General features: G+C 68.2%; 54 protein-coding genes and 2 tRNA genes (2 of these 56 only partly in view). 22 read left to right on the plus strand and 34 right to left on the minus strand.

Annotated features, from left to right (window positions below):
* From DFQ59_RS11680 to DFQ59_RS11690, 3 genes are all read right to left on the minus strand, one after another.
* A protein-coding gene (locus DFQ59_RS11680; RefSeq protein ID WP_114279886.1) for an ABC transporter substrate-binding protein crosses the window boundary here: on the minus strand, positions 1–260 show its 5' portion. The gene continues 904 nt to the left of window position 1, outside the view; 260 of the gene's 1,164 nt are visible here — the first part of the coding sequence; its start codon is at positions 258–260; its stop codon lies beyond the left edge, outside the window.
* A gap of 154 nt (positions 261–414) precedes the next feature.
* On the minus strand, positions 415–795 hold the full coding sequence (locus DFQ59_RS11685) for a hypothetical protein (protein ID WP_114279887.1): 381 nt from the start codon (positions 793–795) through the stop codon (positions 415–417).
* 12 nt (positions 796–807) lie between these two features.
* Complete coding sequence (locus DFQ59_RS11690; protein WP_114279888.1) at positions 808–1,620, minus strand: Phenylacetic acid catabolic protein; 813 nt, start codon at positions 1,618–1,620, stop codon at positions 808–810.
* A gap of 204 nt (positions 1,621–1,824) precedes the next feature.
* On the opposite strand from DFQ59_RS11690, the gene paaX reads away from it, so the two are divergent.
* From paaX to DFQ59_RS11715, 5 genes are all read left to right on the plus strand, one after another.
* Complete coding sequence (paaX, locus tag DFQ59_RS11695; protein ID WP_114279889.1) at positions 1,825–2,775, plus strand: phenylacetic acid degradation operon negative regulatory protein PaaX; 951 nt, start codon at positions 1,825–1,827, stop codon at positions 2,773–2,775.
* 23 nt (positions 2,776–2,798) lie between these two features.
* Positions 2,799–4,133, plus strand: a complete 1,335-nt coding sequence (locus tag DFQ59_RS11700; RefSeq protein WP_114279890.1) for an FAD-dependent oxidoreductase — start codon at positions 2,799–2,801, stop codon at positions 4,131–4,133.
* Between the two features lie 138 nt (positions 4,134–4,271).
* Positions 4,272–4,952, plus strand: a complete 681-nt coding sequence (locus DFQ59_RS11705) for a c-type cytochrome (protein WP_170142139.1) — start codon at positions 4,272–4,274, stop codon at positions 4,950–4,952.
* A 157-nt stretch (positions 4,953–5,109) separates the two neighbouring features.
* Positions 5,110–5,598: a GNAT family N-acetyltransferase gene (locus DFQ59_RS11710; protein WP_114279892.1), complete on the plus strand. Its 489-nt coding sequence runs from the start codon at positions 5,110–5,112 to the stop codon at positions 5,596–5,598.
* Positions 5,591–6,508 carry a beta-keto acid cleavage family enzyme gene (locus tag DFQ59_RS11715; protein WP_211314915.1) on the plus strand — a complete coding sequence of 306 codons (918 nt, stop codon included), beginning with the start codon at positions 5,591–5,593 and terminating at the stop codon, positions 6,506–6,508. The genes DFQ59_RS11710 and DFQ59_RS11715 overlap by 8 nt, the downstream gene beginning before the upstream one ends.
* A gap of 5 nt (positions 6,509–6,513) precedes the next feature.
* Here the strand turns inward: DFQ59_RS11715 and DFQ59_RS11720 are convergent, their stop codons facing one another.
* The 3 genes from DFQ59_RS11720 to DFQ59_RS11730 are packed head-to-tail and all read right to left on the minus strand — an operon-like array spanning position 6,514 to position 9,354.
* Entirely contained in the window at positions 6,514–7,260 is a 747-nt protein-coding gene (locus DFQ59_RS11720) for a Crp/Fnr family transcriptional regulator (RefSeq protein WP_114279893.1), read from the minus strand.
* Positions 7,261–7,315: 55 nt separating this feature from the next.
* Entirely contained in the window at positions 7,316–8,632 is a 1,317-nt protein-coding gene (locus DFQ59_RS11725; protein WP_114279894.1) for an ATP-binding protein, read from the minus strand.
* A complete protein-coding gene (locus tag DFQ59_RS11730) occupies positions 8,629–9,354 on the minus strand; it encodes a response regulator (RefSeq protein WP_114279895.1) in 726 nt (241 codons plus the stop codon). The genes DFQ59_RS11725 and DFQ59_RS11730 overlap by 4 nt, the downstream gene beginning before the upstream one ends.
* 178 nt (positions 9,355–9,532) lie before the next feature.
* On the opposite strand from DFQ59_RS11730, the gene DFQ59_RS11735 reads away from it, so the two are divergent.
* Together DFQ59_RS11735 and DFQ59_RS11740 are read left to right on the plus strand one after the other, a co-directional pair.
* Positions 9,533–10,174 (plus strand): hypothetical protein, encoded by a 642-nt coding sequence (locus tag DFQ59_RS11735; RefSeq protein ID WP_114279896.1) that lies wholly within the window; start codon positions 9,533–9,535, stop codon positions 10,172–10,174.
* A gap of 74 nt (positions 10,175–10,248) precedes the next feature.
* Positions 10,249–10,710: a hypothetical protein gene (locus DFQ59_RS11740; RefSeq protein ID WP_147275241.1), complete on the plus strand. Its 462-nt coding sequence runs from the start codon at positions 10,249–10,251 to the stop codon at positions 10,708–10,710.
* Between the two features lie 25 nt (positions 10,711–10,735).
* On the opposite strand, the gene DFQ59_RS11745 is transcribed toward DFQ59_RS11740, so the two are convergent.
* Complete coding sequence (locus DFQ59_RS11745; protein WP_170142141.1) at positions 10,736–11,458, minus strand: Crp/Fnr family transcriptional regulator; 723 nt, start codon at positions 11,456–11,458, stop codon at positions 10,736–10,738.
* 397 nt (positions 11,459–11,855) lie between these two features.
* Between DFQ59_RS11745 and DFQ59_RS11750 the strand changes: the two genes are divergently transcribed.
* Positions 11,856–12,113 carry a hypothetical protein gene (locus DFQ59_RS11750; RefSeq protein WP_147275242.1) on the plus strand — a complete coding sequence of 86 codons (258 nt, stop codon included), beginning with the start codon at positions 11,856–11,858 and terminating at the stop codon, positions 12,111–12,113.
* Here DFQ59_RS11750 and DFQ59_RS11755 read toward each other — a convergent pair.
* Positions 12,076–13,341 carry an EAL domain-containing protein gene (locus DFQ59_RS11755; RefSeq protein WP_170142142.1) on the minus strand — a complete coding sequence of 422 codons (1,266 nt, stop codon included), beginning with the start codon at positions 13,339–13,341 and terminating at the stop codon, positions 12,076–12,078. The genes DFQ59_RS11750 and DFQ59_RS11755 overlap by 38 nt on opposite strands.
* 208 nt (positions 13,342–13,549) lie before the next feature.
* Between DFQ59_RS11755 and DFQ59_RS11760 the strand changes: the two genes are divergently transcribed.
* Positions 13,550–14,611, plus strand: a complete 1,062-nt coding sequence (locus DFQ59_RS11760) for an arginase family protein (RefSeq protein WP_170142143.1) — start codon at positions 13,550–13,552, stop codon at positions 14,609–14,611.
* 37 nt (positions 14,612–14,648) lie between these two features.
* Here the strand turns inward: DFQ59_RS11760 and DFQ59_RS11765 are convergent, their stop codons facing one another.
* The 6 genes from DFQ59_RS11765 to DFQ59_RS11790 all read right to left on the minus strand — a co-directional run bounded on the left by DFQ59_RS11765 (position 14,649) and on the right by DFQ59_RS11790 (position 21,248).
* Entirely contained in the window at positions 14,649–15,404 is a 756-nt protein-coding gene (locus DFQ59_RS11765; RefSeq protein WP_114279901.1) for an endonuclease/exonuclease/phosphatase family protein, read from the minus strand.
* Positions 15,405–17,573 (minus strand): VTT domain-containing protein, encoded by a 2,169-nt coding sequence (locus DFQ59_RS11770; protein ID WP_114279985.1) that lies wholly within the window; start codon positions 17,571–17,573, stop codon positions 15,405–15,407.
* Between the two features lie 78 nt (positions 17,574–17,651).
* Positions 17,652–17,727, minus strand: a tRNA-Phe gene (locus tag DFQ59_RS11775).
* A 61-nt stretch (positions 17,728–17,788) separates the two neighbouring features.
* A complete protein-coding gene (locus tag DFQ59_RS11780; RefSeq protein WP_114279902.1) occupies positions 17,789–18,061 on the minus strand; it encodes an oxidative damage protection protein in 273 nt (90 codons plus the stop codon).
* 12 nt (positions 18,062–18,073) lie between these two features.
* Positions 18,074–19,108, minus strand: coding sequence for an A/G-specific adenine glycosylase (gene mutY / locus DFQ59_RS11785; protein ID WP_114279986.1), 1,035 nt, complete (start codon positions 19,106–19,108; stop codon positions 18,074–18,076).
* A gap of 40 nt (positions 19,109–19,148) precedes the next feature.
* Positions 19,149–21,248, minus strand: a complete 2,100-nt coding sequence (locus DFQ59_RS11790) for an AsmA family protein (protein ID WP_114279903.1) — start codon at positions 21,246–21,248, stop codon at positions 19,149–19,151.
* 422 nt (positions 21,249–21,670) lie between these two features.
* Between DFQ59_RS11790 and DFQ59_RS11795 the strand changes: the two genes are divergently transcribed.
* Together DFQ59_RS11795 and DFQ59_RS11800 are read left to right on the plus strand one after the other, a co-directional pair.
* Positions 21,671–22,162 carry a host attachment protein gene (locus DFQ59_RS11795; protein WP_114279904.1) on the plus strand — a complete coding sequence of 164 codons (492 nt, stop codon included), beginning with the start codon at positions 21,671–21,673 and terminating at the stop codon, positions 22,160–22,162.
* A gap of 64 nt (positions 22,163–22,226) precedes the next feature.
* Positions 22,227–23,213, plus strand: a complete 987-nt coding sequence (locus DFQ59_RS11800; RefSeq protein ID WP_114279905.1) for a zinc transporter ZntB — start codon at positions 22,227–22,229, stop codon at positions 23,211–23,213.
* Positions 23,214–23,240: 27 nt separating this feature from the next.
* Here the strand turns inward: DFQ59_RS11800 and DFQ59_RS11805 are convergent, their stop codons facing one another.
* Genes DFQ59_RS11805 through DFQ59_RS11815 form a run of 3 tightly spaced genes read right to left on the minus strand, consistent with a single transcriptional unit; the run spans position 23,241 to position 25,706 of the window.
* Positions 23,241–24,281, minus strand: a complete 1,041-nt coding sequence (locus DFQ59_RS11805; protein WP_114279906.1) for a succinylglutamate desuccinylase/aspartoacylase family protein — start codon at positions 24,279–24,281, stop codon at positions 23,241–23,243.
* 8 nt (positions 24,282–24,289) lie between these two features.
* Positions 24,290–25,195 (minus strand): 30S ribosomal protein S6--L-glutamate ligase, encoded by a 906-nt coding sequence (gene rimK / locus DFQ59_RS11810; protein WP_114279907.1) that lies wholly within the window; start codon positions 25,193–25,195, stop codon positions 24,290–24,292.
* Positions 25,196–25,226: 31 nt separating this feature from the next.
* The gene (locus DFQ59_RS11815) at positions 25,227–25,706 is read right to left on the minus strand and encodes an ATP-dependent zinc protease family protein (protein WP_114279908.1); all 480 of its coding nucleotides are present in this window, start codon (positions 25,704–25,706) and stop codon (positions 25,227–25,229) included.
* A gap of 383 nt (positions 25,707–26,089) precedes the next feature.
* Here DFQ59_RS11815 and DFQ59_RS11820 point away from each other — a divergent pair, with 383 nt between their 5' ends.
* Both DFQ59_RS11820 and DFQ59_RS11825 read left to right on the plus strand, forming a co-directional pair.
* A complete protein-coding gene (locus DFQ59_RS11820; RefSeq protein ID WP_170142145.1) occupies positions 26,090–27,031 on the plus strand; it encodes an esterase-like activity of phytase family protein in 942 nt (313 codons plus the stop codon).
* A 308-nt stretch (positions 27,032–27,339) separates the two neighbouring features.
* The gene (locus tag DFQ59_RS11825) at positions 27,340–28,119 is read left to right on the plus strand and encodes a hypothetical protein (protein ID WP_147275243.1); all 780 of its coding nucleotides are present in this window, start codon (positions 27,340–27,342) and stop codon (positions 28,117–28,119) included.
* Between the two features lie 609 nt (positions 28,120–28,728).
* On the opposite strand, the gene DFQ59_RS11830 is transcribed toward DFQ59_RS11825, so the two are convergent.
* Both DFQ59_RS11830 and DFQ59_RS11835 read right to left on the minus strand, forming a co-directional pair.
* A tRNA-Gly gene (locus tag DFQ59_RS11830) sits at positions 28,729–28,802 on the minus strand.
* A 71-nt stretch (positions 28,803–28,873) separates the two neighbouring features.
* Positions 28,874–30,688, minus strand: a complete 1,815-nt coding sequence (locus tag DFQ59_RS11835) for an AMP-dependent synthetase/ligase (RefSeq protein ID WP_114279911.1) — start codon at positions 30,686–30,688, stop codon at positions 28,874–28,876.
* 86 nt (positions 30,689–30,774) lie between these two features.
* Between DFQ59_RS11835 and thiS the strand changes: the two genes are divergently transcribed.
* The 4 genes from thiS to DFQ59_RS11855 all read left to right on the plus strand — a co-directional run bounded on the left by thiS (position 30,775) and on the right by DFQ59_RS11855 (position 35,449).
* Complete coding sequence (gene thiS / locus DFQ59_RS11840; protein ID WP_114279912.1) at positions 30,775–31,008, plus strand: sulfur carrier protein ThiS; 234 nt, start codon at positions 30,775–30,777, stop codon at positions 31,006–31,008.
* A 94-nt stretch (positions 31,009–31,102) separates the two neighbouring features.
* Positions 31,103–31,906, plus strand: a complete 804-nt coding sequence (locus DFQ59_RS11845) for a thiazole synthase (RefSeq protein ID WP_114279913.1) — start codon at positions 31,103–31,105, stop codon at positions 31,904–31,906.
* 168 nt (positions 31,907–32,074) lie between these two features.
* A complete protein-coding gene (gene trmB / locus DFQ59_RS11850) occupies positions 32,075–32,767 on the plus strand; it encodes a tRNA (guanosine(46)-N7)-methyltransferase TrmB (protein ID WP_114279914.1) in 693 nt (230 codons plus the stop codon).
* Positions 32,768–32,980: 213 nt separating this feature from the next.
* Positions 32,981–35,449 carry an EAL domain-containing protein gene (locus tag DFQ59_RS11855; RefSeq protein WP_114279915.1) on the plus strand — a complete coding sequence of 823 codons (2,469 nt, stop codon included), beginning with the start codon at positions 32,981–32,983 and terminating at the stop codon, positions 35,447–35,449.
* 95 nt (positions 35,450–35,544) lie between these two features.
* Here the strand turns inward: DFQ59_RS11855 and DFQ59_RS11860 are convergent, their stop codons facing one another.
* Entirely contained in the window at positions 35,545–37,338 is a 1,794-nt protein-coding gene (locus tag DFQ59_RS11860) for a SulP family inorganic anion transporter (RefSeq protein ID WP_114279916.1), read from the minus strand.
* A 219-nt stretch (positions 37,339–37,557) separates the two neighbouring features.
* Here DFQ59_RS11860 and DFQ59_RS11865 point away from each other — a divergent pair, with 219 nt between their 5' ends.
* Positions 37,558–39,426, plus strand: coding sequence for an SLC13 family permease (locus tag DFQ59_RS11865; RefSeq protein ID WP_114279917.1), 1,869 nt, complete (start codon positions 37,558–37,560; stop codon positions 39,424–39,426).
* Positions 39,427–39,474: 48 nt separating this feature from the next.
* Here the strand turns inward: DFQ59_RS11865 and DFQ59_RS11870 are convergent, their stop codons facing one another.
* The gene (locus DFQ59_RS11870; protein ID WP_114279918.1) at positions 39,475–39,720 is read right to left on the minus strand and encodes a transcriptional antiterminator, Rof; all 246 of its coding nucleotides are present in this window, start codon (positions 39,718–39,720) and stop codon (positions 39,475–39,477) included.
* Between the two features lie 201 nt (positions 39,721–39,921).
* Positions 39,922–41,103, minus strand: a complete 1,182-nt coding sequence (hemW, locus tag DFQ59_RS11875) for a radical SAM family heme chaperone HemW (protein ID WP_114279919.1) — start codon at positions 41,101–41,103, stop codon at positions 39,922–39,924.
* A 97-nt stretch (positions 41,104–41,200) separates the two neighbouring features.
* Here hemW and DFQ59_RS11880 point away from each other — a divergent pair, with 97 nt between their 5' ends.
* Complete coding sequence (locus DFQ59_RS11880; protein ID WP_114279920.1) at positions 41,201–41,638, plus strand: tetratricopeptide repeat protein; 438 nt, start codon at positions 41,201–41,203, stop codon at positions 41,636–41,638.
* Positions 41,639–41,905: 267 nt separating this feature from the next.
* Here the strand turns inward: DFQ59_RS11880 and rdgB are convergent, their stop codons facing one another.
* A complete protein-coding gene (gene rdgB / locus DFQ59_RS11885; protein ID WP_114279921.1) occupies positions 41,906–42,496 on the minus strand; it encodes an RdgB/HAM1 family non-canonical purine NTP pyrophosphatase in 591 nt (196 codons plus the stop codon).
* Positions 42,497–42,751: 255 nt separating this feature from the next.
* On the opposite strand from rdgB, the gene DFQ59_RS11890 reads away from it, so the two are divergent.
* Entirely contained in the window at positions 42,752–43,450 is a 699-nt protein-coding gene (locus tag DFQ59_RS11890) for a sulfite exporter TauE/SafE family protein (RefSeq protein ID WP_114279922.1), read from the plus strand.
* 86 nt (positions 43,451–43,536) lie between these two features.
* Here the strand turns inward: DFQ59_RS11890 and DFQ59_RS11895 are convergent, their stop codons facing one another.
* From DFQ59_RS11895 to DFQ59_RS11925, 7 genes are all read right to left on the minus strand, one after another.
* Entirely contained in the window at positions 43,537–43,986 is a 450-nt protein-coding gene (locus DFQ59_RS11895; RefSeq protein ID WP_114279923.1) for a DUF4426 domain-containing protein, read from the minus strand.
* 124 nt (positions 43,987–44,110) lie between these two features.
* Complete coding sequence (gene metW / locus DFQ59_RS11900; RefSeq protein ID WP_425451022.1) at positions 44,111–44,710, minus strand: methionine biosynthesis protein MetW; 600 nt, start codon at positions 44,708–44,710, stop codon at positions 44,111–44,113.
* Position 44,711: 1 nt separating this feature from the next.
* Complete coding sequence (gene metX / locus DFQ59_RS11905) at positions 44,712–45,860, minus strand: homoserine O-succinyltransferase MetX (protein WP_114279924.1); 1,149 nt, start codon at positions 45,858–45,860, stop codon at positions 44,712–44,714.
* A gap of 135 nt (positions 45,861–45,995) precedes the next feature.
* Positions 45,996–46,313, minus strand: coding sequence for a DUF167 family protein (locus DFQ59_RS11910; RefSeq protein WP_114279925.1), 318 nt, complete (start codon positions 46,311–46,313; stop codon positions 45,996–45,998).
* Positions 46,310–46,894, minus strand: coding sequence for a YggT family protein (locus DFQ59_RS11915; RefSeq protein ID WP_114279926.1), 585 nt, complete (start codon positions 46,892–46,894; stop codon positions 46,310–46,312). Before DFQ59_RS11915 ends, DFQ59_RS11910 begins: the two co-directional genes overlap by 4 nt.
* 25 nt (positions 46,895–46,919) lie before the next feature.
* The gene (proC, locus tag DFQ59_RS11920; RefSeq protein WP_114279927.1) at positions 46,920–47,753 is read right to left on the minus strand and encodes a pyrroline-5-carboxylate reductase; all 834 of its coding nucleotides are present in this window, start codon (positions 47,751–47,753) and stop codon (positions 46,920–46,922) included.
* A gap of 257 nt (positions 47,754–48,010) precedes the next feature.
* Positions 48,011–48,700, minus strand: a complete 690-nt coding sequence (locus DFQ59_RS11925; protein ID WP_114279928.1) for a YggS family pyridoxal phosphate-dependent enzyme — start codon at positions 48,698–48,700, stop codon at positions 48,011–48,013.
* Positions 48,701–48,886: 186 nt separating this feature from the next.
* Between DFQ59_RS11925 and DFQ59_RS11930 the strand changes: the two genes are divergently transcribed.
* Both DFQ59_RS11930 and DFQ59_RS11935 read left to right on the plus strand, forming a co-directional pair.
* Positions 48,887–49,924 (plus strand): type IV pilus twitching motility protein PilT, encoded by a 1,038-nt coding sequence (locus DFQ59_RS11930; RefSeq protein ID WP_114279929.1) that lies wholly within the window; start codon positions 48,887–48,889, stop codon positions 49,922–49,924.
* Positions 49,925–49,944: 20 nt separating this feature from the next.
* Positions 49,945–51,063 (plus strand): PilT/PilU family type 4a pilus ATPase, encoded by a 1,119-nt coding sequence (locus DFQ59_RS11935; RefSeq protein ID WP_114279930.1) that lies wholly within the window; start codon positions 49,945–49,947, stop codon positions 51,061–51,063.
* 76 nt (positions 51,064–51,139) lie between these two features.
* Here the strand turns inward: DFQ59_RS11935 and DFQ59_RS11940 are convergent, their stop codons facing one another.
* The 4 genes from DFQ59_RS11940 to pyrR all read right to left on the minus strand — a co-directional run.
* A complete protein-coding gene (locus DFQ59_RS11940; protein ID WP_114279931.1) occupies positions 51,140–52,018 on the minus strand; it encodes a dihydroorotate dehydrogenase electron transfer subunit in 879 nt (292 codons plus the stop codon).
* A 221-nt stretch (positions 52,019–52,239) separates the two neighbouring features.
* The gene (locus DFQ59_RS11945; protein ID WP_114279932.1) at positions 52,240–53,520 is read right to left on the minus strand and encodes a dihydroorotase; all 1,281 of its coding nucleotides are present in this window, start codon (positions 53,518–53,520) and stop codon (positions 52,240–52,242) included.
* A complete protein-coding gene (locus tag DFQ59_RS11950; RefSeq protein WP_114279933.1) occupies positions 53,517–54,521 on the minus strand; it encodes an aspartate carbamoyltransferase catalytic subunit in 1,005 nt (334 codons plus the stop codon). Before DFQ59_RS11950 ends, DFQ59_RS11945 begins: the two co-directional genes overlap by 4 nt.
* A 179-nt stretch (positions 54,522–54,700) precedes the next feature.
* Positions 54,701–55,161: the 3' portion of a bifunctional pyr operon transcriptional regulator/uracil phosphoribosyltransferase PyrR gene (gene pyrR, locus DFQ59_RS11955; protein ID WP_114279934.1), read on the minus strand. It continues 49 nt past the right edge of the window; 461 of the gene's 510 nt are visible here — the last part of the coding sequence; its start codon lies off the right edge, out of view; its stop codon occupies positions 54,701–54,703.

Genomic DNA, 55,161 nt, shown 5'->3' on the forward strand with positions numbered 1-55,161 from the left:
TTCTGGGCATCGCCGCCGTCATCGTAGTGCACCAGCTCCAGCTGCTTGCCCAGGACGCCGCCCTCGGCATTGATGCGATCGATGTAGATCTGCAGGGTCTTGAGCTCGGGGTCGCCGAGGAAGGAGGCCGGCCCGGTGACCGAGAGGAAGGAGCCGACCTTGATGGTGTCGGCGGCCTGGACGGTACCGGCGGACAGCCCGAGGCTGGCGACGGCCAGGGTGGCGGCGGCCAGCCCCTTGCGCATGGTTTTATTGAACATGACTCTCACTCTCCGATGATGTGCTTGGTGTTGTTGATATGGTTATATGGGTGCTTGTGATACCGGGTGATCTCGGCCACCCTTGCCGGCTGCAACATCTGCACCGGAAAACAATAACAAAAATAGGGGCGGAGAACAGAGTCTCCGCCCAATGTCACAACAGCGCCTCGACCTGCTCGCGGGCGCGGCCGAAGTCCTCGACGCTCTCCTCGTAGGCTTCGCGGGCGATGGAATAGCGCTCCACCGCCTCGGTGTCGATGTGGCCGTAGAGGCCGGCCTGGGCCTTGCGGCACTCCTCCCACAGGCGGTCGGCGATCAGCCGCCGGCGCATGTAGACGCGGGCAGCCTCCTGCTGGCTGGGGCGCAGTTCCTCGTAGGCGGGGACCGCGGGCCGGCCGAGGGTGGCGAAGTCGCTCTGCAGGAGCAGCCACATCTCCGCCCAGTTCTCCTCCCCGCCCAGGTTCGGCCGGTAGCCGAACCGGGCGAGCACGCTGGCTCCCGATTCCACCCGCTGATCGGGCGAGGGGACGATCATGTCGCGCTCCTCCTACTGGGGCCTGACTTCGTTCACGGACTCCTCGTCCAGCGTGTAGCCCACGCGCATCTCGTAGTCGGGCTGCACGTCGGCGGGCAACTCGAAGCCGATCTCCGTGAGGCGCGATTCGAGCAGTTCCAGGTACTCGGACTGAAGTTCTTCAGGACGCTTGGTCTTGAGCCCGTATTCGTAATACTTGTCGAACATCGCGGACTTGTTGCCGCCGGCGGACGGCCGGCCGTAGAACCCCAGCCCGATGCGCATGAATTTCGGGATCCGCGCCTGCATGAACTCGCGGGTCTTCTCGCCACCGAACTCGATACAGCGCTTGGAGGCCCAGACGCCGAAGGCGAGGTGGCCGTGCTCCTCCTTGTGGATGCGGACGTTGACCCGCGCCCAGGGCAGGTAGGAGCAGTCGCGGTACTGGCCCAGGAAGGCCACCGCCGCCGGGGTGACCACCGTGGAAAACAGGGCCACGTCCTCCCAGCACTCGAACCAGGTGGACCAGTTTTCCTTGCGGAACCCGTTGATTACATTGACCTTGCTTCGATCCGGGTCGTCCGGGTGCCGGCACAGCTCCTGGAGCCTGGCATCCACGTCGACACCCAGGTCGCGCATCAGGTTCCAGACGTAGTAGCCGTGGCCCATCTCCTCCATCACCTTCTTGGAGAGCCGGTAGGCCTCCTCGGGGCGGGGGGCGAAGCGGAGGTTTTCGGCGACCCGCTGGCCGCCGGCATATTCGGAATCGGCCTGGAAGGACATCAGGTTCAGCAGCGCCTGCTTGTAGTCCTCGGGCAGGATGTCGCCCTTGTCGTAAGTCTTCATCTCTTAGCCTCCGCAGCGTATTTGTGTTCCTGGCGCGGCGCGCCTCCATCGGGTTCTTAAAGCGACACAAAAAAGGTCGTTAAAGAAACACTAGTGTATCAATATTTTGCTGTCAACCGATTTTTGTGGCAGTCTCTGGGGGCGGTTCGAGCACCGGCCCGGGTGGCCGGGAATGCCCCGGCACGAGGAGGAAGGGATCGGGATATGACCAGAAGAAAAAGCCATCCCCAGGCGGAGGCGCTGGTGGAGTCGTTTCGCAGCAAGCGGCCCATCCGCGCCGGTTCGCTCATCATCACCGTCTATGGCGATGCCATCGCCCCGCACGGCGGCACCGTGTGGCTGGGCAGCCTGATCCGGCTGCTGGAGCCGCTGGGGCTGAGCCAGCGGCTGGTGCGCACCTCGGTGTTCCGCCTGGCCCGCGAGAGCTGGCTGGGCGCCGAGCAGATCGGCAGGCGCAGCTACTACAGCCTGACCGGCACCGGCCGGGCACGGATCGAGAGCGTGCACCGCCGCATCTATGCCCCCGTGCAGAGCGAGTGGGACGGCGGCTGGCACCTGATCATGCTGATTACCGACGACATCGGTCCCGAGGAGCGGCGCGCCGTGGGACGGGAGCTGGCCTGGCAGGGTTTCGGCATGATTGCCACCGGTGTCTTCGCTCATCCCTCGGCGGACATGGATGCCGCGCGCAAGGTCCTGGAGGATCTCGGGATCATCGACAAGGCGGTGATACTGGCGGCCAGCTGCGAGCCGGGCGGGAGGGGCCGACCGCTGCGCTCGCTCATCGGCAACTGCTGGAACCTGGACGAGCTGGCCGATGAGTACCGCGAGTTCCTGGATCGCTTCCGTCCCGTGTGGCGGGAGCTCAACGGCGTCCGGCAGCTCGATCCTGAGGAGTGTTTTCTGATACGCACGCTCCTCATCCATGACTTTCGCCGTGTTCTTTTGCGCGATCCCCAGCTGCCGGCCCAGCTGCTCCCGGCGGACTGGGCGGGGACGGCGGCCAGGCTGCTGTGCCGTAACCTGTACCGCCTCGTCGAGGGACCCGCCGAGGCCCACCTGATGGCGACGCTGGAGACCGCGGACGGACCGCTGCCCGAGGCGTCGCCCTATTACTACCAGCGCTTCGGCGGGCTCGAATCCGCGCCGGCATGAACGAGGACGCAGGAGTGAGTTCCATGCACAAGTCGGTGGCCGTGGTCGGTGCGGGGCCCGCGGGCCTGTACCTGGCGGAAGTCCTGGCCAAGAGGCTGGCCGGCGCCCAGGTGGACGTCATCGAGCGTCTGCCGACGCCCTTCGGCCTGGTCCGCGGCGGTGTCGCACCCGATCACCAGGGCACCAAGAACATCGTGCGCCAGTTCGAGCGGACCCTGCAGCGGGACAACGTCCGCTTCCACGGCAACGTGGAGGTGGGGCGGGATGTGGGCTACGAGGAGCTGAGGCAGGCCTACGATGCGGTGGTGTTCGCCACCGGCGCGCTGCAGGACCGCCGGCTCGGGATCCCGGGCGAGGCGCTGCCCGGCGTGTACGGTTCCGGAGCCTTCGTGGGCTGGTACAACGGGCTGCCCGATTTTCGCGATCTCGCCCCGGAGCTGCCGGGCGGCGCGGTGGCCATCATCGGCAACGGCAACGTGGCGCTGGACCTGGCGCGCATCCTGGCCAAGAGCGAGGCGGAGCTGGCGAGCTCCGATCTCTGTGCCCACGCCCGGGCGGTGCTGTTCTCCGCCCGGTTGACCGACATCTACCTCATCGGCCGGCGCGGCCCGCTCGAGGCCACCTTCACGCCCGAGTCCCTGGCCGAGCTGGGCGCCCTCGGCCGCGCGGTGCCCCTGGTGGATTCCACCCGGATTCCGGCCGCCGCCGAGGGTCTGGAGCCGAAGGAGCAGAAGATCAAGGAGCAGAATCTCGAGCTGCTGCGCGGGTTCGCGGCCAACCGGCCGGAGCTGAAACCGCTGCGGATTCACCTGTTGTTCCAGGCCGCCCCGGTGGGTGTGCTCGGCACGGAACGGGTCGAGGGGTTGCGGCTGGAGCATACCCGGCTGGAGGGCGGGCGGGCCGAACCCACCGGCGAGACATTCGAACTGCCCGTGTCCACGGTGATCACGGCCATCGGCTACCGGAGTGCGGCGATTCCCGGCCTGCCTTTCGATGAGCGGCGGGGGCGGGTGGCCAACGCCGGGGGGCGGGTGGAGCCGGGGGTCTATGCCACCGGCTGGTGCCGGCGCGGTCCGCAGGGGGTCATCCCGGCGAACCGCACCGACGCCCTGGGCGTGGCGGAGCTGGTGCTGGAGGACCTGGCCGAACGGCCCGCGGGGAACAGGCCCGGCCGGCCGGCGCTCGAGCGGCTGCTGGCGGAACGGGGAGCGGAGCCGGTCTCCTTCGCGGACTGGCAGGCGATCAATGGGGCGGAGTCCGGCCGCGCGGAGGCGGGCCGGCCGCGGGAGAAGTTCACCCGGGTGGAGGAGATGCTCGCCCTTCTCGGCCGCGAAAGGACCGCGGCGCGGACCGGGTGACAGGGTTCGTTGACGGAATTGCAAACCGGTGCACTGCGGGTGCCGTGGTATTTGATATAAGAGTGCCTGTACGCTCCGCGCCCCGGGATGGGTGTCGGGGCGCACGACTCTTGTCAATGCGGACCTGAGGGGTACTGGATGAACAAGCTGTTACTGGGTACGGCCCTGTCCCTGTGCATGAGTGCTGCGCTGGCACAGCAGGGCGGGGTGGTGCCGCCGGATCTGCAGACGGTGGCCCAGGAGGAGCTGGCGTTGCGGCAGGAGATGCAGGCCCGCATCGAACGCTACGCAACCGATGAGAATGGGCTCCGGCAGGCCGTCGCGGCGGCGCAGGAGCGCACGGTCTTCTGCGGTTACTGTCACGGGGAGGATGGCAACAGCACCCGGGAGTACATCCCCAATCTCGCCGGCCAGAATCCGACCTATCTCCTGGACCAGTTCGACCGCTTCGGTGACGGACGGCGCAAGGACTTCGTCATGGCGGAACTGGCCAAGAGCTTCACCGACGAGGAGAAGGTGAACCTGGCCATCTACTACTCGACCCTGGAGATGCGCCCCGCGGGCGGGGATGCGGAGAAGGCGGTCGCAGGTCAGGTGATCTTCACCGAGCAGTGCGCCCAGTGCCACGGACCCGACGCCAAGGGCGAGGCGGGTTATGCCCGCCTGGCCGGGCAGCGTCCCACCTACGTGGTGAAGATGCTCCAGGAGTTCCGCGACAAGACCGGTCGGCGCGCCAACCCGTGGATGAGCGCCGTGGCGGTGCGCCTCAGCGATGCGGACATGGCGGCGGTGGCGGCCTACCTGGCCAACCTCAAGTAGTCACGTCCGTCCCGATTTCGCATAATGGGGCCGGCCTCGGGACGGTCCCAGGGGCCTGAACGACCAGGAGAGGTGTCATGGCGAACAGGTCCTTGCGCTCCATTCACGTGCCTGCCCCCGGCCGGGGCGGCGCGGGTCCGGTCGGGGCGGATTGCCCATGAGGCCCCTGCCCACGGATATCCGCATCCGGCCGGCCCGGGCGGGGGACATGCCGGCGATGCTCGCGGTGCTCGAGCTCGTCAACATGCACCGCATTCCCTCCCCGGAGATGCCGGAGCTGGACTGGCGCTGCTGCTTCGTCGCCGAGAACGGCAGCGGCCGCGTGCTGGGCATGTCCGGCTACAAGGTCCTCTCGTCCACCGAGGGCAAGACCACCCTGATGGCGGTGCATCCCGACTGCAAGGGGACGGGCATCGGCCATGCCCTGCAGGTCCGGCGCATGGAGGCGCTGCTGGAGCTGGGCGTCGAGTGGCTCACCACCAACGCCGACCGGCCCGAGACGATCGCCTGGTACAAGAAACACTTCGGCTACCGGGAGGTGGGTACCCTGGCCAAGGAGCACGAGTTCGGACTGCCCGGGGTGGACCACTGGACCACCCTGCGCACCAACCTCCGGGACTGGCGCTCGCGGCGGAACGGTGGCTGAGCGCGTGATCGGCTACCACGGGACGCTCGAGTCAACCGATGCCCTCTACGGCGGCGAGGGGATGCCGCCGCTCATCATCAACTGCTGCCTGACCGGCATCGTTCCCACCAAGTCGGTCAATCCCCACGTGCCGGTCTCGGTGGAGGAGATCGTCGAGGACGCCTGCCGGGTGGCGGAAGCCGGGGCGAGCATGCTCCATATCCATGCCCGCGACGCCGAGGGCATCCATACCTGGCGCCCGGAACCCTACGCCCGCATCTTCAGCGCCATCCGCCGTCATCACCCGGAAGTGATCCTGGTGGCGACCACCAGCGGCCGCTCGGTGCCGTCGCTGGAGTGCCGCGCCGCGGTTCTCGACCTGGAGGGCGAGGCCCGGCCCGACATGGCCTCCCTCACGCTGGGGTCCCTGAACTTTCCCCGCACCGCCTCCTGCAATGACCCGGAAACCATCCAGGGGCTGGCCCGCTGCATGGCCGAGCGGGGCATCCGTCCCGAGCTGGAGGTGTTCGAGCCGGGGATGCTCAACTACGCCTTCTACCTGCTGCGCAAGGGCTTGCTGCACGCCCCCTGCTACGTGAATTTCCTGCTTGGCTCGCTGGGCGCCATGGCCGGCCGGGTGGCGGATCTCGCCCACCTGGTCCGGGACGTGCCGGCGGACTGGACCTGGGCGGCCGCGGGCATCGGACGCTACCAGCTGCCCATCAATACCGCGGCCATCGTGATGGGCGGCCACGTGCGCGTGGGCCTGGAGGACAACCTGTTCCTGGATGCCGGCAAGCGCGAACCGGCCTCGAACGTGGCGCTGGTGGAACGGGTGGTGCGCATCGGCGGCGAGCTGGAGCGGCCGATCGCGACGCCCGCCCAGGCCCGGCGGCTGATCGGGCTGGCCTCCGGCGGCCGCGGCGCCTGAGGGCGTCAGGCGTCCGCCGGAGGGGGCTCCTGGCGCCGGTTCTCCCCGGCAATCTCCTCCAGGGCGGCGCGATTCGTGAAGCTGATGGCTCCTCGCTCCTCGAACATCAGGCCGCGCCGCTTGAAATCGTTCATGATGCGCGAGGTGGTCTCGAGGGTGATCCCCAGCGTGTTGGCAATCACCTCGCGGCTGAGCCGGGAGGTGTCCTCCTCGCCGTGCCGCTCGCCCAGATGCAGCATCAGCCGGGCCAGGCGCGCCGGGGCCGGACCGGTGGCGAAGCTGGTCAGGAAATGATCGGCCTCGTCGGCGCTCTTCTGCATGGACCTGAGCAGGGAGCCGGCCATGCCGGGGTGGCGCTGGCGCATGGCGTTGACGAGCACGATGGGGATGCGGCTGACCTCGGTCCGCCGCGCCGCGGCGGCGGTGTGGCGGTAGCGCCCGTCCACGAGCAGCTCCAGGCCCAGGGTGTCGCCGGGGTGGGCCAGCCGGACGATGCGCTCCCCGCCCCAACGGGTCTGCTGCACCAGGGCCACCAGGCCGGAGACAATGGTGAACACGGCGTTGCCCGCGGTGTCCTGCCTGTACAGGGTCGTGCGGGGGCGGTAGGCGAACCGGTCCACCGGGACCGGCAGCTCGTCGCCGCAGTTCGCGCACAGCTGCTCCAGCAGCTCGCCGGGCGGCACGGACGGCTGGCTGCATACCACCCGGCCGAGCCACTGGATATCCTGCCGATGGTTGACGGTGTCCGACATCAGTTCCGTGTTTTCCCCCCGGCGCCGGCGGCGCGGCGCCCCTTCCCCGCGGTCCTCACGGTTCCGCCTCCGTCGGTATCGGAATCCGGAGCCGGACTTCGAGTCCCTGGTGCTCCGGCGCGGTGAGCTCGATTTCCCAGCTGTAGAGCTCGCACAGCTGGCGGACGATGGCGAGCCCCAGCCCGCTGCCGCCGGTGTCGCGGCTGCGGGAGTTCTCGAGCCGGTGAAAGGGCCTGAAGACGGCTTCGCGCTGCCCGGCCGGAATGCCCGGGCCGCGGTCGATGATGCGCACCAGCGCCCGCCCGTCGCCGCAGCCGCAGGCGATGGTCACGGGCTGCTCGCCGCTGTAGCGCAGGGCGTTGTCCAGCAGGTTGCCCACGACCCGGCGAAACGCCTGGACGGGCAGCTCCAGCCGGCAGGGCGGGGCCGGCAGCAGCCGCAGCCGCTCGTTCCGGTACTCCTCCAGCAGCGCGCCGAGCTGGTCATTCAGCTCCACGCCCTGCAGCGCCTCCAGCCTGCTGCCGCGGGCCAGTTCCAGCGCCGCGGCGATGAGCCGGTCCATCTCCGCGATATCGCCGCGCATGCCGGCAACGAGGCCGGGATCGGAGTCGTGGAGCAGCTCGAGCGCCACCTCCATCCGTGCCAGCGGTGTGCGCAGATCATGGGAGATCCCCGCCAGCAGGGTCGTGCGGCTGGCGAGAAGGTCGCGCATCTCGCCCTGCATCCGGTTGAACGAGTGGGTGAGGTTGGCCAGCTCGCGCGGCCCGCCGACCGGCAGGGGCGGGACCGTCCGGCCGCGGCCCACCAGGCGGGTGGCGGATTCCAGCCGCTCCAGCGGCCGGATGATATGCCTGACCATCATCAGCGTGGTCAGCAGCAGGATGACGGCGCCGCCCGCGATGACGATGAGCAGGGCCAGGGGCAGGCGTTCACCGAGCCGGTCATCGGGGAAACCCACCTGCAGCGTCCGGCTGCCCATGGGAATGTCCACCCAGTACCACCCCGGGGTCGCGGGGTCGGCGCCTATCGGCGTGACGAAGCCCAGCCGATGCTCGAGCGCCTGCCGGAGCTGGCCCAGGTAGGGCTGCGTGGTGTCGGCGCCGGCGAGGGCGGAATCGGCGACGCGGATACGCAGGTGGTGGCGCCGATCGAGCTCCCGTTCGTAGTCGGGGCGGGTGGCGGGCGGCAGTTCGACCCAGGTCTGCGAAGAGAGCACCAGCAGGGCGGCGAGGTCATCGGCGGCCCGCTTGGCCACCGGCCGGATGAGGTACTGGTAGCTGGTGGCGGCGCTCAGCAGGGCGAACAGCAACAGGGCCGCGCCGACGCTCAGGCCGGTGCGCGCGAACAGGGTGCTCGGCAGGGACAGGCTCACCGGGACAGGGGCTCCCCCTGGGGCGTGAACATGTAACCCTTGCCCCAGACCGTGCGGATGAACACCGGATTGGCGGGGTCTCTTTCGAGCTTGCGCCGCAGCCGGGTGACGCGCACGTCGATGCTGCGGTCGAAGGGGGAGCGATCGAAGCCCTTGATGAGATCCACCAGCATGTCCCGGGTCAGGACCCGGTTGGGATGGTGGACGAATGCATCCAGCAGCCCCAGTTCGCCGCTGGTCAGCGGGATGCGCTCCTGCGCCCGGGTGAGCTGCTGGCTGGCCGGATCGAAGCGGAATTCGCCGAAGCGGATCCCGTCGGACCGGGGGGTCTCGGCGGATTCCCCCGCGGGTCCGTGACGGCGCAGGACCGCGCGGATCCGGGCCAGCAGCTCGCGGGGATTGAACGGCTTGGGCAGATAGTCGTCGGCGCCCACCTCCAGGCCCACGATCCGGTCCACCTCCTCCCCCCGCGCCGAGAGCATGATGATGGGTATGTCGGTGGCGCCCCGCAGGCGCCGGGCGATGCTGAGGCCGTCCTCGCCGGGCAGCATCAGGTCGAGGACGATGAGATCCGGCTGCGTCCCGACGAGCAGGCGATCCATCTCCACCGCGTCCGCCGCGCAGCGGACCTCGAACCCGTTCTCGCCCAGGTAGCGTTGCAGCAGGCTGCGCAGCCCGGCGTCGTCGTCTACCACGAGTACATGGGGAGAATCCGTTTTCATGAGCAAAGCGTACCAGATGGCGCCGCGGCGAGGGTTGACCGGAAAACGCAATGAAACAGCTTGAAACACTTTGCCGCGCCCGGGAAACACCCGGGAAACCGCCATCTCCTAGCCTGACAGCGCAGGTGAGGCCTCGCGGTGGGGCCTCTGTCAGTCAACTATGGAAGAGGTAACGGTAATGACGCACAAGGAACTTTACAGGGTGATCGGGCTCGGCCTGCTGCTTTGCGGCGCGCCTCTCTATGCTGCCGATGAAGCGGCGACCCAGGACCAGACCCAGGACCAGACCCAGGACCAGACCCAGGACCAGACCCAGGACCAGACCCAGGATCAGACCCAGGATCAGACCGTGGCCGAGGCCGAGGCCAGCGTCAGCGCGGAGGCGGCGGTGCCCGACACCACCCCGGTGCGGGAACAGGTCGGCTACATGAATCAGGTGCGGCAGCAGGTGATGCTCCAGGCCCGCGAGAAGGCCCAGCAGGGCGTCCAGACCGCCAGCCAGCTCCGTGAGCAGGCGATGACCCGGGCCCGCGAAACGGTCCAGTACGGCGTCGAAACCGCCACCCAGGCCCGCGAACAGACCCAACTCGAGGCTTCCCTCGAGGGTACGGGTGAGGGGTATGATGGGGGCGGTGAAGGCGCGCTGGCCGCTTCGGGCTCCGCCGGCGGCCTGAGCGGCGGCATCGGTGGCGGCATCGGAGTCGGGCTCGGCGGTGGTTTCGGCGGCAGTGCCAGCGCCGGCGGCAGCGTCGGTGGCGGCAGCCTCGGCGGCGCCCTCGGTGGAGGTCTCGGCGGACTCGGCGGTGGCCGTGGGCGTTGAGCCCGGTTTCATGAGGTAGTTGGTCAGAGTCGAAGATGAGAAGGTTGGATGCATCCCTGGGAATACTGCTCCTGATGCTGGTCATCGGCATCGGGCCGGCGCTTGCCCAGGAAGAGACGCCACTCCCTGACACCGGCTTTCTGCCGCCGGGGTTGTCATCTGCCGATCTCGAACCGGCGGAATCCGGCTCATCGGATTCCGCCGGCTTCGGTTCGCCTTTCCAGTCCTCGCCCGAACGCAACGGCCGCGACCTCCTGCGGCCGGATCCCGCCTACAGGCTGGGCGGGGATGCCTCTTCCTTCAGCCTTGGTCTCGATCTCAAGAAGGAACGGAAGGATGAAGGGGGCGCAGAATCAGGCAATCCCGCCGGCAGCGGCGGCACCTGGTTCGGCATGGGTTACGAGGCCCGCAGGCAACAGGGCGGAATCAGCGGCGGCGGTGGCGCTTCCATTGGCCTGGATTCTGTTTCCGGCGCCGGAGGCGGCGCCGTGGGCGGTGCGGTAGGGGGCGCGAAGGGGGCGGCCAGGGGTCGCTGAAGGCCGCTTCCGCAACCGGCCTGGATCAAGGATCCTGGGCCAACGCCTCCAGACCGGCGGGATCGACGCAACGGAAATGCCCTTCCTCTTCCTCCACCAGGCCGCGGCGCTTGAAATCCGCCATGATGCGTGAGGCCGTTTCGGTGGAGATCCCCAGTACCCCCGCCAGCACGTCGCGTCCGATCCGGGTGGAGCTCGGTGATGCGCTCCGATCATCGCACAGCCTCAACAGCAGCCGCGCCATGCGTACCGGCGCCGCACCGGTGGCGAAGGCGGTGATGAAGCGATCGGCCTCGTCCACGCTCTCCTGCCAGCGGCGTATCAGCTCGCGATGCAGTTCCGTATGGCGCTGCTTGAGTTCGCTCAGGACCACGATGGGTATCCGGCACGCCTCGCTCTCCTGCACGGCCACCGCCGTGTGGTGGTAGCGGCCGTCCACGAGCAGTTCCAGGCCGGCCACGCCACCGGGCCGGACCAGGCGCACGATGCGCTCGACGCCCTTGGGCAGGTGGCGGACCAGCTTCACCAGGCCGGAACGCAGGGTGTAGATGGAGTCCCCGCGCTGGTCCAGTTCGTAGAGGGTGGTCTTGGGGCCGAAGCCGAAGCGGTCGATGGGGGCCGTCAGGGCCTCCAGGCTCTCATCCGGCACGGGCGAGAAAAGGGCGTGAACCCGGATCGGGCAGTTCGTGCAATCAGCACGCCCCAGCCAGTTCACGTCGGTGGAGCGGATTTTGGAGTCCCGACTCACCGGAAAACCTCCCTGCGTCAATCAATAACAGGTCCGCCTCCGGTGACAACGGGAGTTTCGAGACCGATTTCCTTATCTTTTCAAAATCGCTGCTTGTTACGGCAAAGGGTACGGCATTGGGAAAAAAATGACAATCCGCACATATAGATAGGAAGTATTGACGATGCGCTGGATTATCTGTTGCTGAGGATGATAATTATCAAATAAATACGTTTTTTCTCGTGACTATCATCAGTGACAGGTCAGGGCGGATAAAGAATAATTTGCCCCATAATAACAAAATCCCGTTGCCTTCCCGATTCAATTCCACCCGGAAGGCGGGACAGAGACTGCCCGAGGAAGATGTCCGGCCATGAATGGCTGTTATACCCGCCGGGCACGCCGTGCCCGTGCCCTGTTGTTCATCGCGCTCGTGCTGGTTTCCACCCTGCTGGGTTGGCAATGGTTGCCGGTGCTGGATTGGGCCGAGGCGGTGGAGGGCATCAACATCCTGTTCGGATTCCAGGCGGCTCCCGTCAGGAAGGCGGACGCCCCATCGCTCCTGAATGATTCCGACATCCGCGCCGGAAGCGGTGTGGATTGCGCTGGTACCGCCGGGGTGGCGCCGGAGGCGGAGCTCAGGGTTCAGCCTTCAGCAGCACGGGACTCGCGATGAGCTCATGCCAGTGGGTTCCTGTCCTCAGCAGCGGGCTCATCTGGGCCTCGGACATGGGGCGGGTGAAGAGGAAGCCCTGGCCGTAGCGGCAGCCGTAGTCCTGCAGCAGGTTGATCTGGTCGCGGTGGTCGATGCCCTCGGCAATGACCTCCATGTGGTTGATCTGCGCCAGCTCGGTCAGTGCCCGGACGATGCCCTGGCTCTTGCGGTTCAGCAGCATGGAGCTGACGAAGGAGCGATCGACCTTGAGGACGTCGATGGGAAAGCGATGGAGGTAGTTCAGGCTGGAGTAGCCGGTGCCGAAATCGTCCACCGCTACGCGCAGGCCGAGCTCCTTCAGCTTGTCCAGGGCGATGGCGGCCCGATCCGGGTCCTGCATCAGCACCCGCTCGGTGATTTCGACCACCACGTGACGGGGGTCCACGCCGCTGTCGTAGACCACGCTGCCAATCCGGCCGATGAAGTTCTGATCCAGGAACTGGCGGCTGGAGGTGTTGATGCTCATGTAGAGCGGTGGGCCCTTCCTCCCGTGCGGCAGGCTCTCCTGGAAGCGCAGCAGCGCCTGGCAGGCCTCCTCGAAGATCCATAACCCGATGGGGACGATGAGCCCGGTCTCCTCCATCACCCCGATGAACTCGTCGGGCGAGACCAGCCCCCGTACCGGATGATTCCAGCGGATCAGCACCTCGAGTCCGGCAATCTCGCCGGTCTCGAGAGAGACGATGGCCTGGTAGTAGGGACGGAACTCGCGGCGTTCGAAGGCGTTGAGCAGATCCTGCTGGAAACGCAGCTGGGTGAGCACGTAATCGCGGCTGTCCCAGGCCTGCTGGCGGTCGCGGTGCCGCTCGCCGTCGGGGTTGCGCTCGCTCTGGCTGCGGCGATCGTCGGTATCCAGCTCGCGCAGCCGCTTGAGGATGACGTGCAGGAACAGCTTCAGCAGGGGATCCGTTCCATCGAGCCGGTCGCGGACATATTCGCGGTTGATGACCAGGACCTCGGTGTCCTGGACGGCGGTGGCGGTGGCCGAGCGCAGGCCGTCGTCGATGAGCGCCATCTCGCCGAAGATCTCCCCCTCGGTGAGCAGCGCCATGACCCGCCTCTCGCCCCGTTGCAGGGCAGCGATCTCGACCATTCCCTTTTCAATGATATAGGCGGCGGTGCCCGGTTCCCCTTCCCTGAAGATGATCGATCCGCTGCGGAACGTTTTCTTGAAATTCTGGGTGGTCACCCCATGTTTCGCCGATGCGTTCCGGCCTCCCGTAACCCCATGTTCAGCCAACAATAGCTTAGTGAAGTGGCGTTATCCAGCTTTGCCTCGCATGCCCCGCGCGGCGTTGTCGCACCCGCCATCGATGAATATAGTGTTCCCTGCCCGCGGCCCCGGGAGAGCGCATCTTCTCCAGGGGAGGCCGCCACCCGGAACAGGAGATGATCGAATGCCCGCCTATCTGCCTTTCGAAGTCGTGATGGAGGCGCTGGAGAGCGGCATGCCGCCGGCGGCCGACGCCGGCTTTCTCGGCGCCCGGCTCGACCCCGCGGAGGCGGCGCTGGTGCTGCTGCCCGTGCCCTGGGAGGCCACCACCTCCTATGGCGGCGGGGCCAGCGCGGCGCCCGCCGCCATCGTCGCCGCCAGCCACCAGCTCGACCTCGAGGATGGCGCCTTCGGCCGGCCCTATCGCGCGGGTATCGCCTTCCTGCCCGAGGACGGGACCATCCGCGCCCTCGACGAACGGGCCCGGCCCCAGGCGCGGAAGGTGATCGAGGCGCTGGAGGAGGGCGGCGAGGCCGCCGCCGAGCTGGCGCTGGTGAACGGTGCCAGCCGCGAGGTCAACGAACGGGTCCTGGCCGCCGCCCGCGACGTGCTCGCCTCGGGCCGGCACATCGGCGTGGTGGGTGGCGATCACTCCGCGCCGGAAGGGCTGATCCAGGCCCTGGCCGAGGCCCATCCGGAGGGCTTCGGGATTCTCCACCTCGACGCCCATCATGACCTGCGCGAGGCCTACGAGGGTTTCACCGGATCCCACGCCTCCATCTTCCACAACGTGATGGAGCGCATCCCGCAGGTGGAGCGGCTGGTCCAGGTGGGCATCCGCGACTATTCCCGGGCCGAGCGGAAGTACGCCGAGGCGCTTGGCGAGCGGTGCCGGGCCTGGTACGGCCGCGACCTCTTCCGCCTGCGCGCCGAGGGTGTCGCCTTCGGCGAGGTGGTGCGGCGCATCCTCGCCGACCTGCCGGAGCGGGTCTATGTCTCCTTCGACATCGATGCCCTCGACCCCCCCTACTGCCCTTCCACCGGCACCCCGGTTCCCGGCGGGCTCAGCTACGACGAGGCCTGCTACCTGCTCGAGGCGCTGGCGGAGAGCGGGCGCCGGGTCATCGGCTTCGATCTCTGCGAGGTGGCCCCGGGGCCGGACGGCGACGAGTGGGACGCCAACGTCGGCGCCCGCATTCTCTACCGCCTCTGCGGCTGCCTGCTCAGGAGCCGGGGACTCTGCTGAGGGGAGCGGCGCCGGGGGCGCCGGCCGTCAACGGGGTTCAGGGGCGGGTGTCCCGGCCTTGTGGACACGCCGGGTAGTCCACCACCACCACCAGGGGCAGGTGATCCGAAGCCACCGCCGCCGGCGCCGCGGCATGGGCGCGCACCTCCCGGACCAGCCCGGCGGGGCGGGACCAGACCCGGTCCAGGGCCAGGAACGGCCGGCGCGCGGGGAAGGCCGCCGGTACCGGCCTGGCGCCCAGGCGGCGGTTCAGCCGCCGCAGGCTGCCGGCCATGGGAATCCACTCGTTGAAGTCGCCGAGCAGCAGCAGCGGCAGTCCGCGGCGCTCATCCAGGATTTCCATCAGCTTCCCCACCTGGCGGCGGCGCTCACGCCGCCCCAGGCCGAGGTGGGTGGCGATCACCCGCAGGGGACCGGCCGGAAGAACCAGCACGGCGTCTATGGCGCCCCGGGGCTCGCGCCCCGGCTCGCTGAGGTCGTGGCGGTGCAGCGTCCGTACGGGGAAGCGGGTCAGCAGGACGTTGCCGTAGCTGCGATCCGAGCTGACGATGGTGGGGCCGGGGATGGGCGTCAGCGCCGTCGCGGCCGCGAGCCGCTCCATCTGGACCGAATCGCTCAGGGTGCCCGGGCGCGAGTCCACCTCCTGGAGGGCGACGATCCCGGCGCCGGTGGCGCGGATGACAGCGGCCACGCGCCGGGGATCCCGTAGCCCGTCGCCGCCCAGCGCCCCGTGGATGTTGTAGGTGGCGGCCAGCAGGGATGGCTGGCCCGGTCCGGCGCCGGCTGCCCGCATTCAGCCCGACCTCCCCGAGCCGAGCAGGCGGCGCAGGGTCAGGGCGCCGCCCACCAGCACCGCGGCCACGGCCACCAGCAGCAGAAGGGTGCCGGGCCCCGGATCGGCGAGCGCCCGGAGCAGGCTGCCGGAAAAGACGGCCAGGCCGAGCACGCCCGGCGCCAGGCCGAGGGCCGAACCGAGCAGGAATGCCCCGAGACGCAGGTGGGTGGCCCCGGCCACCAGGTTGACCACCGTGTAGGGAGCCACCGGCACCAGCCGCAGCATCGCCACCGCCAATATCCCCTGGTCCGCGAGCCGGCGGCTCAGGCGGTGCAGCCGCGATCCGCTCAGTCGATCGAGGCCCGATCTTCCCAGTACCCGTCCCAGCAGGAAACCGCACAGGGCGCTGATCAGCGCCCCGGCGAATGCGCAGGCGAAGCCCAGCCAGGGCCCGAGCAGCAATCCGGCCGCGACCACCAGCAGGGTCAGCGGCGCCATCAGCAGGCTGGCGGCGACGAACGCCGCCAGCACCAGGGTCTCGCGGATGACAGGGGTGCGCGCCGTCTCCAGCCACGCCGCCAGCCGCTCGGGGGTCAGCCACTCGGCCAGCGGTGACCAGCGCCACGCGGCGGCGGCGGTCAGCAGCACGCCGATGAAGCCGAGAAACAGACCCAGCCGGCGGCGGCCGTGCCCATGCCGGGAGGCGGGTATGAAGCGGCGCACGAAGTAGTCGGGACTGATGGGCTCGTCGGGATCGATCAGCCCGCTGTCGGGCAGCCGTTCCGCCGCCGCCCCGCCGTCGCTCTCCAGCGGCCGCAGGCTGCGTCCCTTGCCGCGCAGCCGCTCCACAGCGGCCAGCAGGGAGCCCTGCCGGGTCTCCTCGGCGGCCACCGCGGCGGCCGGCCGATCGAGGTGCTCGCCCAGCAGCCGGTGGCGGAAGTTTCTCACCGCCTCGCGCGCCGCTTCCCCGGCGTCCGCCTCGAGGGCGAGGTCGCATTCGCTGTCGAGTCCCAGCGACCGGTCGCTGGTATTGGAGGAGCCGATGCGCAGCAGGCGATCGTCGACGACGAGCAGCTTCGCATGGACGCTGATGCACTCCTCCTCGCCCAGGCCCGGCTGGTGGGGGTGGTAGACCCCGAAACGGTGGTGGCGATCGGCTTGGCGCAGCGTCTCCAGGCGCCGGCCGCGGAGGGCGTCCATGGTGACCTGCTCCAGCCAGCCGCCGGTGTGCCGGGGGAGCACGAGCATGACCTCGGGCCCGTCGGGCTCCTGCAGGCGCCGGGCCAGCGCGCTGGTGAGCCGCTGCGAAGTGAAATACTGGTTCTCGATGTAGATCCAGCGGCGGGCGGCCTCGATCCCGTCGAGGTAGAGCCGCTCCACTTCCCGTACCGCCACCCGGTCTTCGTACTCCGGCAGGGTGCGGGCGATGGCGATCTCCTGATCCCGGAGCGCCGGCTCCACCGAGGGCGGCCAGGGATCGGTGCCGGTTGCCGGTGCCGGCGCGGGTGGCCGCCCGGGGCTGCCGGAGGCGTCCCAGCGCGCGCGGGCCAGCTCGCCCAGGGCGCGGGCCGCCGGACCGTCCACGGCCATCATCAGATCGTGGAACGGCGGGTAGGGCTTGCCGTCGGGATCGATGCGGCGGGGATCGTCCGGGCGATGCGCGGGGGTGTCCCAGCGCCAGCGGCTGAGGTCGATGCCGCCGGCGAAGGCCAGCCGGTCGTCCACCACCACCAGCTTCTGGTGCTGGGATCCTCCCGGGGGGTGGCGGGAATCCAGCTGCAGGTGCAGCCGCGTGTGGCCCTGCAGGCGCAACCGCCAGCGCTGGAACAGTTCGCGCTCGGGAGTGTAGATGACGTGGAAATCCCAGATGAGCAGGTGGATTTCCAGCTCCGGGTTCCGCTCCAGCAGCCGGGCCAGGTACTCGGCCAGGGGGGGCGGATCGGGTTCGCCGGTGCCGGCACCCCGGCCCAGCGGCTCACGCCGATCGAAGTCCCAGCCGAGGATGAGGATGCTGTGGCGGGCCGCGTCGCATGCCTCCCGCAGCGCCTCGAAGTAGGCCGCCGTGTCGACGATGAGGCCGACCCGCGCGGCCCGCTCCAGACGCCAGCAGTTGACCCCGGGCCGCAGGATGGGCGCAGTCTCCGCACCCGCGGTCCCGTGGGGCGTGTCCGCCGTGGGGGTGTCCATGCCCATACCCTAGGCCGGGAACCGGCGGGGCACAACGAAAAAGGCCCGCACCGTTGCCGGTGCGGGCCCTTCGGAAACTGGTGGCCAGGGACGGAATCGAACCGCCGACACGGGGATTTTCAATCCCCTGCTCTACCAACTGAGCTACCTGGCCTGCGCGGAAGGCACGTATTAAACAGTGCGTCCTGCGTGGAGTCAAGACCCCGGCCGGGGCCTCACTGCCTGGGCGGCACGTACCCTTCGGGGGTGACGCCGCCCTCGCCGAACAGGAAGGCGACCATCTGCTCCTCGAGGAAGGTGCGCGCCTTGGGATCCATCATGCTCAGGCGGTATTCGTTGATGAGCATGGTCTGCTGGCGCTGCCAGGCGGCCCAGGCTTCCTTGGAGATGTTGTCGTAGATCTTCTGGCCGAGATCGCCCGGGTAGGGGGCGAAGTCGAGGCCTTCAGCCTCCTTGTGGAGCTTCTGGCATTTCACCGTGCGGGTCATGGGTCGTCTCCGTCAATTGCGCATGCCTTCCAGCAGGGCGCGCACGGGGGCGGCCAGGCCGGGTGGTTCGGAAAGGCCCACGTTATACCAGAGAGTGCGATCCGGTTCCAATACCCAGTGTGAGGGTCGGTTAATGGCGCCCTGCCAGGGGGTGAACTCCAGCCGGAAGTGGGTGAAGGTGTGGACCCGCGCCGGCCACGGCCGCCAGCTGCGCACCTCGCCATGGTAGCGCGCCCGGACCAGTTCCGTGGGGTCGGTGTCCCAGCCGCACTCCGGAAGGCTCCAGAGCCCGCCCCAGATGCCGGTCGGGGGGCGGCGCTCCAGGAGCACGCCGGCTTCCGGATCGGTGATGAGCAGCAGCCGGGTGCGGCGCACGGGCAGCTCGCGGCGCGGACGGGAGGCCGGCAGCTCCCCCTGGCGGCCTTCGGCACGGGCCCGGCAGCCGTCGCCCAGGGGGCAGTCGGCGCAGGCGGGGCGGCTGCGGGTGCAGACCGTGGCGCCGAGGTCCATGATGGCCTGGGTGTAGTCCCGAACCCGCGCGGCCGGGGTGCAGGCCTCCGCCAGCTCCCACAGCCGGCGCTGGACCGCGGCGGTGCCGCTCCAGCCCTCCACGGCGGCCAGCCGGGCCAGCACCCGCTTGGCGTTGCCGTCCAGGATCGGGGCGCGGATGCCGTGGGCCTGGGCCAGGATGGCGCCGGCGGTGGAACGGCCGATGCCCGGCAGCGCCTCGAGCGCCTCCAGGGTGTCCGGAAAGCGTCCCCCGTGCCGCTCCACCACCTGGCGGGCGGCCTGGTGCAGATTGCGGGCCCGGGCGTAGTAGCCCAGTCCGGCCCAGTGGCGCAGCACCTCGTCCAGGGGGGCGGCCGCCAGCGCTTCCACCGACGGGAAGCGGGCGATGAAGGCCTCGTAGTAGGGGATGACGGTCGCCACCTGGGTCTGCTGCAGCATCACCTCCGAGATCCACACCCGGTAGGGCGTGGCGGGGTGCTGCCAGGGCAGGTCGTGGCGGCCGTGCCGGTCGAACCAGGCGAGCAGGGCCGCCGCCATCTTCCCCGGCGGCAGGGGCAGTCCGGCGGCGGCCACGGCGTCAGCGGAACAGGCCCTTCAGGCCGTCCTGGAGCTTCTCCTGCAGCTGCTCGGTGGCCTTCTGCTGGATCTCCTGCTTCTTCTCCTCGATTTTCCCCTGGGCGGCCTCCTTGAGCAGGCTCTCGGTGTCCAGGGCGTACTTGGGATTGTCGAAGCTTCCGCTCACCTTGATGGGGACGGTGACCCCGTGCAGCTGGTCCAGCTCCTTGCCGCCCTGGCCGGTGAGGGTGCCCACGATGGCCGCCTTGACCAGGTAGTCGATCCGCTCCCGGGGCAGGTCGGCGCTGCCGCTGCCGGTGACCCGCAGCAGCGGCGACTTGGCCAGGAGATCGTCGTTGCGGGCCACGCCGTCGGTGACCTTCACCGTGCCGGAGAGCTCGCTGAAGTCGGTCTGGTTGGGCTCGTTGCTGGGCGGCGCCGGCTGGCCCTTGAGGCGGGCGTCGGCCTCGCGCAGCATCTGGGCGATATTGACGCCCTTGACCGCGCCGTTGGTGAAGCGGAAGTCCGCGTTGCCGCTGAGGGTGCGCTTCATGGCCTCGGCGTCGTTGCCCGCGGCCCGCAGGGCGGCGTTCATCTCCGCCTGGCCGGTGAGCTTCTCCTCCTTGCCGGTGAGATCCCGCAGCAACGGGCCGGCCTGGACGCCCTTGAGGTGCTCGTCCAGCGCCAGCTGCAGCGACTTGCCGCGGCCGTCGAGGCGGATGTCGCCGTTGTAGCGGCCCTCGTACAGGGCGGCGTTGAGGGGATTCAGCTGCACCAGGCCATCCTTCGCCTTGACCTCGACGTTGATGTCGGTGGCGCTCAGCTTGGCGATCTTGAGGCTGCCCACATGGAACTTGCCCTGGATGTTGAGGGGCCGCAGCACGGCCGGGTCGATGCCCGCGGCGCCGGCGGCCGCGCCGGGGCTTCCGGCCTGCTGATCCTCCCGCGGCGGCGGGAGGTAGCGGTCGAGATCGATGGCGTCGAGCGCCAGGTCGAAGCGCAGCGCCTGGCTGGCGAAGTCGCTGACGCCGGCGCTGCCGGTGAGCGCGGTGTCGTCCAGGCGCATCTCCAGGCCGCTCAGCATCAGCCGGCTGGGGGTGGCCTCCAGGGCCGATTTCAGGCTGGCTTTCGACAGCACATTCCCGTCGGCGGTGTCGATGGCCGGCTGGCCCAGTTGCGCCAGCAGCTCCCGCGGACTGAACTCGCTCACCTCGAGCGTACCCTTGAACAACGGGGTGGTGGTGATGTTGCCGCCCTTCAGCGCGCCGTTCATCCGCAGCCCGTAGGCGGTGAGGGTGAGTCCGGTCACGTCCAGGGTCTGCTGCCAGAGGTCGGCGTCCACCTCGGCATTGAGCTGGACATCGGCCTTGCCGCCGGGCAGGGTCTCGCCCTGTGACTCCGCGCGCAGCTCCAGCCCCTTGACCGTGTAGCGGCCCTTGTCCGGCTGGGCATTCACCTCGCCCTTGAACGTCAGGTGGCTCTTCAGGACCGGAGCGCTGGAGGTGAGGTCGAGGCTCGCCTCGACGGGGAACGGGCGCCCGGGCACCAGCTCGCCGCTCGTGAGGTTGAGGTTCTCCACCGTCTGGCGGGTGCCGCTCTGGCGATCGTCCCAGACCACGCGGGCGTCGCTGAGCTCGATTCCGCCCACCGCCAGCGCGGCCACGGCCGGCGCGGGTTCGCCGGCGGGCTTCTCCTCCGCCGCGGCCCCGGCGCTCTCGGCGGGCACCAGGTCATCCCAGTTGCTGCGCCCGTCCTTGGCCCGGGCGAGGTTGAGCTGCAGCCCCTCGAGGGCCACGGTATCGATCTCCACCTCCTTCCTCAGCAGGGGCATCAGCTTGACCCGGGCCTGGGCGGCCTCGATGCGGGCGAAGGGTTCCTCGCCGAATCCCTGCGCGTTGCCCAGTTGCACCTGGCCCAGCTTGATGCCCAGCCAGGGGAAGACGGTGATGCCGATATCGCCGTTGATGGCGAGATCCCGGCCGGTGCGCTCCTTGACCACCGTGGTGAGCTGGTCGCGGTAGTCGTTGGGGTCGAAGAAGAGCGTGAAGTAGACCGCCAGTCCGGCCACGAGGAGGATGACGAGACCGATGACTCCACCGAGGATCTTGAGCAGGGCTTTCATTATTGTTGAACTCCATTTCCGGCTGTTTGCTTGAGGCTAGCAACGGGCTCCCGCGCAGGCAACCTGACCGCGCTCCGGGAGATCGGGATGTTGCAGTGCGGCGAGCGGAGGTCGATTTGATCATTCCCCGAACAGGTGTGATATTCAACTACAGGGGGGATGAGATGAGGAGGTCGATTGCAGCACCGGCCCCGGATGTATGCCAGATTGTGGTCTAACCCGTCGTCCAGGGGGGTGAGTGGTCTGAATGGCCGTGATTCCAGCTGTCCGCAACCCTCATGCGGGCTGGAATCCCGGGCTTGGTGCGACTCTCGCCCGTCCCGCCCGCCAGGAACGCCATGGGCGTTGAACACCCGGGGCCACTGAGACCGGTCCGCAACCGGGCCGGAACCCTGACATCACTTGAGAAGGAGGCAGGGCGCATGAGTGACTACTGCGTTGTGCTTGCCGATGCAGCTCGGGCAAGGATCTTCACCCTCGAACCGGCGGCGCTGCCGGAGATGGAGTCCGGGCCCAACCTGACGGAGTATCACGACCTGGTAAACCCCGAGATGGAACAGGCCGACAAGGATCTCTGGAGCGAGATGAAGAGCGGGCGCAACCGCGCATCCTCCGGGGCCGCCCACGGTTATGACGACCACCGGGAGAAGCATGCCGACGAGTTCGTCGCGCGCTTCGCCCGCCAGGTGGCGGACGACGTGGTCCGGGTCGTCAACAGCCGGAAGGCCAAGCACCTGGTGGTGCTGGCCGAGAAACGCATGCTCGGTTTCCTGCGCAACACCATGGGCAGCGGCCTCAATGGCGTGCAGGTGCATGAAGTGGCCAAGAATCTCAGCAAGCTCACCACCGCTGAGCTGCACAATCGTCTGGCGCAGGACGGCCTGCTGCCGAAGCGGCAGCGTCCCACCGGCTGAGGCGCCGGATTTCCCGGGCGGGCGGTTTGAGGACCGCCCGCCGTACCCACCACGGTAACCCCCCATGGGCTCGAATCCCTCTCCGAACAGTGGCCTGCTCTGCGCCTACCTGCTGGACGGTCACGGTGGCGGTGCGCTCCAGGACATGGATGGGGTGCGCCGCTGGCATCCTGGCGCCGGGACCCTGTGGGTGCACCTCGACTACACCAGCCCTGATGCCCGGGCCTGGCTGGCGGAGGAGAGCGGCATCGATCCGGTCATCGCCTCCGCCCTGCTCGCCGAGGAGACCCGGCCGCGGGCCCTGGCCGTCGGCGAGGGACTGCTGGTGGTCCTGCGCGGGGTGAACCTGAATCCCGGTGCGGACCCGGAGGACATGGTTTCGATCCGGCTCTGGTTCGACGGCGAGCGCATCATCTCCACCCGGCGCTACAAGCTGCTGGCCATCGCCGATCTGCGCGCCGCCATCGAGGACGGCGGGGGTCCCGAAACGCCGGGGGGGTTCCTGGTCCGCCTCGCCGAGGGCCTGCTGCTGCGCATGTCATCGGTGGTGCACGACCTGGATGGGGCGGTGGATGCCCTGGAGGAGGATGTGCTCAGCGCCGAAAGCCATGCCCTCGGCCCGCGCCTGTCCGGTCTGCGCCGCCAGGCCATCATGCTGCGCCGCTACCTGGCTCCCCAGCGCGAGGCGCTGAACCGGCTGGTGCTGGAGAAGGTGAACCTGATCGCGGCCAACGAGCGCGCCGAGCTGCGCGAGGTGGCCGACCGCACGTCCCGCTACCTGGAGGACCTGGACGCCGCGCGGGAGCGGGCGGCGGTGACCCAGGAGGAGCTCAACAGCCGCCTCTCCTCGCGGATGGAGCAGCGGATGTACCTGCTCTCCATGGTGGCGGCGGTGTTCCTGCCCCTGGGATTCATCACCGGCCTGCTCGGCATCAACGTCGGCGGCATCCCCGGAGAGGGAGTGGGCTGGGGGTTCCTCGCCGTCTGCACCCTCCTTGCGGCCGTGCTGGCGGGGCAGATGCTCTACTTCCGCCGCAAGGGGTGGATATGAGTTGCCGGTTGCCAGTGACCGGCAGCTTCACACAATCGGCAGCTCGGGCAGGATCTCGGCGCTCTGGACGTGTTCCTGGAACGCCTCCAGGTGCGCCTCCACCTCCCTGACGGCCTGGAAGCGGGCCACGTGGTAGAGCGCCTCGCCCTCGTTGACCAGGGGCAGATTGGCCCGGCCGATGACGATGCCCTCCACCGTGGAGATGACCTCCTCCTCCCGCTCGCCGAAGGGATCGGCCACGAGGCCCAGCACTTCACCCTTCGCCACCCGTGCGCCGAGGGGCACCTGGCTGCGGAGAATGCCGCCCTGGGGGGCGCGCATCCAGCTGCTGGAGCGGGCCACGTAGGGCTCCCGCGGCGGTTTCCTGCTGCGGCTCCGGGGCAGCATGCCCAGCGCGCGCATCACGTTGACGACCCCGTTCACCCCCACGCGGATGCCGAATTCGTCGAAACGCAGCGCCTCGCCCGCCTCGTAGAGCAGGGTGGGGATGCCCTTTTCGGCGGCCGCCTCCCGTAGTGAGCCGTCGCGCAGGTCGGAGTTGAGGATCACCGGCACCCCGAACAGGCGCGCCAGGCGCTCGGTCTCCGGGTCGTCCAGCTTGGCGCGGATCTGGGGCAGGTTGCTGCGGTGGATGGCGCCTGAGTGGATGTCGATGCCGTACTGGCTGTTGTCCACCACCTCGGTCATGAACAGGTTGGCCAGCCGGGCGGCCAGCGAGCCGCATTCCGAGCCAGGAAAGACGCGGTTCAGGTCGCGGCGGTCGGGTAGGTAGCGGGAGTGGTGCAGGAAGCCGTGCACGTTCACCACCGGCACGGCGATGAGGGTGCCGTGCAGCTTGTCGAGCGCCGGCAGTTTCAGCAGGCGCCGGATTACCTCCACGCCGTTGATTTCATCGCCGTGGATGGCGGCGCTGACGAACAGCCGCGGGCCGGCACGCCTGCCGCGCACCACCTGCACCGGCATGGTGATGGGCGCATGGGTGTAGAGGCGGGCGACCGGTACGTCGATGGTGACCCGGGACCCGGGGGCGATGTCCTCGCCGTTGATGAACAGGGGGCGCCTGGCCATGGTCCGGCTCAGCCCTTGCCCTTGGTGCGGGTGCGGTTGGGCTTGGCGTTCTTCTCGATGAACAGGATGATCTGGTCCGCCACGTCCTTGCCCGTGGCCGTTTCGATGCCTTCCAGCCCCGGGGACGAGTTCACCTCCATCACCAGCGGGCCGTGGTTTGAACGCAGGATGTCCACCCCGGCCACGTTGAGGCCGACGATCTTGGCCGCCCGCGCCGCGGTGGCCCGCTCGGCGGGGGTCAGGCGCACCAGGGCCGCGCTGCCGCCGCGGTGGAGGTTGGAGCGGAACTCGCCCTCCTTCGCCTGGCGCTTCATGGCCGCCACCACCCGATCGCCGATGACGAAACAGCGGATGTCGGCGCCGCCGGCCTCCTTGATGAACTCCTGCACCAGGAAGTTGGCGTCCAGCTCGCGGAAGGCGTCGATGAGGCTCTCGGCGGCCTTGTCGGTCTCGGCCAGCACGACCCCCTTGCCCTGGGTGCCCTCCAGCAGCTTCACCACCAGGGGCGCGCCTCCCACCAGGTCGATCAGCGCCTGGGTATCGTCCACCGAGTGGGCGAACCCGGTCACCGGCAGTCCGACCCCCTTGCGGGCGAGCAGCTGCAGGGAGCGCAGCTTGTCGCGGGAGCGTCCGATGGCCACCGACTCGTTCAGGGGGTAGACCCCCATGACCTCGAACTGGCGCAGCACGGCCAGGCCGTAGAAGGTGATGGAGGCGCCGATGCGCGGGATGACCGCGTCGAACCCCTCCAGCTGTTCGCCCCGGTAGTGCACGCCCGGACGCTGGCTGGCCACGTCCACCTGGCAGCGCAGGGGGTCGAGCACGACCATCTCGTGGCCCCGCTCCTGGCCCGCCTCGACCAGGCGTCGGGTGGAGTAGAGTTGGCGGTTGCGGGAGAGAATTGCAATCTTCATAGGCTGGAGGTTTCCTTTGTGCCGGCCCGGATTAGCGGGGTTTGCGGTGCTGAGGCGCCGGCGGGCGTCCGGTGAGGTATGAGCGGGCGGGGTGAACGCTGAAGTGGTTACCCAGCGCCGTGCGCCCGATGAGCAGCCGGAAAGTCATGGAATCGCGGTTGGTCAGCGTCATCTCCACCGGCCACTCGCGGCCGCCGAGCCTCAGGGTCGTGCGGATGATGTAGCGCTGCTCCCGGTGTCCGCCGGAATCGGAGACCCAGCGCCGGTCGAAGACGGGCGCGGTGCAGATGCGCTCGATGTCGGTGCGGCGCTGCAGGGGGTGGATGCCGAAGCGCACCAGGGCCACGCCGTTGTCCTCGTAAGGCTCGACGAAATAGGCGTGCAGCGTCGAGGTGCGGGCACCGGTGTCCACCTTGCCCTTGATGCGGCCGATGCCCAGTTCCGGCAGCGCGGCCCATTCGCGCCAGCCGAGCGGGACGGCTTCGGGGTTGAGTCGTTTGTCACCGGGCATGAACTGGCGGCTCTCATCGGTTCGCGGTAGCGGATGTACGGCGAGGCGCGGATTTTCACGCCTGCGCCATGCACAGTAAAGTCTAGTCACTCTTGGGGGCACATTCAGCGAGTCCCCGGCCTGCGGTCGCAACACCCGCTGAATGGAATCCCCGGGAGTGGCCGATATGCTGGTTCGCGGCTGCCCCGCGCCATTGCAGGAGACGGGGTTTCTGCACCAGGGTGAATCCGGCGTGGTCCGCCGGGGCATCTCCCCGGGCCATGAGTCCGGCAGCGGGAGGTTGAAGCGATATGGATCTCGGCGGGGAATTCCGGTGGGGGCGGGCGGGTACCCCCGGCATTCTGCTCGCGGCATGTCTGGTCGCCCTGTGTCCATGGCCTGCCGTGGCCGGGGCGGCGGATGCCCCTTACTCCATCGCCACCCCGGTGCGGCTCAGCGACGTTCCGGAGGCGGACGGCCGATTCATGGGGGTGCGCCTGCTCGGTGCCCTGCGCCTGTCCGCGGTCGAGCGTGACGGGCTGTACCTCACCGAGCTGTCGGGGCTGGCCTGGGACCGGGACGAGGCGCTGCTCTACGCGGTCAGCGACCGGGGCGCGGTATTCCACCTGCAGCCGGTGCTGCGCGCCGGGCGGCTGGTGGATGTGCGCCTGCTGGCGGCCCACCCCCTGCGCGGCGGCGACGGTGCGCCGCTGGCGGGTGCCTGGTCCGACGCCGAGGGCCTGGTGCTGGAACACGAGGCGGACGGGGAGCGCGGCAATACGACCCTGCTGATCTCCTTCGAGGGCCGTCCGCGGGTGGAGCGTTTCACGACTGACGGGAACCCGCTGGAGCGGCTGCGGCTGCCCCCGGCGCTGTCCGGAGTCGACAGCTACCGCGATCCCAACAGCGCCCTGGAGGCCCTCGTCCGGCATCCATCCCTGGGCCTGATGACCGCCCCCGAGCGCCCATTGGCCGGGATGGACGCACGCACGGTTCCCCTCTGTACCCTCACCGGCCGCTGCTGGGACTACCCCCTGGCGGATGCCCCGGGCAGCGCCCTGACGGCACTGGAGTCGCACCCCGATGGCGGGCTCCTGGCGCTGGAGCGGGCCTTCGTCTCCCTGTTCCGGCCGCTGGTCATCAGTCTGCGTCATGTCCGGCTGCCCGACGGACCAGGGCCGGTGAGCGTGGAGACGGTGGCGTCCTTCGACACCAGTCGCGGTTGGTTGGTGGACAACTTCGAGGGGCTGGCCTTCCACGAGGGACGGCGCTACTTCATGGTCAGCGACGACAACGGCAGCCCGCTGCAGCACACCCTCCTGGTCTATTTTGAGCTGCTGCCCTGAGGGCGGCGCCCTGCTGCTGTAGGGTCAGGTCCACAGCGGCATTGTGAATTGTCATTGAGAAACACTCCCCGCATGGAAACAATTCCTTGGAAAGCAACAAGTGTTGTCTTGTTGCAACAATCGCAGACATCATTCAAGACATTGTTTTGCATAATGTTCATGGATTGTCTGTTGCCAAATAAAACAACATCGGGGTTCATGGAATGAGAATCAGACATACGCTTATTGCATCCGCCGTTGCCCTGGCCCTGCTTCCCGCGTCGGGCGCATTTGCTGCGGATGATTCCGCGCTCGTATACGCAGGCAGCGTGGATGGTTATGTGGGCTACCGTTGGATTTCCAGCGATGACAGCGACGAGGTCGAGGACGATCACACGCCCACGTATGGCGCCGGCGCAGTGGTCAGCGTACCGCTGGGGCAGGCCCTGTCGGTCCAGTTCGACGCGCTGGGCGAGGCCAATGTCCTGGACAACGATTCCGATGACGATCCCTCGAGCATGGTGTCCGTCGGGGCGCACCTGAGCTACCGCAATGCCTCCACCATGCTGGTCGGCGCCTTTGCCGGCTACGGCATCGGCACCGTGACCGACAACGATGGCCACTCCAAGGCCGCCTACCTGGGGCTCGAGGGACAGTACTACTTCGATCCCGCCACCCTCTATGGCCAGGTCGGATACGTCAAGGGCCCCGGGGACGACGACGAGAGCGAGGGCTTCGACGACGGCGGCTGGTTCGGCCGTGTGGTGGGCCGTTACTTCATCTCCGATGACATCATGCTCGAAGGCGACGTGGCCTATGCCGACACCGACCAGTACGTTGACGGCGATGACGCGGGCGAGATCTGGGCGTGGGGCCTGAAGTACAAGCAGCGACTGGGGAAATCGCCCGTCTATGGCGTCATCGCCTACCGCGGCGCCAACTATGACTCGACCACGGAGGGTGATGTGGCGACCGAGCAGGTTCTCATGCTGGGCGTCAGCTTCGCCTTCGGGGCGGACAGCCTGAAGCACAATGACCGCAGCGGCGCGACCCTGGACCTGCCCCATTTCCTCCATCGCGCCAACATGTACTCGCAGACGCTGGATTGATTCACGGGTTGCCGAAGCCTGAAAACCGGAAACGGAAGGGGCGGCCATGCGGCCGCCCCTTCCGTTTCCGGGCGTGGTCCCCTCGATGAACCAAAAAAAAGCCCGCTGACTAGATGGGAGCGGGCTTCAATAGGGACTGCCAGATGGAGGATGACCCATAGGGTCAGGCAAATCGTATTCCCAACAGCGGGCGCAATGCGTTGCGAATCGTCAATCCGGGCAAAAAAATGCCCGCGCTGGGCGGGCAAGGCAAAAACTGCACCAGATGGAAAACTGACCGTGGAAATCGACGCCCATGCTATGCCGTGCCGGGCGCTCCGCGCTTGACCTGCCTCAAGTGGCGGGGTTGGCCGACGTCCGCCATGAACAAAAAAAAGGCCCGCCGGGCGACGGGCCTACACGGACTTCCCAGATGGAGGTTGGAGACGTGTGTCTCGGGTCCAAGGATAGGGGGAAACGGGCCCAACCCGTTTTGATTCAGATCAAGAATATTAGAAATGTCTGATGTATTCGGCGTGGTCCCGGCTGCAACCCCGCTACCTGAAAACAAAAAAACCGGCCCGAGGGCCGGTTGATCGTAGGCGATCCGTCGGGACCGCCAGTGGTTACTGGAGCGGGTGATGGGAATCGAACCCACGTTAGAAGCTTGGGAAGCTCCTGTTCTACCATTGAACTACACCCGCGAAGGCGTCTTATTCTATGCGAACCGGCGGGCAGGTCAATTCCCGGGGCGCGGGTTTGTTGCCGGCGGGTCTCAGGCCAGCTCTCCGTACAGCAGCTCCACCTCCTTGCGGTAGCGCTCCAGCACCTGCTGGCGCCTGGTTTTCAGGGTCGGGGTGAGCAGGCCGTTCTCCACCGTCCAGGCATCCAGCATGGGGACCACGCGCCGCACCTTGGCATAGCCGGGAAAATCGGCGAGCAGTTCGCGCATGTGCGTGATGAGCTGATTGCGCAGCCGGTTGTCCAGCAGGCTCGCCGGATCGAATGCGTCCAGCCCGAGCTGCCTGGCCAGCGTCACCCAGTGCTCGCCGTTGAGCACCACCAGGGCGCTCAGGAAGGGGCGTCCCTCGCCCAGTACCAGCACCTGGTCGAAGAGGGGATCCAGGGCGATGGCCGACTCCATGTCGCCGGGCGGCACCTTCTCTCCGTTGGAGAGCACCAGGATGTCCTTGATTCGCCCGGTGATGTAGAGGTGGCCGTGCTCGATGCGGGCCTGATCGCCGGTATGCAGCCAGCCGTCGCTGTCGATGGTCTGGGTGGTGGCGGCATGGTTGTTCCAGTAGCCCTGCATCACGCCGGGTCCCCGGACCAGCAGTTCGTCGTTCTCACCGATTTTCACCTCCACGCCGCGCAGGGGCAGGCCGACGCTGGCGGGTTCGTTGTCCTCGAGGGTGTTCACGCTCACCACCGGGCTGGTCTCGGTCAGGCCGTAACCCTGGAGTATGGGCAGCCCGAGCCCGATGAAGGTGCGGGCCACGGAGAAGGGGAGTGCGGCGCCGCCGCTCACGGCGACCCGCAGGCGGCCGCCGAGGCGGGCCAGGACCTTGTCGGCCACCAGCCGCCGCAGCAGCGGCCACAGCAGCAGTTGCGGCGAGAGCCAGCGGCTGGCGCGCCCCTGTGCCGCCTGGAAGCGGCGCCAGCCCACCACCGCGGCGGCCCTGAACAGGATGCGGGCGAGGGGCTTCTTCTCCAGTTGATCCGCGAGGCGGGCATAGACGCGCTCGTAGATGCGCGGCACCGATATCAGCGCCGTGGGACGGATGGTCTGCAGATCCTCGGCCAGTTGCTGGACCGAGCGGGAGAACGCCACCGTGGAGCCGGCCATCATCGGCAGGTAGTAGCCGCCGGTGCGCTCCAGGGTGTGGGACAGGGGCAGGAAGGAGAGGAAGGTGTCCTCGCGGTAGACCGAGACCATGGTCAGGCTGGCATGGGCGATGGAGAGCATGTTGTGGTGGCTCAGCATCACCCCCTTCGGCCGGCCGGTGGTGCCCGAGGTGTAGACGATGGAGGCCAGGGACTGGCTGCCGTGCTCGTCATGCCGCACTTCGTGCTCGCCGCGGGGGAGCCATTCATCCACGTGGATGACGCGGGGATCGTCGTCAGCGCCCCCCGCCTTGTGCTCCAGCACCAGCACCCGCCGCAGCGCGGGCAGGCTCTCGTCGGCCGAGCGCAGGCGGCGCCACTGGGTGTCATCCTGGATCAGGAGCAGCTTGGCGGCCGAGTCGTTGAGTATGTAGGCCGCGCTGTCGGGCCGGTCGTCGGTGTACAGCGGCACCACCACCAGCCCGAGTCCGAGGGCCGCCTGGTCGAATTCCACCCACTCGCGGCAGTTGCGCAGCACGATGGCGACCCGGTCTCCGGGCTTCAGCGCTTCCCGCGCCATGCCCGCCTGCCAGCGCGCCACCTGCCGGGCCACCTCGCTCCAGGTGGCGTCCACCCACAGGCGGTGGCGGCGGTCGAACTGGCGGTAGGCGACGCTGTCGGGCGTGCGGTGGATCCGTTCCCGGAACAGGCCATCCAGCGTGACGGCGGTCTCGACCGCGATGATGTCTTCATTCCACTCGTGCATGGGAATGCATTTCTCCAGAAAACGCCGGGTCTTGCAAGTGCCGCCCGATTGACCGCCCCGGCGGGGTCCCGGTACCCTTTGCGGTCATGGATATCACCGTCAACGGCCAGTCCCGCAGCGTGCCCGACGGCGCCAGCCTGGAGCAGCTCCTGGTTGAGCTCGGCTACACCGGTCGCCGGCTGGCCGTCGAGATCAACCGCGAAATCATACCCCGCAGCGCCCACGCCGCGACGCGCCTCCAGCCCGGTGACCGGGTGGAGATCGTGCAGGCAATCGGTGGCGGGTCGCCGTGCGGCACCGGGCCCGCCCGTTGCCCATGAGCCGCGGCCCGGCGCCCCCGTATGGGCAGGTACGGGCGTAGCGCGGTATACTCGCCCCTTTCGTTCCAGCCCTCAGCCTGTTCAGGATTCCAGCATGACCCAGGACGCACCGACCCCGGGCGACGACACCCTGACTGTCGCCGGCAAGACCTACCATTCCCGCCTGCTGGTGGGCACCGGAAAGTACAAGGACCTGGAGGAGACGCGCCAGGCCATCGAGGCCAGCGGGGCGGAGATCGTCACGGTGGCCATCCGGCGCACCAATATCGGCCAGAATCCGGGCGAGCCCAATCTTCTCGATGTCATCCCGCCGGATCGCTACACCATCCTTCCCAACACGGCCGGCTGCTATACCGCCGAGGATGCCGTCCGGACCTGCCGCCTCGCGCGCGAGCTGCTCGACGGCCACAACCTGGTGAAGCTCGAGGTGCTCGGCGACCAGAAGACCCTGTTCCCCGACATCACCGCCACCCTGGAGGCGGCGGAGATTCTCGTCCGGGAGGGGTTCGAGGTGATGGTCTACACCTCCGACGATCCCATCATCGCCAAGCGCCTGGAGGAGATGGGCTGCGTGGCGGTCATGCCGCTGGCCGCGCCCATCGGCTCGGGTCTCGGCATCCGCAATCCCTACAACATCCGTCTCATCCTCGAGAATGCCGGCGTGCCCATCCTGGTGGACGCCGGCGTCGGTACCGCCTCCGATGCGGCCATCGCCATGGAGCTCGGCTGCGACGGCGTGCTGATGAACACCGCCATCGCCGCGGCCGGCAACCCGGTGCTGATGGCCTCGGCCATGAAGAAGGCCATCGAGGCCGGCCGCGAGGCCTATCTCGCCGGCCGCATGCCGCGCAAGCTCTACGCCAGCGCCTCCTCGCCCATCGACGGTACTTTCTTCTGAGCCACGCTGGCGTGAGTGCGTGAGTGCGTGAGTGCGTGAATGCGTGAATGCGTGAGTGCGTGAGTGCGTGAATGCGTGAATGCGTGAATGCGTGAATGCGTCCATGGTTCGCCGCAATCACGGTCCCAGAGTCCAACCGAAGCCCCGGTGCCGAGATTTGCGTTGGCGATGACCGAAGCCCCCCCGAAACACCGCCCCATCCGCAGTTTCGTGCGTCGCGAGGGGCGCATGACGCCGGCCCAGCAGCGCGCCCTGGACGAGTTGTGGCCCGTCTACGGACTGGACCTGGAGAACTGTCCACTGGACCCGGAGGCGGTGTTCGGCCGCCGGGCGCCGCTGACGCTGGAGATCGGCTTCGGCATGGGGGATGCGCTGCTGGCCATGGCCGCCGCGGCACCGGACGCGGACTTCATCGGCGTGGAGGTGCATCGGCCGGGGGTGGGGTCACTGCTCAACCGGCTGCAGGCCGCCGGCGTCACCAACGTCCGGGTCTTCTGCGCCGATGCGGTGGAGGTGCTCGAGCGCTGTCTGCCCGCCGGCTCCCTCGACCGGGTCTGCCTCTTCTTCCCCGACCCCTGGCACAAGAAACGTCACCACAAGCGGCGCCTGGTCCAGCCGCCGTTCGTCGAACGGGTGCGCGGCCGGCTCGCGCCCGGCGGGGTTTTCCACCTGGCCACGGACTGGGAGGACTACGCCCGGCACATGCTGGAGGTGCTTTCCAGGTCCGAGGGGCTGCGCAATACCGCGCCCGATGGCCGCTTCGTTCCCCGGCCGTCCTACCGCCCGGAAACCAAGTTCGAGCGCCGCGGGATGCGGCTCGGTCACGGGGTCTGGGACCTGGTGTTCGAACGCGCCGGGTGAGAAGCGCCGCTTCCGCTCGTGCAATCCCTGTGCACGGGTGGCTGGCATCGCTGCGCAGATCCGGCACAATAGGTGCGGATGTCCCGTTCGCCGCTGCATGAGCCGGGCGTACTGCAATGTCCCCGCCGGCGCCTTCAGCCTCCCCCAAGGGGGCCGAATGCGCCTCCGCGGGCGCGCAGCACACTGGAAGAGGCGTGAAACCGAGGATGAGCAATGCCGGATAAGCACCACGATGACAGTCTGCAGGAGAGGCTGGTCCGCCTGCGTCAGGCCTACTTCAAGGATCTGCCCCGCAAGCTCCAGCGCATCGAGTCGGGCTGGGAGCGGCTCTCCGGAACGCCCGTCACCGGGGAGCGCCTGAAGGACCTCCGCCAGCAGGTGCACAACCTGGCCGGTTCCAGCGGGACCTTCGAATTCCCCGGCCTGAGCCGGGCGGCGCAGGAACTCGAGCTGATGATCGGCTCGGTGCTGGATCAGGAAACACCGCTCACCAAGGCGCAACGGGACAAGCTGCAGGGCCGGATGGAGGCGCTGGCACAGGTTGCCCGTGACACCGACCCCGACGAAACCGCCGACAAGTTCGTGCACAACATCACCGAACCCCTGGTCGGCCCCGAGGGCAGCGGCCTGCTGTTCATCGTCGACGACGACCCGGACGTCAGCGGCTACCTCGGGCAGAATCTGCGTGCCCACGGCTTCGAGGTGCGCCAGCTGCAGACATTGAAGAGCCTGCAGGAGGCGGTCGAGGAGGAGCACCCGGCGGTCATCCTCATGGATATCATCTTCCCCGAGGGTGAGCTGGCGGGAGTGGAGGCCATCGCCGAGCTGCGCAAATCGATGGAAAACCCGCCCGCGGTGCTGTTTCTCTCTTCCCGCAGCGACATGATCGCCCGCCTGGAGGCCATGCGCGCCGGCGCCGACGCCTATCTGACCAAGCCGGTGGACATCCCCACCCTGGTCAGCAAGCTGAGCCTGTTGATCTCTCCCTCCGCCCAGGCCGAACCCTACCGGGTGCTGGTGGTCGATGACGATCGCAGCCAGGCGCTCTACTGCGCCGCCATCCTCAAAAAGGCGGGCATGCTGCCCGAAATCATCACCGATCCCATGACGGTGATGGGGATCCTGGATACTTTCGTGCCGGACCTGATCCTGCTGGACCTCTACATGCCCAAGGTGGGCGGGCTGGAGCTGGCCTCGGTCATCCGCCAGCGGGAGGACCTGGGCGACATTCCCATCGTGTTCCTCTCGGGAGAGACGGACGCGGAGAAGCGTTTCGCGGCTCTGAGCCTGGGGGCGGACGATTTCCTGACCAAGCCCATCACGCCTCCGCACCTGGTCTCGGCGGTGCGCAATCGCATTCTCCGTTCCCGCGCCATGCAGGCCAAGCTCAAGCTGCTGGCGCGCCAGGATCGCCTGACCGGGCTGTACAACCGCGACTACCTGCTCTCCCAGCTGGAAAGGATCGTGGATCAGGTTGTGGCCGGCGGCCTGGGCCGGGCGCTGGTCTACCTGTCCATCGACAACTTCAAGGAGCTGAGTGCGCGGCTGGGCATGCGCGGTGGCGACCGGGTGGTGGCCGGCGTGGCCGAGCAGGTACGTCGCGCGGCACGTGCCGGGGACCTGCTGGGGCGTTACAGCGGCGCGTCGTTCATCGTCGCACTGCGCAGCCCCGATCTGGATGCAGCCCGGATCTGGGCGGACGGGCTGCGTGCGCAGGTGGAGCGGAACATCATGGACACCGGGCCGCAGAGTGTCTCGGTTACCGTGAGCCTGGGCATCGTCGGCCTCGGCAGCACCGTCCCGGATGCGGCCACCGCCGTCATGCAGGCGAACCAGGCCTGCCACACGGCCCAGGAGCTCGGCGGCAACCGGGTCCAGGTCTACCAGGCCACAGAGGGCGTGAGCCTGCGTGCCGATGCCGAGCAGGGCTGGGTCAAGCGGGTGGAGGCGGCGCTCAATGAGGACGGCCTGCGCCTGGTCTACCAGCCCATCGTCAATCTGCATGGTGAGCAGGCGCCCTTCTACGAGATCTTCGTGCGCCTGCTCGACGAAGAAGGGGCGGAGGTGCCGGCGGCGCGCTTCATCCCGGTCGCCGAGCGCAACGGCCTGATGCCGCGGGTGGATCGCTGGGTGCTCCAGCACGCCGTGCGTGCGGCCGCCGGGCAGCATCGCAACGGCAACCCGGTGCGGCTGTTCGTGACCCTGTCGGCCACCACCGTGGGCGACACCGGCCTGCTCGCCTGGGTGGCGGATATCCTGAAGGAGGCGCGTCTGCCCAACGAGGCCCTGGTCATCCAGTGCAGTGCGCGGGATGCCGAGGACCGGCTCAAGCCGGCGCGGGAGCTCATCGACGGTTTGCACGACCTGGGCGTGGCAACCGGCCTCAGCCATTTCGGCGGTGGCGGCGCCCCGCTGAGCCTGCTCAACCACCTCAATCCCGATTACATCAAGTTCGACCAGCAGCTGGTGCGCGAGTCCCTGGCGGAGAGTCGGCCCGGAGCCACCCTGCGGGAACTCATCAGCACCACCCGGGCGCTGGGCAAGCAGAGCATCGTGCCGTTCGTGGAGGAGGCCGCCACCCTGGCCACTCTCTGGAGCTGCGGCGTGGACTACGTCCAGGGCTACTTCGTGCAGGGCCCCGATGCCCACCCCGACTACGACTTCGTCAGCGCCACGCTCTGAACTCCCCCGCTGCGAAGGCGCGGAAAGACGGAAAGACGGAAAGACAAATTAGACAGGATTTACAGGATTAACAGGATTGTCCATTTTCACTTCTTTCAGCCGTTGGCGGTGGTGGCCGCCGCGGCCGGGCACTCCTGGAAGATGCGCTGGGCGCAGGTGGCGCAGCGGCCCGCGTCCAGCTTCGGCACGATGGCGCGGATGGCGTCGGCCTTGCTCGAGAACATTTTCTTCACGCCGATGGTTTCGATCTGCCCTCCGCGTACCAGCACCTCCCGCACCGCGGCCTTGGCGCCGCTGATGTAGAGCGCTCCGCCCAGTTCGCGCAGACGCTTGGCTTCGGCTGCCAGGGTCTCGGCGCCGGCGGTGTCGATGAAATTGATGCCGTTGGCCACCAGCAGGAGATTGTTCTGTTTCGGCGGCGACTCGCAGATGCCCTGGAGGGTGGTGGCGACGTGGTCCACCGCGCCGAAGAAGAGCGAACCGTCGATGCGCGCGATCTTCAGCTGCGGGCACTCCTTCGCCTGGGTGCGGCTGATGTTGACCATCTGCCGGGCCGGGTGCTTGGGATCGGGCGCGAGGCTGACGATGGCGGGCCGGGAGGTGCGGCGGAGGTAGAGGACCAGGGACAGCATCACCCCGGCGTAGATGGCGAACTCCAGATCCAGGAACAGGGTGGCGAGGAAGGTGACGGCCATCACCGTCGCCTCGCGGCGGCTGGTGCGGATGATGGAGCGGAGGTGGTGGAAGTCGATGAGATTCCAGGCCACCAGGAGGATGATCCCGCCCATGGCGGCGATGGGCAGGTAGGCGGTCAGCGGCGCCACCAGGAGCAGGATCAGCGCCAGCGCCAGCGCCGCGAACACCGCGGACAGGGGCGTCTGGGCGCCGGCGGTGTAGTTCAGCCCGGAGCGGGTGAAGGAGCCGGAGCCGGCGTAGGCGGAGAAGAAGCTGCCCACCACGTTGGAGAGGCCCTGGCCGATGAACTCCTGGTTGCCGTCGATGCGCTGCTGGGAGCGGGTGGCGATGGCGCGGCCGATGGAGACCGCCTCGATGAGGCCGAGCAGGGCCACGGCGAGCGCCTTCGGCGCCAGGTCGCGCACGGTGGCCCAGGAGAGGTCGGGCAGCGACAGGGGCGGCAGGTGGGCCGGCAGCTCGCCCACCAGCTGGACGCCGTGATCGGGTCCGTTCAGTCCGATTCCGAGCAGGGTTCCGAACACCATGGCGATGAGCATGCCCGGCAGGCGCGGGCGCCAGCGGCGGATGAGCAGCGCGATCGCCAGGGTGACCATCGCGATGGCGAGCACGTAGAGATTGGTATCCGGCAGCTGCCGCAGGAGCACCCACCAGGTGTGCAGGAAGGTCTCGCCGCGCGGCACCGGCACCCCCAGCACATGCTTGAGCTGGCTGGTGGCGATGAGGATGGCCGCGCCGGCGGTGAAGCCCACCACGACGGAGTGGGAGACGAAGTTCACCAGGGTCCCCAGCCGGGCCAGGCCGAAGGCGAGCTGGTAGGCGCCCGCCAGCAGGGTCAGGGTCAGCGCCATCTGCACGTACTGGGGCGTGCCGGGCTCGGCGAATCCGCTCACCGTGCTGAACACCACGATGGAAATGGCCGTGGTGGGGCCGGAGATCAGGTGCCAGGAGGAGCCGAACAGCCCGGCCACGATGGGCGTGACGATGGCGGTATAGAGGCCATACTCCGGCGGCAGACCGGCGATGAGGGCGAAGGCCACGCCCTGGGGCAGCACCACGACCGCGTTGGTGAGGCCGGCGATGAGGTCAGCCTTGAGGGTCTCGCGGGTGACGCGCGGCCACCAGCGCAGGAACGGCAGCAGGCGGACCCACAGCAGGCTGCAGCAGGGGGCGGAGGCGGTGGTCTTGGTCGACATTGCGGTGATCCGGGTGAAGCAGGGAAAGTGGTGTACGGGCGCGCACGCATCCCACATGCGGCTGCCAAGGATAATTCAATCGCCGCTGCCATGCCCATAGCGTTCTCTTATGTTGCGGCGCGGCTTACTTTATTGGACCCTGTCGCCCAATGTGAAGATAATGTCAAAATTTTATAATCCACTAAATTCACCTGGAATTGCAGGGGCACGGTATCATTCATGGAGACACTCACCCTTAGCACCGAGATGATCTGGGTGCTGGTCATCCTGGCCTTCACCATCTATCTCTTCGTGTCCGAGGTGGTCGCCGTCGATGTCGCGGCCATCAGCATCATGGTGCTGCTCGGCCTGACCAACCTGGTGGGACCCTGGCTGGGCCTCGAGCAGGGGCTGGTGCCCGCGACCCAGTTGTTCAACGGCTTTTCCAGTAATGCCGTGATCTCCATCATCGCCGTGATGATCATCGGCGCCGGCCTGGACAAGACCGGCGTGATGGGCAAGTTGGCCGGCTTCATCCTCAAGGCGGGCGGTTCCACGGAAAAGCGCATCATCCCCATCATCTCCGGCACCGTGGGCTTCATTTCCAGCTTCATGCAGAACGTGGGCGCCGCCGCGCTGTTCCTGCCGGTGGTGAGCCGGATCTCTTCCCGCACCGGCCTGCCCATGTCGCGGCTGCTCATGCCCATGGGCTTCTGCGCCATTCTCGGCGGCACGGTGACCATGATCGGTTCCAGCCCCCTGATCCTGCTCAACGATCTGATTCTCACTTCGAACAAGGCGCTGCCGGCGGGCGTGGAGCCCATGCAGACCTACAGCCTGTTCGCCGTCACCCCCATCGGCATCGTCCTGGTCCTCACCGGCATCATCTACTTCGTGCTGGCCGGCCGCTTCGTGCTGCCCACCGTGAAGAGCGAAACCGGCAGCGCCGGCGCGACCATGAAGTACTTCGAGGACCTCTATGGCCTCGAGGGCTCCATGTACGAGCTGCGCATTCCCGACGACTCCCCGCTGGTGGGGATGGAGGTGGGCGATCTCGAGCAGCGCTACAACGTCCCCTTCCTCCTCGCACTGCACAACGCCAACGAGGAGGTACGGGTGGCGCCGCCGCGGGACATCCGCATCACCGGCGGGGCGCTGCTGGCGGTCATGGGACCGGACGAGCAGGTGGCGGAGTTCGCCCGCGAATACGGCCTGAAGCTGCGCCCGGAGCTGGAGGAGTTCGTGGAGGCGATGAACCCCACCCGCGCCGGAATCGCCGAGGTGGTCATCCCGCCCGGTTCGCGTCTCATCGGCCAGACCCTGTCCGAGCTGCGCATGCGCAAGACCTTCGGTCTCAGCGTGCTGGCCGTGTTCCGCCAGCACGAGGTGATTCGCGGCATCCTCCGCAACCTGACCCTCGAGGCGGGCGACACCCTGGTGGTCCACACCCGCTGGAGCGACCTCATCCCGGTGTCGAAGGATCGCAACTTCGTGGTGGCCACCGACTTTCCCCGCGAGGAGCTGCGGCCCCACAAGGTGGTGCCGGCCATGATCTTCTTCCTCATCGCGCTGTCGCTGGTCCTGTTCACCGACCTGCGCCTCTCGGTGGCCCTGCTGACCGGGGCGCTCGGCATGATCGTCTCCGGGGTGCTGAAGATCGAGGAGGCCTATGAAGCGGTAAGCTGGAAGACGGTGTTCCTGCTCGCCAGCCTCATTCCCCTGGGACTCGCGGTGGAGACCACCGGCACCGCGGCCTGGATCGCGCAGAAGGTGCTCTCGGTCATGGAAGGCGTGCCCATCTGGGGGCTGCAGGCGGCCATCGCCGCACTGGCCACCTTCTTCACCCTGGTGATGTCCAACGTGGGCGCCACGGTGCTGCTGGTGCCCCTGGCGGTGAACATCGCCCTGGGGGCCGGCGCCAACCCGGCGCTGTTCGCCCTCACGGTGGCCATCTCCACCTCCAACTCCTTCCTCATCCCCACCCACCAGGTGAATGCGCTGATCATGGGTCCGGCCGGCTACCGCGTGAAGGACTTCATGCGCGCCGGCGGCGTGATGACGGTGCTGTTCCTGGTGGTGGAGATGGTGATGCTGAATATCGTCTTCTGAACCGCCACCCGGGCCTCCGGGCCCGGGCCTGCCCTCCGAGGCAAAAAGTCAGCCATCCATGGGTGCAATCCGCAGGATCCGGTCCAGCCGCAGCTCCAGCGCTTCGCCTGTGTGCGTCTCCGCCTGCAGGTACTCCGCACCCTGGCGCGTCTGCAGGTCCTTCGGCAGCAGCACTTCCTGGTGCAGGTTCCCCTCCACGTCGCGCCAGGCCGTGCGCAGCCGGTCCCGGTGCATGATGTGCAGCTCCAGCTCCGAGTAGACATCGCAGCCGATGGGCGTGTAGTCGTCGCTCATGACAGTCTCCCGCACGGATGGATGACCCTTTAAAGACTGCCACAGAATGGAGTGAAGGGTGATCCGTGTTCCGTTTTCGGTTTTCCGTCAGAACACCGGCCGCACTATTACAGAATGATTGATGCGTCATGAGTAATCCGGGATCCGGCACCATCCGGAACACGGAACACGGAACACGGAACACGGAACACGTTCCTCACCTCAGCCATCCCCCATGAACCGCAGCAGCACCTCGTTGAGGTAGCGCAGGCCCAGCGGGGTGGGGGCGAGGCGCTCCGGGTCGGGCACCAGCAGCCCGTCGGTGCGGGCGCGGGAGAGGGCGGGCTCCAGGGTGGCGGGCGATTGCCCGGTGCGCGCCCCGTAGAGCGCGGCGGGCACGCCGTCGGTCAGGCGCAGGGCGTTCATCAGGAACTCCAGCGGCAGCTCGGCGGGTTCCACCCCGTGCGGGTTGACCGTCGCGGCCGGTGTTCCCGCCCGCTCCAGGTACTCCCGTGGATGGCGCGGACGCGAGTCCCGGGTGACGCGGCCGCTGGCCGGATCGGTGAGCTTGGCGTGGGCGCCGGCACCGATCCCCAGGTAGTCGCCGAAGGTCCAGTAGTTGAGGTTGTGGCGGCAGCGCCGTCCGGGGCGGGCGAAGGCGGAGACCTCGTAGCGGCCGTAACCCGCGTCCGCGATCCGCCCCAGCCCCGCCTCGTGCATGTCCCAGAGGATGTCGTCGCCGGGCAGGGGTGGGGGGGCATGGGCGAAGGGGGTGTTGGGTTCCAGGGTCAGCTGGTACCAGGAGAGGTGCTCGGGCTCCAGGGCGAAGGCCGCCTCCAGGTCCTCCAGGGCCGCGGTCAGCGACTGCTCCGGCAGTCCGAACATGAGATCCAGGTTGAGGTTGTCGAAGCCGGCGCGCCGCGCCGCGGCCACGGCATGGCGGGCCTCGCCGGCGTCGTGGATGCGGCCCAGGGCGAGCAGGGCGCGGTCGTCCAGGCTCTGCACCCCCAGGGAGAGGCGGGTCACGCCGGCGGTCCGGTAGCCGCTGAAGCGACCCTGCTCCACGGTGCCGGGGTTGGCCTCGATGGTCACCTCGATATCCGGCGCCAGGCCCATGCGGGCGGCTATTCCGTCCAGCAGGGCGCCGATGGTGGCGGGCTTCAGCAGGCTCGGCGTCCCGCCGCCGATGAATATGCTCGCCAGCGGGCGGCCCGCGGCGGCGGGCAGCGAGGCGTCCAGGTCGCGCAGCAGCGCGGCGAGGTATTCAGGCTCCGGCAACGCCCCGTCCCGGGCGTGGGAGTTGAAGTCGCAGTAGGGGCACTTGCGCACGCACCAGGGGATGTGCACGTAGAGCGCCAGGGGCGGGGACACGGCCCGGGATGCCGGGTGCGGTTCAGGGATCATGGATAAATCTTGACTGTACAGGTTGGTAAATTATAGGGTACCACCCACCATCGGGACAGCCGGCCCCGCAGCCGGAGCCGCAAGCACGGAGTCAGAAATGAGTGATTTCAACGAAGACGACCTGAATTTGAGCAGCGGCATCGCCGCTTTCGAGGCCAAGCACTTCGGTCGCGCCGCCCAGCTGCTCTCGCCGCTGGCGGAACAGGGCAACCCCGAGGCCCAGTACCGCATGGCGGTCATCCAGCAGAACGGCCTGCTGGGAGCGCCGCACCCCGACGAGGCATACAGGCTCATGAAGGCCGCGGCCGAGGCCGGCCACGCCCTGGCCCAGCATGGCCTCGGGTTCATGTACATGGAAGGGGAGTGCACGGAGCAGAACGCCGCCGAGGCGGTGAAGTGGTTCCAGCTCGCCGCCGACCAGGGCCTGGCGGGCTCACTGACCACGCTCGCCATGATGTACCAGGAAGGCCGCGGCGTGGAACGGAACGACGCAGAGGCCAAGCGCCTCTACAAGCTGGCCGGCTTCGACATGTAGCCACACCCGAACTCACCACGAAGGCACGAAGGACACGAAGAAAAGACTGTTTATCCGCAGATTACGCCGATTACGCAGATAAAGTGTGTTTAAAGGCGCATCAGCTGACGCAAGGCTGCTCAGTCAGCCGGAAACCGCACCTTCAACAGATCTACAGTGGCCGTTGGTGAAAACCATTCATCTAAAAAAATCTGCGTAATCTGCGTAATCTGCGGATGGATTCTTCTTTCGTTTTGCTTCGTGCCCTTCGTGACTTCGTGGTGAAGTTCAACCCTTGAGCCGGGAGACGAGCTGGCGCAGGGCCTGGCCGCGGTGGCTGAGGGCGTTCTTGACGTCCGGGGGCAGTTCGGCGGCGGAGCAGATGTGGGTGGGGACATGGAAGACGGGGTCGTAGCCGAAGCCGTTCTCGCCCACCGGTTCGAACAGGATGCGTCCCTCCCAGGTGCCCTGGCAGATGATGGGGGTGGGATCGGAGCCGTGACGCATGTAGACCAGCAGGCACTGGAACCGCGCCGCGCGCTCCGCCTCCGGTATCTCCTGCAGGGCTTCCAGCAGCTTCTCCACGTTGGCCGCGTCGCCGGCCCCCACACCGGCGTAGCGGGCCGAGTAGATGCCCGGGGCGCCGTTGAGCGCGTCCACCTCGATGCCCGAGTCGTCGGCGATGGCCGGCAGCCCCGTGTGCAGGCTGGCGTGCCGCGCCTTGAGGATGGCGTTCTCCACGAACGTGAGCCCCGTCTCCTCCACCTCCGGCACCCCGAACTCGCCCTGGGGATGGACCTCGATCTCCAGGTCGGTCAGCAGTTCGTTGAACTCCCGGATCTTCCCGCGGTTGTTGCTGGCCAGCACGATGCGCTTCATGGTGTCCGCTCCGATTCCGTTCCCACTGGTGAGCCGATCATGCACCGCCGTGCAGGCCGAGGCAAAGGGGGCCGATGACAGCCGCCGGCTTTCAGTCGCCGGTTTCCAGAAAATTCATCGCCCAGGGTTTGCGCGGGTGTGTCAGAGGGCTATGCTCGCGCAGGCAACCAGTATCCGGCGGCCACTGGCCACCGGCCACCGGCCACCGGAAACTGGCAACTGGCAACTGGCAACTGAAACGACACGGAACGTGACATGAGCGGAGAAACCCAGCTCCTGGCCGCCTTCGTGGTGGGGCTCCTCGGCGGAGTCCACTGCGTGGGCATGTGCGGGGGCATCGTGGGCGCCCTGGTGTTCGGGCTGCCGGAGGAGCGGCGGCGGGAACTGGGCGGCCTGATGCCGTTCCTGCTGGCCTACAACGGCGGCCGCCTCATCAGTTACACCGTCGCCGGCGCGCTGTTGGGCGGGGTGGGGTGGCTGGCGGCCAACCTGACGCTGGTTTACCGGGCCCAGCAGGCGCTGGCGGTGGTGGCCGGCCTGTTCATGGTGGCGCTCGGCTGCTACCTGGCCGGCTGGTGGATGGGGCTGCGGCGGCTGGAACGGGCGGGGGGATACGTCTGGAGGCGCATGGAACCCATCGGCCGGCGCCTGCTGCCGGTGGCCAATGCCCCCCATGCCTTCCTGCTCGGGCTGCTCTGGGGCTGGTTGCCCTGCGGCCTGGTCTACAGCGTGCTGGTCTGGAGCATCTCCGCCGGCAGCGCGGTGAGCGGCGGCCTGCTGATGCTCTCCTTCGGGCTCGGCACCCTGCCCACGCTGCTGGCCGCCGGGGCCTTCGCCGGGCGGTTGTCCGCCTTCGTCCGCCGGATCTGGGTCCGGCGCCTGGCCGGCGGAACGGTCGTGCTCTTCGGGCTCGTCACCCTGGCCCAGGCGCTCCTGGTTCCCGCGGCCGCCTGACCCGGTTCGCCGTTCCGCGGTCCCGCCCGGTGCGGGTCGGACGCGCCGGGCGGAGGCGCCGCGATGGTTCCTGCCTCCCGCGGCCGCTAGTCGGTGAAGAACTGCTGGCTGAAGCGAACGTCCGCGGTTTCGGTGCCGCCTCGGGGCTGCACCGCGAGGACGAAGTCCAGGGTCTGGGTGTCGTGAATGCGGAACTCGGCCAGGTAGTAGATGGCGGTTCCCTCGCGCACTTCACGGAACTCCAGCGGCATCTCGCCGCCCGTGGGCAGCGTGGCATGGCCGCTCACCACGGCGCTGGCGGGCTCGCCGGTGGTGCCGGGCACCTCGCGGATGACCGCCACGTTGACCACGCCCTGGTAGCGGCTGCGCAGGATGCCGTGCTGGTTCGCCACCTCGGGGGTGAGGGTGCTGGCGTTGAAGGCGTTGTAGTGGATGGTGTAGTCACCCAGTGCGAGACTCCGTTCGGCCTGTGCCGACCAGGGCAGCAGGGCCAGGGCGGCTGCAGCGAGCAGCGTGGTCAAGCCGCGTCTGTTCATGGCGGGTTCCTCCTCCTTGGGCGGGCCTTTGGCGCGTGTCCGATGTCCGCGCCGCAGTGCGGTTTCTATAAAGGATAGACCCGGAGACGGCGGAAAAGCTTCCCCCGTCTCCGTTGGCCGTGACTCAGCGGGTAAAGCGGTAGATGGCCACTTCCCCCAGGAGATTGGGCAGCAGGCGCATGCCGAGGCTGGTGCGATGGGCGTTATCCACCACGGTGCGTTCCAGGATGCGGATGTTCTTCTGCCGGCACAGCGCCTCGAAGTCGCGGAAGGTGCACAGGTGGATGTTCTGGGTGTCGTACCAGGGGTTGGGCAGGGTGCGGGAAACCGGCATGTGCCCGCCCAGCGCCAGCTGCAGCCGGCACTGCCAGTGGCCGAAGTTGGGGAAGGTGACGATGCCCTCGCGCCCCACCCGCAGCATCTCCGTGAGCAGCCAGGCGGGGTAGTGGACCACCTGCAGGGCCTGGGTCATGACCACGACGTCGAAGGAGTCGTCGTCGAAGTACTGCTGCAGGCCGTCATCCAGGTTGGAGTGGATGACGTTCAGCCCCGCGTCGATGCAGGCGATGACGTTGTCCGGGTCGAGCTCGAGGCCGTAGCCGGTGACCTGGCGGGAGTCGCGCAGGTGGCGCAGCAGGGTGCCGTCGCCGCAGCCCAGGTCGAGGACGCGGCTGCCGGGGCGGATCCATTCGCTGATGAGCTGCAGATCGGTACGCAGTTCCATCTCAGGCCCCCACCTCGTCGGCCACCCGGCGCATGTAGGCGTGGAACACGTCCAGGTACTTCGGCAGCGGCATCAGGAAGGCGTCGTGACCCTGGGTGGCCTCGATCTCGGCGTAGGAGACGTTGCGATCGGCGTCCAGCAGTCCCTTGACGATCTCCCGCGAGCGCTCCGGCGCGAAGCGCCAGTCGCTGGTGAAGGAGACCACCAGGAAGCCGCAGCTGGCCCGGCGCAGGGCGGTGGGCAGGTCGTTGCCGTAATCCGCCGCCGGGTCGAAGTAGTCCAGCGCCCGGGTCATCAGCAGGTAGGTGTTGGCGTCGAAGCGCTCCACGAAGCTCTCGCCCTGGTAGCGCAGGTAGCTCTCCACCTGGAACTCCACGCCGTAGCCGAACTGGAGCTTCTGCTCCCGCAGCTCGCGGCCGAACTTGGCGCCCATGGACTCGTCGGAGAGGTAGGTGATGTGGCCCAGCATGCGGGCCAGCATCAGCCCGCGCCGGGGTACCACGCCCTGTTCGTAGTAGCGCCCGTCATGGAATTCCGGGTCAGTGAGGATGGCCTGCCGGGCCACCTCGTTGAAGGCGATGTTCTGGGCCGAGAGCTTCGACGCGGCGGCGATGACCACGGCGTGGGCAATCCGGTCGGGGTGGTCGATGGCCCACTGCAGCGCCTGCATGCCGCCGAGACTGCCGCCGATGACCGCCGCCCAGCGATCGATCCCGAGCGCCTCGGCGAGCCGCTGCTGGCTGTTGACCCAGTCCTTCACCGTGACGATGGGAAAGTCCGGGCCGTAGAACTGTCCCGTGGCGGGGTTCGGCGTGTTGGGGCCGGTGGAGCCCTTGCAGCCGCCGAGATTGTTCACGCTGACCACGAAGAAGCGGTTGGTGTCGATGGGCTTGCCCGGACCGATGGCCGTATCCCACCAGCCCGGCTTGCGATCCTCGGGGCTGTGGTAGCCGGCGGCGTGGTGGTCGCCGGACAGCGCATGGCAGATGAGAATCCCGTTGCTGCGCGCGGCGTTCAGCTCGCCATAGGTCTCGTAGACGAGGTCGTAGCTCTCCAGCACCCGCCCGGAAACGAGCTCCAGCGGCTGGTCGAAGTGCTGCCGGGCCGGCGTGACCAGGCCGACGGAATCGGATGGGAAGGGTTCGGGCATCCTGCGTGGTATCAACTGGCCGGTGGCAATTGCAAAGGCGAAAGTCTAATGGACCCCAATCCGCCCAGCAAGGGAGGCATTGTCCGGGCTGACCGCGGCAGCTCGCCGGGAACGGGTTTCAGTGCACCGCCGCCCTTATCCTTTATCCATTGTCCGTGCCCCGGATCTCGACGCCGCATCCAGGGGCGGGGGCAGCAGCCCGGGATTGGTGACCACCAGGTGCTTCTGCCGCCCCTGCTCGCCGCTGGCCACCCGGACCCGGCTGCGGGGCACGCCGAGCAGCTTGGCCAGGAATTTCACCAGGTGGGCGTTGGCCCGGCCCTCCACCGGCGGGGCGGTGATGCGGACCTTGAGCCGATCGCCCTGGATACCGGTCACCTCGTCGCGGCTGGCGCGCGGCTGGATGTGGAGGAACAGGTGCAGCTCGTCGTCCTCCCAGCGGTACCAGCTCATCCCAGCGCCAGCCCCCGGCCCAGGTCGGCGATGGGGGCCACCAGCAGCATGGAGGTGAGCTGCAGCAGGACGAGCACCAGTACCGGCGAGAAGTCGATGCCGCCCATGGGCGGCAGCATGCGCCGCGCGGGGCCGAGCAGCGGTGCGTTGAGACGGTAGAGCAGCATCGTGACGGGGTGGCGGCCGCCGGGACTGACCCAGCTCAGCACCACCTCGATGAGGATGCTGAAGGTGAACACGCGCACCAGGGTCTGGAGCAGCTCCGCCACCGCCCATACCAGCAGCCCGACGAAGCCCCCGGCGCGCCCCAGTACGCCCAGGATCAGGACCAGCTCCACCATCTGCAGCACCAGCATCAGCACCACGCTCGCCAGGTCCACGCCGCCGTAGCCGGGAATGAAGCGCCGCAGGGGGCGCAGCACCGGGTTGGTGGCCTTCACCAGGAACTGGGACATCGGGTTGTAGAAGTCGGCACGCACCCAGGCGAGCAGGAAGCGCAGCATGACAATGATGATGTACACGCCGAACAGGGTGCTGATGAGAAAGGTGGCGGCGTTGACGGTATAGGGGCTGGTTCCCATGCTCTGACCTCTTCGGGGGCTGCGGTTAGTCGGGATCCCGGCCCAGGATCGCGGCCAGTTCCCGGGAACGGTCCCGGGCGGACGTGAGCGCGTCGCGGAACAGTTCGCGCAGTTTGCCTTCCTCGAGCACGTTGAGCGCCCGTTCGGTGGTGCCGCCGGGCGAGGTGACGCGCTGGCGCAGCAGGGAGGGCTCCTCGTCGCTCTCCAGGGCCATCTTGGCGGCGCCGAAGGCCGTCTGCAGCGTCAGCAGCCGGGCCGTGCGCTCCGGCAGCCCGATCGCCTGCGCCGCGCCCTGCATGGCCTCCATGACCAGGAAGAAGTAGGCCGGTCCGCTGCCGGACAGCGCCGTCACGGCATCCATCTGCTCCTCGTTCTCCAGCCACAGGGTCAGGCCGACGGCCCGCAGCACCGACTCGGCCTGGTCGCGCTGGGCGGCCGTGACGGCCGCGGTGGCGAACAGCGCGGTGGCGCCGCTCTTCACCAGCGCCGGGGTATTGGGCATGGTGCGTACCAGGGCCACCCCCGCCCCGAGCCAGCGCTGCAGGTCGGTGGTACGGATGCCGGCGGCGATGGAGACCACCAGGGTTCCGTGCTCCTGCACCACCGGCGCCAGTTCGGCGGCCACCTTCGGCAGTACCTGGGGCTTGACCGCCAGCACCACCACGCCGGCCCCGGCTGCCGCCTCGCGGTTGTCGTGGGTGGTGTGGACGCCGAAGCGGGCGCGCAGCGAGGCCAGCGTCTCCTCGCCGGGATCGCTGACCCGGATGCGTTCCGGGGCGTAACCGTCGGCGATGAGCCCGCCGACGAGGCTGCTGCACATGTTGCCGCCGCCGATGAAGCTGATGATTCCCTGTTCCACGTCTGACTCCTGGAATAAATATCAAAAGACTTCGAATGGACAGGATTTACAGGATTCACAGGATGTATTGCCTGTTCCGGACCGCTTCGGCAATGCCCGGCCGCGAACGGGGAGCGGCCGCAGTGGGGATGATTGTTCCAGGCGCCCTTCGTTAATCCTGTCAATCCTGTCAATCCTGTCTATTTCATTTGGTTCATTATCACTATGGCGCTGAATGGGGCCTCCAATGTCGCTGCCCGGTGGCCCGATTGCAAGGTTCAGTCCCGGGCGCCGAAGAGATCGGTGCCGATGCGCACGAGGGTGGCGCCCTCGGCGATGGCGGCCTCGAAGTCGTCGGACATGCCCATGGAGAGGGTGTCCAGCGCCAGGCCGTCGCGGTTCAGCGCCGCGAGGGCCTCCCGCAGCCGGCGGAAGGGCGCGCGCACGACCTCCTCCCCGGCGTCCCGCACCGGCGCCGGGATGGCCATCAGGCCCCGCAGCCGCAGCCGCGGCAGCGCGGCCACGGCCCGGGCCAGGTCCGGCAGCGCCTCGGGCTCGACGCCCGACTTGCTGGCCTCGCCGCTGATGTTGACCTGCAGGCAGACGTTGAGGGGCGGCAGCGTCTCCGGGCGCTGCTCGCTCAGCCGCCGGGCCACCTTCAGCCGGTCCACGCTGTGGACCCAGTGGAAGTGCTCGGCGATGCCGCGGGTCTTGTTGGACTGGATGGGCCCGATGAAGTGCCACTCCAGGTCCAGATCGGCAAGGGCTCCGATCTTCTCCAGCGCCTCGCGCAGGTAGCTCTCGCCGAACCGGCGCTGGCCCGCCGCCGCGGCGGCCCGGATGACATCCGCCGGGCGGGTCTTGCTGACCGCCAGCAGAGTGACGGATCCCGGCTCCCGGTTGTGACATACCTCGGCGGTACGTATGCGGACCTCGATTTGTGCCAAACGCTCCGCAGTTTTTTCCATGTGACGCCCGGTCTGTGTAAGCTAAACTGAAGAAACAAAAAGTTTAAGGAACCACGGCTTCAGTCCCCTGGCGGCCCGGAGTCCGCATTGGCGTTGCGGTGTGCGGCCCTGCCGGCGCAGCCCGGGCGCCGGAGGGTTGCCCGGTGGTTCCCGGCTTGATACGGCATCTCATTTTAGGGGATCTCGATGGACATTACCGAGCTGCTTGCTTTCAGCGTCAAGAACGGCGCCTCAGACCTGCACCTCTCCGCCGGGTTGCCCCCAATCATCCGCGTGGATGGCGACGTTCGGCGCATCAACGTGCCGCCCCTGGACCACAAGCAGGTCCACGGGCTCATCTACGACATCATGAACGACAAGCAGCGGAAGGATTTCGAGGAGTTCCTGGAGACGGACTTCTCCTTCGAGATTCCGGGCGTGGCCCGCTTCCGCGTCAACGCCTTCCACCAGAACCGCGGCGTGGCCGGGGTCTTCCGTACCATTCCCTCCCGGGTCCAGACCCTGGAGGAACTGGGGTTCGGCAAGAACTTCCAGGACATCGCCGACGCGCCGCGGGGTCTCATCCTGGTCACCGGGCCCACCGGCTCGGGCAAGAGCACGACCCTGGCGGCCATGCTCGACTACCTCAACGAGATCCGCTACCAGCACATCCTCACCATCGAGGATCCCATCGAGTTCGTGCACGAGAGCAAGAAGTGTCTCGTCAACCAGCGCGAGGTTCACCGCGACACCCTCGGCTTCAACGAGGCGCTGCGGGCCGGTTTGCGCGAGGACCCGGACATCATCCTGGTGGGCGAGATGCGCGATCTCGAAACCATCCGCCTGGCGCTCACCGCCGCGGAGACCGGCCACCTGGTGTTCGGCACCCTGCACACCACCTCCGCGGCCAAGACCATCGACCGCGTGGTGGACGTCTTCCCCGCCGGCGAGAAGGACATGGTCCGTTCCATGCTCTCCGAGTCGCTGCGCTCGGTAATCTCGCAGACCCTGCTCAAGCGGGTGGGGGGCGGGCGCATCGCGGCCCACGAAATCATGGTGGCCACCCCGGCCATCCGCAACCTGATCCGGGAGGACAAGATCGCCCAGATGTACTCGGCTATCCAGACTGGCCATGCCCTGGGGATGCATACCCTCGATCAGCACCTGCTGGAACTCGTCAACAAGGGCATTGTGAGCCGTCTTGACGCCCGCGCCAGGGCCCAGGACAAGGAGATTTTCCGTTGATGCCCGGGGAGAGATCACCGATGGATTTCGAATCCCTGCTGAAACTCATGGTCCACAAGCAGGCCTCGGACCTGTTCATCACCGTGGGCATGCCACCGACCGTGAAAGTCCACGGCAAGCTCATTCCCGTCGGGCAGAAGCCTCTTTCGCCGCAGCAGGTGCGCGAAGCCGTCACCGGCATCATGACCGAGGAGCAGCGCAAGGAGTTCGCCCGCACCCGCGAGTGCAACTTCGCCATCAGCGCCGCGGGCGTGGGCCGGTTCCGCGTCAGCTCCTTCCAGCAGCGCGGGGTGGCGGGCATGGTGCTGCGCCGCATCGAGACGCGCATCCCCTCCGTCGAGGAGCTGCACCTGCCGCCCATCATCAAGAACCTGGCCATGACCAAGCGCGGGCTGGTGATCTTCGTGGGTGGCACCGGCACCGGCAAGTCCACCTCCCTGGCGGCGGTGATCGGCTATCGCAACCAGAACACCGGCGGCCACATCATCACCATCGAGGACCCCATCGAGTTCATCCACCAGCACGCGCTCTCCATCATCACCCAGCGCGAGGTGGGCATCGACACCGACTCCTACGAGGTGGCGCTGAAGAATACCCTGCGCCAGGCCCCGGACGTGATCCTCATCGGCGAGGTCCGCGCCCGCGAGACCATGGACTACGCGGTGGCGTTCGCCGAGACCGGCCACCTCTGCCTCGCCACGCTGCACGCCAACAACGCCAACCAGGCCATGGACCGGATCATCAACTTCTTCCCGGAGGATCGCCGGGACCAGCTGTTCATGGACCTGTCGCTCAACCTCAAGGCGATCGTCGCCCAGCAGCTCATCCCCACCCCCGACGGCAAGAGCCGGCGGGTGGCGGTGGAGGTCATGATCAACACCCCCCTGATCCAGGATCACCTGCGCAAGGGCGAGGTTCACCTGCTCAAGGAGATCATGAAGAACTCCACCGAGCACGGCATGTGCACCTTCGACCAGGCCCTGTTCCAGCTCTTCAAGTCGGGCGAAATCACCTACGAGGACGCCCTGCACCACGCCGACGCCCCCAACGACCTGCGCCTGATGATCAAGCTGGACAGCGAGAAGGGCGTGGACCGCTACGCCGCCGGCATGGACGGCATCGGCCTGGTAGAAGAGTAGATAGTTTCGAGTAGCGGGTCTCGAGTGACGAGGTATACCTAGAGACTCGCTACTAGTTACTTGCCACTATCGCTGGTCAAGCGAACACCTGCCGCGCGTCGAACACCGGGCCGTCCACGCACACCCGCTTCATGGCGGGGCCGGCGTCGGTCCGGATCTCCACCGCGCAGCCGGCGCAGCCCCCCACGGCGCAGGCCATGAACTCCTCCAGCGACACCTGGCAGGGGAGGCCGTACTCCCGCGCCAGCCGCGCCACGGCCTCCAGCATGGGATGGGGGCCGCAGGAGAACACCGCCACCTCTTCCCGCTGGGCGGGCTCCAGGGCCTCGAGCCAGGCCCGGGCCAGGTCGGTGACGTAGCCCTCGAAGCAGCCGGGGTAGCCCTGCAGGCTGGCGAGCCGGCTCGGGACGCCCCAGTCCTCCAGCAGCGGCATGGCGGCGATGACACCCTCCGGCATGCCCGGAACCAGCATCCGCGAGGGGCGGGCCTGGAACGGGAAGGGGACCTCGGAGCCCATGATGACGAAGGGGTCCCAGGGGCTGCCGCGGCGTTTCAGATCCTCGGCCAGGAACAGCATGGGGGGGATGCCCACGCCGCCCCCGATGAGCAGCGTTCGCGGGCGTCCCGGGGGGGGTGTGAAGGGCGTTCCGATGGGCCCCATGACGCTGAGGAACTCGCCGGTCCCGCGCCGGGCGAGCAGGCGGGTGCCCTCGCCGACGGCCTTGTAGAGGAAGTCCACCCAGCCGGCCTGCGCATCCACCCGCATGATGGACAGCGGCCGGCGCATGGGCAGCAGCGGGTCGCACTGGATGTGGGCGAAGCTGCCCGGCCGCGCGTGCGCCGCGATGCGCGGGGCCCGGATGCGCAGGATATGCTGGGCGCCTGGGTGGGCCTCGTGGGCGAGAATCTCGCTCTCCTCCACGAAGATGGTGTCGCGATGGGTTGTGTCGTTCATGGACGGGATATCCCGGTAGTCAGCTCGGCCGGGCGCTGATCTTAACCCGGATATTTCACCAATGGCACGCGCCCGCGCCGGTCTCCTGCCCGCACGAGGTGTTTTCTGCGGTCAGCTCCAGGCGCCGCAGCGCGGCTCCCTCAACCACCATCCGCATCAACAACGGCTGGGCCACCTTCACCTGTTTGGCGGAGTATCCGGGTTGACGGCCTCGGCGGTGGTCACCTGAGCTCGTAGACCAGTCGGCCCTGGACCAGGGTGTGGGTGACCCGGCCGCGGAACTCCCAGCCCCTGAAGGGCGTGTTCCGGCCGCGGCTCAGCAGGGTGTCGGGTTCGAGGCGCCAGGCGTGCTCCGTGTCGATCACGCAGAGATCGGCGCGGGTGCCGGGGGTCAGGGTCCCGGTTTCGATGCCCAGGATTTCCGCCGGCCCGCGGGTCACGCGCGCCAGGGCGGTGCCGAGGTCGAACGCCCCCTCGTCCACCAGCCGCAAGGTCAGGGGCAGCAGGGTCTCCAGGGCGGAGATGCCGGGCAGCGTGCCGTTGAAGGGGGCCAGCTTGGTCTCCGGCTCGTGGGGCTGGTGATCGGAACAGACGGCGGTGATGACCCCCTCGGCCACCCCGGCGCGGAGGGCATCGCGGTCGCGGATGGTGCGCAGGGGCGGGATGACGTGGAACATGGGGTCGAAGCCCGCCACGTCCATCTCGGTGAGGTGCAGCTGGTGGGCCGCCACGTCGGCGGTCACCCGCAGTCCGCGGGCCCGGGCATCGGCCACCATCTCCACGCTGCGGGCGGTGGACAGCCGGCAGAAGTGGGCGCGCACCCCGGTCTGCTCGATGAGCAGCAGGCAGCGGGCCAGCTCCACCGTCTCGCTGGTCTCGGGGATGCCCGGCAGGCCGAGACGGGTGCTGACGCTGCCCTCGTGCATGAACCCGGACTGGCCCAGCCAGGGATCCCGGGGCTGCAGGTAGACGGTCAGCCCGTAGGTGGCGGCGTATTCCAGCGCCCGGCGCAGGACCTCGCTGTTGCGGATCGGCCGGCCGGCATTGCTCACCCCGACGCACCCTTCCGCCTTGAGCGCGGCCATCTCCGCGAGCTGCTCACCCTCCAGTCCCTGGGTCAGTGCGCCCAGGGTCAGCACCCAGGCGCGTCCCGACTGCTTGGCACGGTGGCGCACCAGCTCCGCCACCGCGGGGGTGTCGATGACCGGGCTGGTATCGGGCGGGCAGCAGACGGTGGTGACGCCGCCGGAGACCGCGGCCCGGGTCTCGCTGGCGATGGTGGCCTTCTGTTCGTGTCCCGGTTCGCGCAGCCGTGCGCTGAGATCCACCAGCCCCGGGCAGACCATGCGTCCCGCGGCCTCGATCTCGATCTCGGGCGTGAAGCCCTCCGGGGCCTCGCCCAGGGCCACGATGCGGCCGCTGGCGATGAACAGGTCGCGGACCCCGTCGACGCGGCTGGAGGGATCCACCACGTGCCCGTTGCGGATGGCGATGCGGTTCATTCTGGCTCCTTGGCGGCGGTTTCGCGGGCCCCGGGACTGCGGCCCATGGCCATGGACATCACCGCCATGCGCACGGCGATGCCGTAGCTCACCTGGCGGAGGATGACCGACTGGGGGCCGTCGGCCACCGAGGAGGCGATCTCCACCCCCCGGTTGATGGGGCCGGGGTGCATGACCAGGGCGTCGGGCCGGGCCAGGGCGAGCTTCTCCTCGGTCAGGCCGTAGCGCTGGAAGTATTCGTGCTCGCTCGGCAGCAGGGCGCTCTGCATGCGCTCCTTCTGCAGCCGCAGCATGATCACCACGTCCACGCCGGCCAGGCCCTGGCTGAGGCTGGTGAAGACCCGGGTGCCGAGGGACTCGATGTCCACCGGCAGCAGGGTGCGGGGCGCGATGACGCGCACCTCGCCCACGCCGAGGGTGTTCAGGGCGTGGATCTGGGAGCGGGCCACCCGCGAGTGCAGGATGTCGCCCACGATGGCGACGCACAGGCTGTCGAAGGCGCCCTTGTGGCGGCGGATGGTGAGCATGTCCAGCATCGCCTGGGTCGGGTGGGCGTGCTGGCCGTCGCCGGCGTTGATGATGCTCACGTGGGGCGCGGCGTGCTGGGCCATGAAGTGGCTGGCGCCGCTGTGCTGGTGGCGCACCACGAACATGTCGGTGTGCATCGCCTCCAGGTTCTTCTGGGTGTCCAGCAGCGACTCGCCCTTGGCGGTGGCCGAGGTGCTCACATTGATGTTGAGCACATCCGCCGAGAGGCGCTTGGCGGCGAGCTCGAAGGTGGTGCGGGTCCGGGTGCTGGTCTCGAAGAACAGGTTGACGATGGTCTTGCCGCGCAGCAGCGGCACCTTCTTCACCGGCTGCTCGCCCACCACCACGAACGAGTCGGCGGTGTCGAGGATGTCGGTGAGGATGCGCCGCGGCAGTCCTTCCACGGTGAGGAAGTGGCGCAGGCGGCCCTGCGCGTCCAGTTGCATGGTGTTCCAGTTGCCGGGGAAATTCATGATTGCTCCGCCGCCATGGGCTCTGTTCCCAGTCCAGAAGCTTAGCTCTGATTCTCCGCCACGGGGGACGACGGGCTCACGCCGGGCCGCATCCGGGGGCTCCACGGACAAAAACCCGCCGCGCCGCCGTTCAGCCGGCCTGGCGCCCCCTGTGTCCGCCGTGGCGCGTCACGCCCGGGTCAATCCACGTCCTGGACCTTGAGCTCCAGGGGGTCCGGGCCGGAGAGCTTGACGTGCTGGTTGCGGCGCAGCGCCATGTGCCTGCCCGTCACGTCGGCCTGCACGGGCAGCTCGCGCCCGTCCCGCTCCACCAGCACCGCCAGGGTGACGGTGGCGGGGCGCCCGTAGTCGAACAGCTCGTTGAGGGCCGCGCGCACGGTGCGCCCGGTGGAGAGCACGTCATCCACCAGGATGACGTGGCGGCCGTCCACGTCGAAGGGGAGATGGGAGGGGCGGACCTGGGGGTTGAGCCCGATCCGGGTGAAGTCGTCCCGGTAGAAGGAGATGTCCAGGGTCCCCAGGGGCTGCTCCAGGTCGAGCAGGCGGTGGAGGCGCTCGGCCACCCAGGCGCCGCCGGTATGGATGCCCACCATGACCGGATCGGTGATGCCGGACCTGGCCAGGTGGTCGCGGAGGTCCT

This window comes from Thioalbus denitrificans, assembly GCF_003337735.1.
Taxonomy (GTDB): domain Bacteria; phylum Pseudomonadota; class Gammaproteobacteria; order DSM-26407; family DSM-26407; genus Thioalbus; species Thioalbus denitrificans.

Bases quoted from the DNA above. Each gene is read 5' to 3' on its own strand.
- DFQ59_RS11685 (WP_114279887.1), bottom strand. From the start codon at position 795: ATGATCGTCCCCTCGCCCGATCAGCGGGTGGAATCGGGAGCCAGCGTG.
- DFQ59_RS11690 (WP_114279888.1), bottom strand. From the start codon at position 1,620: ATGAAGACTTACGACAAGGGCGACATCCTGCCCGAGGACTACAAGCAG.
- paaX (WP_114279889.1), top strand. From the start codon at position 1,825: ATGACCAGAAGAAAAAGCCATCCCCAGGCGGAGGCGCTGGTGGAGTCG.
- DFQ59_RS11700 (WP_114279890.1), top strand. From the start codon at position 2,799: ATGCACAAGTCGGTGGCCGTGGTCGGTGCGGGGCCCGCGGGCCTGTAC.
- DFQ59_RS11705 (WP_170142139.1), top strand. From the start codon at position 4,272: ATGAACAAGCTGTTACTGGGTACGGCCCTGTCCCTGTGCATGAGTGCT.
- DFQ59_RS11710 (WP_114279892.1), top strand. From the start codon at position 5,110: ATGAGGCCCCTGCCCACGGATATCCGCATCCGGCCGGCCCGGGCGGGG.
- DFQ59_RS11720 (WP_114279893.1), bottom strand. From the start codon at position 7,260: ATGTCGGACACCGTCAACCATCGGCAGGATATCCAGTGGCTCGGCCGG.
- DFQ59_RS11730 (WP_114279895.1), bottom strand. From the start codon at position 9,354: ATGAAAACGGATTCTCCCCATGTACTCGTGGTAGACGACGACGCCGGG.
- DFQ59_RS11735 (WP_114279896.1), top strand. From the start codon at position 9,533: ATGACGCACAAGGAACTTTACAGGGTGATCGGGCTCGGCCTGCTGCTT.
- DFQ59_RS11740 (WP_147275241.1), top strand. From the start codon at position 10,249: ATGCTGGTCATCGGCATCGGGCCGGCGCTTGCCCAGGAAGAGACGCCA.
- DFQ59_RS11760 (WP_170142143.1), top strand. From the start codon at position 13,550: ATGCCCGCCTATCTGCCTTTCGAAGTCGTGATGGAGGCGCTGGAGAGC.
- DFQ59_RS11765 (WP_114279901.1), bottom strand. From the start codon at position 15,404: ATGCGGGCAGCCGGCGCCGGACCGGGCCAGCCATCCCTGCTGGCCGCC.
- DFQ59_RS11770 (WP_114279985.1), bottom strand. From the start codon at position 17,573: ATGGACACCCCCACGGCGGACACGCCCCACGGGACCGCGGGTGCGGAG.
- DFQ59_RS11780 (WP_114279902.1), bottom strand. From the start codon at position 18,061: ATGACCCGCACGGTGAAATGCCAGAAGCTCCACAAGGAGGCTGAAGGC.
- mutY (WP_114279986.1), bottom strand. From the start codon at position 19,108: ATGGCGGCGGCCCTGCTCGCCTGGTTCGACCGGCACGGCCGCCACGAC.
- DFQ59_RS11790 (WP_114279903.1), bottom strand. From the start codon at position 21,248: ATGAAAGCCCTGCTCAAGATCCTCGGTGGAGTCATCGGTCTCGTCATC.
- DFQ59_RS11795 (WP_114279904.1), top strand. From the start codon at position 21,671: ATGAGTGACTACTGCGTTGTGCTTGCCGATGCAGCTCGGGCAAGGATC.
- DFQ59_RS11800 (WP_114279905.1), top strand. From the start codon at position 22,227: ATGGGCTCGAATCCCTCTCCGAACAGTGGCCTGCTCTGCGCCTACCTG.
- DFQ59_RS11805 (WP_114279906.1), bottom strand. From the start codon at position 24,281: ATGGCCAGGCGCCCCCTGTTCATCAACGGCGAGGACATCGCCCCCGGG.
- rimK (WP_114279907.1), bottom strand. From the start codon at position 25,195: ATGAAGATTGCAATTCTCTCCCGCAACCGCCAACTCTACTCCACCCGA.
- DFQ59_RS11815 (WP_114279908.1), bottom strand. From the start codon at position 25,706: ATGCCCGGTGACAAACGACTCAACCCCGAAGCCGTCCCGCTCGGCTGG.
- DFQ59_RS11835 (WP_114279911.1), bottom strand. From the start codon at position 30,688: ATGCACGAGTGGAATGAAGACATCATCGCGGTCGAGACCGCCGTCACG.
- thiS (WP_114279912.1), top strand. From the start codon at position 30,775: ATGGATATCACCGTCAACGGCCAGTCCCGCAGCGTGCCCGACGGCGCC.
- DFQ59_RS11845 (WP_114279913.1), top strand. From the start codon at position 31,103: ATGACCCAGGACGCACCGACCCCGGGCGACGACACCCTGACTGTCGCC.
- trmB (WP_114279914.1), top strand. From the start codon at position 32,075: ATGACCGAAGCCCCCCCGAAACACCGCCCCATCCGCAGTTTCGTGCGT.
- DFQ59_RS11855 (WP_114279915.1), top strand. From the start codon at position 32,981: ATGCCGGATAAGCACCACGATGACAGTCTGCAGGAGAGGCTGGTCCGC.
- DFQ59_RS11860 (WP_114279916.1), bottom strand. From the start codon at position 37,338: ATGTCGACCAAGACCACCGCCTCCGCCCCCTGCTGCAGCCTGCTGTGG.
- DFQ59_RS11865 (WP_114279917.1), top strand. From the start codon at position 37,558: ATGGAGACACTCACCCTTAGCACCGAGATGATCTGGGTGCTGGTCATC.
- DFQ59_RS11870 (WP_114279918.1), bottom strand. From the start codon at position 39,720: ATGAGCGACGACTACACGCCCATCGGCTGCGATGTCTACTCGGAGCTG.
- hemW (WP_114279919.1), bottom strand. From the start codon at position 41,103: ATGATCCCTGAACCGCACCCGGCATCCCGGGCCGTGTCCCCGCCCCTG.
- DFQ59_RS11880 (WP_114279920.1), top strand. From the start codon at position 41,201: ATGAGTGATTTCAACGAAGACGACCTGAATTTGAGCAGCGGCATCGCC.
- rdgB (WP_114279921.1), bottom strand. From the start codon at position 42,496: ATGAAGCGCATCGTGCTGGCCAGCAACAACCGCGGGAAGATCCGGGAG.
- DFQ59_RS11890 (WP_114279922.1), top strand. From the start codon at position 42,752: ATGAGCGGAGAAACCCAGCTCCTGGCCGCCTTCGTGGTGGGGCTCCTC.
- DFQ59_RS11895 (WP_114279923.1), bottom strand. From the start codon at position 43,986: ATGAACAGACGCGGCTTGACCACGCTGCTCGCTGCAGCCGCCCTGGCC.
- metW (WP_425451022.1), bottom strand. From the start codon at position 44,710: ATGGAACTGCGTACCGATCTGCAGCTCATCAGCGAATGGATCCGCCCC.
- metX (WP_114279924.1), bottom strand. From the start codon at position 45,860: ATGCCCGAACCCTTCCCATCCGATTCCGTCGGCCTGGTCACGCCGGCC.
- DFQ59_RS11910 (WP_114279925.1), bottom strand. From the start codon at position 46,313: ATGAGCTGGTACCGCTGGGAGGACGACGAGCTGCACCTGTTCCTCCAC.
- DFQ59_RS11915 (WP_114279926.1), bottom strand. From the start codon at position 46,894: ATGGGAACCAGCCCCTATACCGTCAACGCCGCCACCTTTCTCATCAGC.
- DFQ59_RS11925 (WP_114279928.1), bottom strand. From the start codon at position 48,700: ATGGAAAAAACTGCGGAGCGTTTGGCACAAATCGAGGTCCGCATACGT.
- DFQ59_RS11930 (WP_114279929.1), top strand. From the start codon at position 48,887: ATGGACATTACCGAGCTGCTTGCTTTCAGCGTCAAGAACGGCGCCTCA.
- DFQ59_RS11935 (WP_114279930.1), top strand. From the start codon at position 49,945: ATGGATTTCGAATCCCTGCTGAAACTCATGGTCCACAAGCAGGCCTCG.
- DFQ59_RS11940 (WP_114279931.1), bottom strand. From the start codon at position 52,018: ATGAACGACACAACCCATCGCGACACCATCTTCGTGGAGGAGAGCGAG.
- DFQ59_RS11945 (WP_114279932.1), bottom strand. From the start codon at position 53,520: ATGAACCGCATCGCCATCCGCAACGGGCACGTGGTGGATCCCTCCAGC.
- DFQ59_RS11950 (WP_114279933.1), bottom strand. From the start codon at position 54,521: ATGAATTTCCCCGGCAACTGGAACACCATGCAACTGGACGCGCAGGGC.